At 66.2% G+C, this 54,619-nt stretch carries 55 protein-coding genes, 3 tRNA genes and 1 pseudogene; 36 read left to right on the top strand and 23 right to left on the bottom strand.

Annotated elements, in window-relative coordinates:
• Nucleotides 1–8 precede the first annotated feature (8 nt).
• The 3 genes from J2T21_RS19905 to J2T21_RS19895 form a co-directional block, all read right to left on the bottom strand.
• Nucleotides 9–1,052, bottom strand: coding sequence for a glycosyltransferase family 4 protein (locus tag J2T21_RS19905; protein WP_307583872.1), 1,044 nt, complete (start codon nucleotides 1,050–1,052; stop codon nucleotides 9–11).
• Entirely contained in the window at nucleotides 1,052–3,232 is a 2,181-nt protein-coding gene (locus tag J2T21_RS19900; protein ID WP_307583871.1) for an amylo-alpha-1,6-glucosidase, read from the bottom strand. The genes J2T21_RS19905 and J2T21_RS19900 overlap by 1 nt, the downstream gene beginning before the upstream one ends.
• Nucleotides 3,233–3,516: 284 nt before the next feature.
• A complete protein-coding gene (locus tag J2T21_RS19895) occupies nucleotides 3,517–4,233 on the bottom strand; it encodes a GAF and ANTAR domain-containing protein (RefSeq protein ID WP_307583869.1) in 717 nt (238 codons plus the stop codon).
• A 321-nt stretch (nucleotides 4,234–4,554) separates the two neighbouring features.
• Here J2T21_RS19895 and J2T21_RS19890 point away from each other — a divergent pair, with 321 nt between their 5' ends.
• On the top strand, nucleotides 4,555–4,854 hold the full coding sequence (locus tag J2T21_RS19890) for a hypothetical protein (RefSeq protein ID WP_307583867.1): 300 nt from the start codon (nucleotides 4,555–4,557) through the stop codon (nucleotides 4,852–4,854).
• Nucleotides 4,855–5,145: 291 nt separating this feature from the next.
• Here J2T21_RS19890 and J2T21_RS19885 read toward each other — a convergent pair whose 3' ends face one another.
• The 5 genes from J2T21_RS19885 to ilvD form a co-directional block, all read right to left on the bottom strand.
• On the bottom strand, nucleotides 5,146–5,448 hold the full coding sequence (locus tag J2T21_RS19885; RefSeq protein WP_307583865.1) for a helix-turn-helix domain-containing protein: 303 nt from the start codon (nucleotides 5,446–5,448) through the stop codon (nucleotides 5,146–5,148).
• Nucleotides 5,449–5,739: 291 nt separating this feature from the next.
• Nucleotides 5,740–6,762 carry a ketol-acid reductoisomerase gene (gene ilvC / locus J2T21_RS19880; protein ID WP_307583862.1) on the bottom strand — a complete coding sequence of 341 codons (1,023 nt, stop codon included), beginning with the start codon at nucleotides 6,760–6,762 and terminating at the stop codon, nucleotides 5,740–5,742.
• Nucleotides 6,763–6,803: 41 nt separating this feature from the next.
• Nucleotides 6,804–7,322, bottom strand: coding sequence for an acetolactate synthase small subunit (gene ilvN / locus J2T21_RS19875; RefSeq protein WP_071216540.1), 519 nt, complete (start codon nucleotides 7,320–7,322; stop codon nucleotides 6,804–6,806).
• A 7-nt stretch (nucleotides 7,323–7,329) separates the two neighbouring features.
• On the bottom strand, nucleotides 7,330–9,207 hold the full coding sequence (locus J2T21_RS19870; RefSeq protein WP_307583860.1) for an acetolactate synthase large subunit: 1,878 nt from the start codon (nucleotides 9,205–9,207) through the stop codon (nucleotides 7,330–7,332).
• 282 nt (nucleotides 9,208–9,489) lie between these two features.
• A complete protein-coding gene (ilvD, locus tag J2T21_RS19865) occupies nucleotides 9,490–11,193 on the bottom strand; it encodes a dihydroxy-acid dehydratase (protein ID WP_071216542.1) in 1,704 nt (567 codons plus the stop codon).
• A 118-nt stretch (nucleotides 11,194–11,311) separates the two neighbouring features.
• Here ilvD and J2T21_RS19860 point away from each other — a divergent pair, with 118 nt between their 5' ends.
• From J2T21_RS19860 to J2T21_RS20925, 6 genes are all read left to right on the top strand, one after another.
• Complete coding sequence (locus J2T21_RS19860; protein ID WP_307583857.1) at nucleotides 11,312–11,776, top strand: hypothetical protein; 465 nt, start codon at nucleotides 11,312–11,314, stop codon at nucleotides 11,774–11,776.
• A 322-nt stretch (nucleotides 11,777–12,098) separates the two neighbouring features.
• The gene (locus J2T21_RS19855) at nucleotides 12,099–12,437 is read left to right on the top strand and encodes a LapA family protein (RefSeq protein ID WP_307583855.1); all 339 of its coding nucleotides are present in this window, start codon (nucleotides 12,099–12,101) and stop codon (nucleotides 12,435–12,437) included.
• Nucleotides 12,438–12,497: 60 nt separating this feature from the next.
• On the top strand, nucleotides 12,498–12,920 hold the full coding sequence (locus tag J2T21_RS19850; RefSeq protein ID WP_307583853.1) for a hypothetical protein: 423 nt from the start codon (nucleotides 12,498–12,500) through the stop codon (nucleotides 12,918–12,920).
• 113 nt (nucleotides 12,921–13,033) lie between these two features.
• Nucleotides 13,034–13,600, top strand: a complete 567-nt coding sequence (locus J2T21_RS19845; RefSeq protein WP_307583851.1) for a transposase — start codon at nucleotides 13,034–13,036, stop codon at nucleotides 13,598–13,600.
• A gap of 64 nt (nucleotides 13,601–13,664) precedes the next feature.
• Nucleotides 13,665–13,874, top strand: a complete 210-nt coding sequence (locus tag J2T21_RS19840; protein ID WP_307583850.1) for a hypothetical protein — start codon at nucleotides 13,665–13,667, stop codon at nucleotides 13,872–13,874.
• A complete protein-coding gene (locus J2T21_RS20925; protein ID WP_373458080.1) occupies nucleotides 13,834–14,634 on the top strand; it encodes a transposase in 801 nt (266 codons plus the stop codon). The genes J2T21_RS19840 and J2T21_RS20925 overlap by 41 nt, the downstream gene beginning before the upstream one ends.
• Here J2T21_RS20925 and J2T21_RS19835 read toward each other — a convergent pair.
• From J2T21_RS19835 to J2T21_RS19820, 4 genes are all read right to left on the bottom strand, one after another.
• Nucleotides 14,565–14,783 (bottom strand): hypervirulence associated TUDOR domain-containing protein, encoded by a 219-nt coding sequence (locus tag J2T21_RS19835; RefSeq protein WP_307583849.1) that lies wholly within the window; start codon nucleotides 14,781–14,783, stop codon nucleotides 14,565–14,567. The genes J2T21_RS20925 and J2T21_RS19835 overlap by 70 nt on opposite strands.
• Before the next feature lie 63 nt (nucleotides 14,784–14,846).
• Nucleotides 14,847–15,209: a hypothetical protein gene (locus tag J2T21_RS19830; RefSeq protein ID WP_307583847.1), complete on the bottom strand. Its 363-nt coding sequence runs from the start codon at nucleotides 15,207–15,209 to the stop codon at nucleotides 14,847–14,849.
• Nucleotides 15,210–15,278: 69 nt separating this feature from the next.
• Complete coding sequence (locus J2T21_RS19825; protein WP_307583845.1) at nucleotides 15,279–15,542, bottom strand: hypothetical protein; 264 nt, start codon at nucleotides 15,540–15,542, stop codon at nucleotides 15,279–15,281.
• Between the two features lie 17 nt (nucleotides 15,543–15,559).
• Nucleotides 15,560–16,198, bottom strand: coding sequence for a cysteine hydrolase family protein (locus tag J2T21_RS19820; protein WP_307583843.1), 639 nt, complete (start codon nucleotides 16,196–16,198; stop codon nucleotides 15,560–15,562).
• A gap of 460 nt (nucleotides 16,199–16,658) precedes the next feature.
• Between J2T21_RS19820 and J2T21_RS19815 the strand changes: the two genes are divergently transcribed.
• The 10 genes from J2T21_RS19815 to J2T21_RS19770 all read left to right on the top strand — a co-directional run bounded on the left by J2T21_RS19815 (nucleotide 16,659) and on the right by J2T21_RS19770 (nucleotide 25,767).
• Nucleotides 16,659–16,919 carry a GlsB/YeaQ/YmgE family stress response membrane protein gene (locus J2T21_RS19815; RefSeq protein WP_071216551.1) on the top strand — a complete coding sequence of 87 codons (261 nt, stop codon included), beginning with the start codon at nucleotides 16,659–16,661 and terminating at the stop codon, nucleotides 16,917–16,919.
• Between the two features lie 315 nt (nucleotides 16,920–17,234).
• On the top strand, nucleotides 17,235–17,912 hold the full coding sequence (locus tag J2T21_RS19810; RefSeq protein WP_307583841.1) for a DUF6766 family protein: 678 nt from the start codon (nucleotides 17,235–17,237) through the stop codon (nucleotides 17,910–17,912).
• A gap of 6 nt (nucleotides 17,913–17,918) precedes the next feature.
• A complete protein-coding gene (locus J2T21_RS19805; protein ID WP_307583839.1) occupies nucleotides 17,919–18,986 on the top strand; it encodes an acyl-CoA dehydrogenase in 1,068 nt (355 codons plus the stop codon).
• On the top strand, nucleotides 18,980–20,353 hold the full coding sequence (locus J2T21_RS19800; protein WP_307583837.1) for a bifunctional PIG-L family deacetylase/class I SAM-dependent methyltransferase: 1,374 nt from the start codon (nucleotides 18,980–18,982) through the stop codon (nucleotides 20,351–20,353). Before J2T21_RS19805 ends, J2T21_RS19800 begins: the two co-directional genes overlap by 7 nt.
• Nucleotides 20,346–21,101, top strand: coding sequence for a glycosyltransferase (locus tag J2T21_RS19795; RefSeq protein ID WP_307583834.1), 756 nt, complete (start codon nucleotides 20,346–20,348; stop codon nucleotides 21,099–21,101). The genes J2T21_RS19800 and J2T21_RS19795 overlap by 8 nt, the downstream gene beginning before the upstream one ends.
• 133 nt (nucleotides 21,102–21,234) lie before the next feature.
• Nucleotides 21,235–21,594, top strand: coding sequence for a lipopolysaccharide assembly protein LapA domain-containing protein (locus J2T21_RS19790; protein WP_307583832.1), 360 nt, complete (start codon nucleotides 21,235–21,237; stop codon nucleotides 21,592–21,594).
• Between the two features lie 23 nt (nucleotides 21,595–21,617).
• On the top strand, nucleotides 21,618–22,046 hold the full coding sequence (locus tag J2T21_RS19785; RefSeq protein WP_307583830.1) for a hypothetical protein: 429 nt from the start codon (nucleotides 21,618–21,620) through the stop codon (nucleotides 22,044–22,046).
• 406 nt (nucleotides 22,047–22,452) lie between these two features.
• The gene (locus J2T21_RS19780) at nucleotides 22,453–23,913 is read left to right on the top strand and encodes an ABC transporter substrate-binding protein (protein WP_307583829.1); all 1,461 of its coding nucleotides are present in this window, start codon (nucleotides 22,453–22,455) and stop codon (nucleotides 23,911–23,913) included.
• A gap of 11 nt (nucleotides 23,914–23,924) precedes the next feature.
• Complete coding sequence (locus J2T21_RS19775) at nucleotides 23,925–24,854, top strand: carbohydrate ABC transporter permease (RefSeq protein ID WP_307583828.1); 930 nt, start codon at nucleotides 23,925–23,927, stop codon at nucleotides 24,852–24,854.
• Complete coding sequence (locus tag J2T21_RS19770) at nucleotides 24,847–25,767, top strand: carbohydrate ABC transporter permease (protein ID WP_307583827.1); 921 nt, start codon at nucleotides 24,847–24,849, stop codon at nucleotides 25,765–25,767. The genes J2T21_RS19775 and J2T21_RS19770 overlap by 8 nt, the downstream gene beginning before the upstream one ends.
• A gap of 215 nt (nucleotides 25,768–25,982) precedes the next feature.
• Here the strand turns inward: J2T21_RS19770 and J2T21_RS19765 are convergent, their stop codons facing one another.
• Nucleotides 25,983–26,627 carry a carbonic anhydrase gene (locus J2T21_RS19765; protein ID WP_307583826.1) on the bottom strand — a complete coding sequence of 215 codons (645 nt, stop codon included), beginning with the start codon at nucleotides 26,625–26,627 and terminating at the stop codon, nucleotides 25,983–25,985.
• 541 nt (nucleotides 26,628–27,168) lie between these two features.
• On the opposite strand from J2T21_RS19765, the gene J2T21_RS19760 reads away from it, so the two are divergent.
• Nucleotides 27,169–28,293, top strand: a complete 1,125-nt coding sequence (locus tag J2T21_RS19760; RefSeq protein WP_307583825.1) for a glutamate--cysteine ligase — start codon at nucleotides 27,169–27,171, stop codon at nucleotides 28,291–28,293.
• A gap of 204 nt (nucleotides 28,294–28,497) precedes the next feature.
• Entirely contained in the window at nucleotides 28,498–28,800 is a 303-nt protein-coding gene (locus tag J2T21_RS19755) for a DUF4193 family protein (protein ID WP_071216563.1), read from the top strand.
• A 585-nt stretch (nucleotides 28,801–29,385) separates the two neighbouring features.
• Here J2T21_RS19755 and J2T21_RS19750 read toward each other — a convergent pair.
• On the bottom strand, nucleotides 29,386–31,899 hold the full coding sequence (locus J2T21_RS19750) for an ATP-dependent DNA ligase (protein WP_307583823.1): 2,514 nt from the start codon (nucleotides 31,897–31,899) through the stop codon (nucleotides 29,386–29,388).
• A gap of 407 nt (nucleotides 31,900–32,306) precedes the next feature.
• On the opposite strand from J2T21_RS19750, the gene J2T21_RS19745 reads away from it, so the two are divergent.
• On the top strand, nucleotides 32,307–32,723 hold the full coding sequence (locus J2T21_RS19745) for a CBS domain-containing protein (protein ID WP_307583819.1): 417 nt from the start codon (nucleotides 32,307–32,309) through the stop codon (nucleotides 32,721–32,723).
• A gap of 336 nt (nucleotides 32,724–33,059) precedes the next feature.
• Nucleotides 33,060–33,542, top strand: coding sequence for a GNAT family N-acetyltransferase (locus J2T21_RS19740; RefSeq protein ID WP_307583817.1), 483 nt, complete (start codon nucleotides 33,060–33,062; stop codon nucleotides 33,540–33,542).
• Between the two features lie 87 nt (nucleotides 33,543–33,629).
• Here J2T21_RS19740 and J2T21_RS19735 read toward each other — a convergent pair whose 3' ends face one another.
• A complete protein-coding gene (locus J2T21_RS19735) occupies nucleotides 33,630–35,762 on the bottom strand; it encodes a catalase (protein ID WP_307583815.1) in 2,133 nt (710 codons plus the stop codon).
• Between the two features lie 241 nt (nucleotides 35,763–36,003).
• A complete protein-coding gene (locus J2T21_RS19730) occupies nucleotides 36,004–36,939 on the bottom strand; it encodes a 2-hydroxyacid dehydrogenase (protein ID WP_307583813.1) in 936 nt (311 codons plus the stop codon).
• A 244-nt stretch (nucleotides 36,940–37,183) separates the two neighbouring features.
• On the opposite strand from J2T21_RS19730, the gene J2T21_RS19725 reads away from it, so the two are divergent.
• The 3 genes from J2T21_RS19725 (at nucleotide 37,184) to J2T21_RS19715 (ending at nucleotide 38,405) form a co-directional block, all read left to right on the top strand.
• Nucleotides 37,184–37,256, top strand: a tRNA-Lys gene (locus J2T21_RS19725).
• 295 nt (nucleotides 37,257–37,551) lie between these two features.
• Nucleotides 37,552–38,109 (top strand): DUF488 domain-containing protein, encoded by a 558-nt coding sequence (locus J2T21_RS19720; RefSeq protein WP_307583811.1) that lies wholly within the window; start codon nucleotides 37,552–37,554, stop codon nucleotides 38,107–38,109.
• Nucleotides 38,106–38,405: an MGMT family protein gene (locus J2T21_RS19715; RefSeq protein WP_307583809.1), complete on the top strand. Its 300-nt coding sequence runs from the start codon at nucleotides 38,106–38,108 to the stop codon at nucleotides 38,403–38,405. Before J2T21_RS19720 ends, J2T21_RS19715 begins: the two co-directional genes overlap by 4 nt.
• On the opposite strand, the gene J2T21_RS19710 is transcribed toward J2T21_RS19715, so the two are convergent.
• Complete coding sequence (locus tag J2T21_RS19710) at nucleotides 38,396–38,551, bottom strand: hypothetical protein (protein WP_307583807.1); 156 nt, start codon at nucleotides 38,549–38,551, stop codon at nucleotides 38,396–38,398. The two genes, J2T21_RS19715 and J2T21_RS19710, sit on opposite strands and share 10 nt — an antisense overlap.
• Before the next feature lie 284 nt (nucleotides 38,552–38,835).
• On the opposite strand from J2T21_RS19710, the gene J2T21_RS19705 reads away from it, so the two are divergent.
• Together J2T21_RS19705 and J2T21_RS19700 are read left to right on the top strand one after the other, a co-directional pair.
• Nucleotides 38,836–38,908, top strand: a tRNA-Lys gene (locus tag J2T21_RS19705).
• 95 nt (nucleotides 38,909–39,003) lie between these two features.
• Complete coding sequence (locus tag J2T21_RS19700; RefSeq protein ID WP_307583805.1) at nucleotides 39,004–40,467, top strand: AAA family ATPase; 1,464 nt, start codon at nucleotides 39,004–39,006, stop codon at nucleotides 40,465–40,467.
• A gap of 52 nt (nucleotides 40,468–40,519) precedes the next feature.
• Here J2T21_RS19700 and J2T21_RS19695 read toward each other — a convergent pair whose 3' ends face one another.
• Nucleotides 40,520–40,723 (bottom strand): hypothetical protein, encoded by a 204-nt coding sequence (locus J2T21_RS19695; RefSeq protein WP_307583804.1) that lies wholly within the window; start codon nucleotides 40,721–40,723, stop codon nucleotides 40,520–40,522.
• A 241-nt stretch (nucleotides 40,724–40,964) separates the two neighbouring features.
• Between J2T21_RS19695 and bcp the strand changes: the two genes are divergently transcribed.
• From bcp to J2T21_RS19655, 8 genes are all read left to right on the top strand, one after another.
• The gene (gene bcp, locus J2T21_RS19690; protein ID WP_307583803.1) at nucleotides 40,965–41,462 is read left to right on the top strand and encodes a thioredoxin-dependent thiol peroxidase; all 498 of its coding nucleotides are present in this window, start codon (nucleotides 40,965–40,967) and stop codon (nucleotides 41,460–41,462) included.
• A gap of 90 nt (nucleotides 41,463–41,552) precedes the next feature.
• Nucleotides 41,553–41,634: transfer RNA gene (locus tag J2T21_RS19685), tRNA-Leu, on the top strand.
• A 138-nt stretch (nucleotides 41,635–41,772) separates the two neighbouring features.
• Nucleotides 41,773–43,614: an ABC transporter substrate-binding protein gene (locus J2T21_RS19680; RefSeq protein ID WP_307583801.1), complete on the top strand. Its 1,842-nt coding sequence runs from the start codon at nucleotides 41,773–41,775 to the stop codon at nucleotides 43,612–43,614.
• Nucleotides 43,615–43,707: 93 nt separating this feature from the next.
• On the top strand, nucleotides 43,708–45,189 hold the full coding sequence (locus tag J2T21_RS19675; protein ID WP_307583800.1) for a malate:quinone oxidoreductase: 1,482 nt from the start codon (nucleotides 43,708–43,710) through the stop codon (nucleotides 45,187–45,189).
• 239 nt (nucleotides 45,190–45,428) lie between these two features.
• A complete protein-coding gene (locus tag J2T21_RS19670; protein ID WP_307583799.1) occupies nucleotides 45,429–45,764 on the top strand; it encodes a hypothetical protein in 336 nt (111 codons plus the stop codon).
• Between the two features lie 413 nt (nucleotides 45,765–46,177).
• The gene (locus J2T21_RS19665) at nucleotides 46,178–46,996 is read left to right on the top strand and encodes a PRC-barrel domain-containing protein (RefSeq protein ID WP_307583798.1); all 819 of its coding nucleotides are present in this window, start codon (nucleotides 46,178–46,180) and stop codon (nucleotides 46,994–46,996) included.
• A gap of 78 nt (nucleotides 46,997–47,074) precedes the next feature.
• On the top strand, nucleotides 47,075–47,665 hold the full coding sequence (locus J2T21_RS19660; protein WP_307583797.1) for a hypothetical protein: 591 nt from the start codon (nucleotides 47,075–47,077) through the stop codon (nucleotides 47,663–47,665).
• 167 nt (nucleotides 47,666–47,832) lie between these two features.
• Entirely contained in the window at nucleotides 47,833–48,018 is a 186-nt protein-coding gene (locus J2T21_RS19655; RefSeq protein WP_307583795.1) for a CsbD family protein, read from the top strand.
• 264 nt (nucleotides 48,019–48,282) lie between these two features.
• Here the strand turns inward: J2T21_RS19655 and J2T21_RS19650 are convergent, their stop codons facing one another.
• Both J2T21_RS19650 and J2T21_RS20920 read right to left on the bottom strand, forming a co-directional pair.
• Complete coding sequence (locus J2T21_RS19650; RefSeq protein WP_307583794.1) at nucleotides 48,283–48,987, bottom strand: ImmA/IrrE family metallo-endopeptidase; 705 nt, start codon at nucleotides 48,985–48,987, stop codon at nucleotides 48,283–48,285.
• Nucleotides 48,988–49,134: 147 nt separating this feature from the next.
• Nucleotides 49,135–49,290, bottom strand: a pseudogene (locus J2T21_RS20920) (helix-turn-helix domain-containing protein); the annotation flags it as partial.
• A 741-nt stretch (nucleotides 49,291–50,031) separates the two neighbouring features.
• Between J2T21_RS20920 and J2T21_RS19645 the strand changes: the two are divergent.
• Complete coding sequence (locus tag J2T21_RS19645; RefSeq protein ID WP_307583792.1) at nucleotides 50,032–51,114, top strand: carboxylate-amine ligase; 1,083 nt, start codon at nucleotides 50,032–50,034, stop codon at nucleotides 51,112–51,114.
• A 280-nt stretch (nucleotides 51,115–51,394) separates the two neighbouring features.
• Here J2T21_RS19645 and J2T21_RS19640 read toward each other — a convergent pair whose 3' ends face one another.
• The 3 genes from J2T21_RS19640 to J2T21_RS19630 form a co-directional block, all read right to left on the bottom strand.
• Entirely contained in the window at nucleotides 51,395–51,631 is a 237-nt protein-coding gene (locus J2T21_RS19640) for a hypothetical protein (protein ID WP_307583791.1), read from the bottom strand.
• 26 nt (nucleotides 51,632–51,657) lie between these two features.
• Complete coding sequence (locus J2T21_RS19635) at nucleotides 51,658–51,924, bottom strand: DUF7218 family protein (protein WP_307583789.1); 267 nt, start codon at nucleotides 51,922–51,924, stop codon at nucleotides 51,658–51,660.
• 342 nt (nucleotides 51,925–52,266) lie between these two features.
• A complete protein-coding gene (locus J2T21_RS19630) occupies nucleotides 52,267–53,268 on the bottom strand; it encodes a helix-turn-helix domain-containing protein (protein WP_307583787.1) in 1,002 nt (333 codons plus the stop codon).
• Nucleotides 53,269–53,587: 319 nt separating this feature from the next.
• Here J2T21_RS19630 and J2T21_RS19625 point away from each other — a divergent pair, with 319 nt between their 5' ends.
• Nucleotides 53,588–54,058: a hypothetical protein gene (locus J2T21_RS19625; protein ID WP_307583786.1), complete on the top strand. Its 471-nt coding sequence runs from the start codon at nucleotides 53,588–53,590 to the stop codon at nucleotides 54,056–54,058.
• Nucleotides 54,059–54,619: the final 561 nt, after the last annotated feature.

The following is a 54,619-nucleotide window of genomic DNA, read 5'->3' as shown; positions in this document are numbered from 1 at the left end:
GCTTTCGCCTATACGGGCACGACATCGGCGCCGGCCTTCGAGCTGAGGCGGCGGGCATAGAATGCGACGTGCTCGTCGACCATGCGCCGGGCACCGAATTGCGTTTCGGTAGCCGCACGGCAGTCCGCGCGCCGCAGCTCCGGGCACCGGGCCAGGGCCGCGGCCAGCGACTTGGGGGTGTCCCGGATGAAGCCGGTCACCCCGTCCGCCACGATCTCCGGCGCCGCGCCGCGCGGGGTGCTGACCACCGGGGTGCCGGTGGCCATGGCCTCGATCATCACCATCCCGAAGGGCTCGGACCACTGGATCGGGTTCAGCAGGGCGAACGCGTCGCCCAGCAGCCGGAACTTCTCCTGCGGCCCGACCTCGCCCACGTACTCGATGTGCCCGCCCAGCTCGGGGCCGACCACGTCGCGGAAATATGCCAGTTCGCCGGCGCTGTGCATCTTGGCCGCGATCTTCAGCGGGACCCCGGCCCGGCGCGCGATGCGGATCGCGGTGAGCACCCCCTTGTCCGGGTGCATCCGCCCCAGGAAGCAGGCGTAGCCGCCGGCTCCGGCGCCCAGCGGGACCGCGGCTGCCTCGATCCCGTGGTGGATGACGCCGCCGACCTCCACGCCGCGGGCTTCGCTCTTTTGGTGCGTGGAGATCGCCAGCAGCGATGCGCACCGCCCGATCGCCCGGTACACCGGCAGGGTGCCGGCGTCGAAGCGGTTGTGGGCCGTGGAGATGACCGGGATGCCCGGTCCGGCCAGGCGCAGCAGCGGCCCGGCCAGGGTGTGGTCGTGGATGACATCCATGGATTCCATCGCCGCGTAGGCGGCCAGCACGTGCCGCAGCTCGTCCTGGCCGCGTCCCATGTGGGCGGGGTCCGGCGGGTGGGCGCCGGGCAGCGGTTCCACGGGGCAGCTGCTGCCTGCCGCGGCTGCCAGCAGCACCTGGTGGCCCAGCCCGGCCAGCCCGCGGGCGAGCGAGTCGATGACCGCCTCGGTGCCGCCGTAGGCCTGAGGCGGCACCGTGAGCCAGGGCGGGGCGATGATCCCGATGCGCATCACCTGCCCCGTTCGCCGGTGCCCGGGGGCTTGGGCGCCCCGTCCTGCAGGATGTCCGCCAGCCGGCCCGCCCCGCCCAGCACGACCTGCAGCCCGGCGGGGACCTCCCCGACCTGCAGGTGCCTCCCGGTGGCCCGCAGTGAGAGCCGCCCCTCGCCCAAGACGATGTTCCCCAGCTCAACCTCTCCCCAGTCCTCCGGTAGCACCGGGTCGATGAACAGCTGACCCTGGGTCAGGAACGGGTCGAGGCGCAGCATCATCCGCAGCAGGTGCATCGGGGTGGCCGCTGCCCAGGCCTGCGGGGAACAGGAAGTCGGATACGGCACCGGGACCGGGTGGCTGTCGCGGTCCAGGCCGCAGAAGAGTTCGGGCAGCCGGCCGCCAAAGGCCTGCGCTGCCTCCATCAGCGCGACGGCAATGCGCTGGGACTCCGCGACGAAGCCGTAGCGCATCAGCCCCCCGGCCACCAGCGCGTTGTCATGCGGCCACACCGAGCCGTTGTGGTAGCTGGCGGGATTGTAGGCACGCATCCGGGTCGAGAGCGTGCGCACGCCCCAGCCGGAGAACATCTCCGGGTCCATCAGCCGTGCGGCCACCGCCGGAGCCTTGTCCTTGTCGACGATCCCGCTCCAGAGGCAATGGCCCATGTTCGATGCGCAGGAATCCACCGCCCGGCCGCTGCCGTCCAGCGCCAGGGCATAGTAGCCACGGTCCGGAAGCCAGAATTCCTCGTTGAAGGCCTCCTTGATCCGTGCCGCCCGCCGGGCATGGTCGAGCATCGTTTTCCCGTCCCCGGCCATCTTCGCCAGCAGGGCCCTGGCCAGGTATGCGGTGTACACATAGCCCTGCACCTCGCACAGCGCCAGCGGGGCGGCGGCGACGGTGCCGTCGGCGAAGGTGATCCCGTCCCAGGAGTCCTTCCAACCCTGGTTGGCCAGGCCGGTGGGCAGGGAACGCTTGTAGGCCAGGAACCCGTGGCGGTCCTTGGCCACGCTGCGTTCGATCCACCCCATGGCACTGTCCACCGCCGGCATGAGCCGCTGGAGGGTGTCGCGGCCGATGCCCCAGCGGGCCAGTTCCCCGGCGAGGGTGACAAAGAGGGGTGTGGAATCCACCGACCCGTAGTAGGCGCCGGAGGTGCCCAGCTCGCGCGCCGGTGAGGTGCCCTGGCGCAACTCATGCAGGATCTTTCCCGGTTCCTCCTCGGTGGCCGGGTTGGTTTGGGTCCCTTGGCGCTCGGCCAGAGCCTCGACGGTGCCCAGCGCCAGCGAGGAGTCCACGGCCAGCGACATGAAGCCGGTCAGCAGGGAGTCGCGGCCGAAGAGTGCCATGAACCACGGGGCGCCGGCCGCCACCACGGCCCGGGAGTCGTTTCCGGGCTGGAAAATGCGCAGGGTCCCCAGGTCCCGGCGGCTGGTGGCCAGCACCTCGCCCACCAGCGTGTTGCCGATCTTCAGGCTGGGAACCTTCCGGTTCCAGGCCGCCTGGCGGATTTCCGGCCGCTCGAGGTATCCGGGCTCCGGCTCCGGGGCGTCTTCGGCCCCGGGACGTTCCTCGTTGATGGAGGGGTCCACCGACACCAGGGTGGTCCACTGGCCCTGCGGCGGCACCGAGAGCCCGTAGCGCAGCCCGGAGGGGGTCCCCTCGGCCCGGTCGTCCTTCACCCGCAAGGCCAGCCGGTGCCCGCCGAGCTCGCAGGCGTGGAGTTGGCCGTGCGGCTGCACCGTGAGCTCCGAAGCGCGTTTCGGGCGGCGCAGGCCTCCCTTGACATCAAAAAGGTCCGCGAAATCGGTGTCGATGTCCACGGTGAGGGTCGCGGTGAACTGGCTGCTCGAATAGTTGTGCACGGTGATCTGCTCCGTGAACCCGGAATTCAGGCTGCGGTGGCGTTCGACCAGCACATGGCTCTCGGCGTCCCCTTCCGTCCCCTCGATCCGTCCCACGAACATGGCCCGGTAGGGCTCAACCGCCGTTCCGCTGAGCGGTTCAAGGTCCTTGCCGTTGATCCGCAGCCGCCAGCCGCAGACGAACCGGGTGTCGCGAAAGAACAACCCGTGGGGCCGGATCTCCTCCATGTCGCCGTTGGCCGCGGAAAGCACGAACGTGGTGCCGTGCAGGATGGTCACCGCCCCTGGCCCGGCCGACAGTGCCCCGACCCCCGCGGTCCATGCCGCTACCATGGCCGGCCGCCTGCCGGGGCATGGACGCTCGGTGGCGCCGCGGGGCGCACCAAGCCAAGCCGGTTGCGGTTCCGGCGATCGGGTGGGTGAGGACAAACAGCGGTGGGGCAAGGACAGGGCATGATCACGGTCCATCGGAAAGTTCCGGCTGCAGCCCGCTGCTGGACCGCTGTTTCCAGACTATGCCCGGCTTCGCGCCGGCGGAACATTTTTGCCATGCCCAGTGTCGGGCGGCGATGCACCGTGCGGAGGCCCGGGACATGCGTTCCCGGTCTCCGGCGGGACTAGTTCTCGAAGTGGGTGTCAACTGGCTGGTTGGTGGTGGAGGCGATGACCGCCTCGGCCACATGGCGCACCTTGATGTTCCTGGAACTGGAGGCCGACTTAAGGATCTGGACCGCCCGCTCCTGGCTGCACTTGTTCTGGCCCATGATGATGCCCACTGCCAGGTCGATGGTTGTCCGGGATTCCAGCGCCAACCTCAGGTTTTCCTCGTTGTCGCGGTGCCGGGCCATCCGCACCGCCAGGTTCAGCAGGGCCGAGGCCTGGTGCGCATATTCCTCCACCTGTTCAACGACACGTTCGTCGAAGGCATCCCTGTGCATGGAGTACAGGTTGATTGCGGCAGTGTCCTCCGTTTCCAGGGTGAACGGCACCGCAAGCATGGAGCGGACCCCGGTGGCCTTGATGGCCTCGATGTACTCGGGCCACCGTCCTGCTCTCTCGACGTCAGGGATGTGTACCGTCCGGTGCTCGATGCAGGCGCTGAGGCAGGGACCTTCGCCGAAATCGTACTGCAACTCGTCAAGTTCCTGGGCCAGCGCACTGTTGCTGGCCACGGTGCCCGCACGTTTGTGCCGGCGCAGGGTGATGCCGCAAAGTGCGGGTTCGTCGCCGTTGCCCAGGGTGTTGGCGCTCAGGTGCGTCAAGGCGTTGAGGAACGATTCGAGATCGTGTGTTTCCGCCAGCAGGTCCCTGATGAATTCACTTACGGCGATCATTGCCATCCCTCAATCTCTCGGCGTTCCCCAAACTGCCCTATGTGTCGCTCCGCGCCGTGGCGAAAGCGCGTACCGGGAGCGACGGCAATCGCGTGGATTGCAAGCTGAATGAACCACATGATTGTCATGTCACCGTCTGTCTCTAGGTTACGTCCAATTCCCGCACAAGCAAGCCCACATCCCCCACCAGGCCTTGGTCCGGGTGGGCGGCAGCGACACCGTCCGCCGCTTGGCCGCATGCGGTTCCGGCGCCTGCAACTGGTGCTCCGCGCACCCTGCAAAAAGCGGGACACGGCGCGCGGCAACGGCTAGTGTCGAAGCATGGCAAGACACCTGGAACTCGATTGGATTGATCCGTTGACCGCCCACGTGGCCAACCGCACCGGAAGGGCGGTCTTCGACGTTGATTTGCACGCGGTCGGGAGCGTGAGCGTGGACGGAACCCCGGATTGGAGCTACTCGGCGGAGAAGCTGCCGGACGGTGAATTCATTGGCCTGTACTCGATCAGGAAGGAAAACGGCTGGGCCACTTCCCCGCCGTTTCTGGAAATGTCGTGGCGCAACGCGGAGTCCTCGGAGGAGAACTTCAAGCGTGTCCCGCTGCACCACCTGGAGCCCTGATCTCCGTCCCGGCAAGACACACGGCGGGCCTGGCGCCAATTGCGCTTTGTGCAGCAGCCCGTGGGCACCCGGGCGCCGCGGCATGAATCGCGGCGTGCAACACGGCCTTAGCCATGGGCGTCGCGTGACTTCCAGCGGACGGCCCGAGTACACGGTGTTGGCCCCGGGCACGGGCAAGTAGGCATTGGACTACCTGAACGCGGTTATGCTGTCCCTCGCCGCCACCGGTGTAGGCGGAACCCACGTTGACGGCACCACCCGGCAGGTCCACGTCGGCATGGATCGCCTCGCTCATCGCCGGACCCGCTGCGGCAACTGCTCGTCTGCACGGGCGCGGCCCATGTCGGTTTCATAGGGGTCGAATGCCGTGTTGAGCTGCGGCGACAATCCCAACACCCGGGCAATATCAAGAAACGACTCAAGGCCAACCCCGAGCTCTCCGTGCTCGACCTTGCGCAGGGTCGCGCGACTGAGCCCCGCCCGGTCCGCGACCTGCTGCGCGGTCCGCCCCTGGAGCTTCCTCCACGTGAGAAGTTGCTGACCGATGTTCAAGGCGGTTCGATGTGTCTTCGGTGAAGTTCGCTTGAGTGCCATGCTCCCATTATGGTCATGATCAAGAACCTAAACAAGCTTAATGAACCCAGACAGGTTCATTAAACCCATTCTGTGGTTCCATGATGACTCTCCGGCAAGCCCTGAAGGCGCGACTGGTCCCGCGCCGGTATGCGGCCTGTTGACTGAAACACGATTGGGCACCCGCGGAGCATGCTTTCAACCTCCTCCCATCACGCCAACGACAATACCCGCCCCGACTTTCGTCGGGACGGGCATCGTCATGCGGCCAGCCGGGGCCCTGGGCCCCGCCACCAATGGGTTCGGCTCGCCTTAGCGTGCGACCGAGCCCTCGGTGTAGTCGTCGCTGGTCTTCCAGGAGAAGAGCTTGCGCAGTTCGCGGCCTGTCTCCTCGATCGGGTGCTCTTCGCCCTTCTTGCGCAGTGCCAGGAACTCCGGCGCGCCGGCATCCTGGTCCTCGATGAAGCGCTTGGCGAAGTTGCCGTTCTGGACGTCGGCGAGAACTGCCTTCATGTTCTCCTTGACCTCCGGGGTGATCACGCGCGGGCCCGAGACGTAGTCGCCGTACTCGGCGGTGTCGGAAACGCTCCAGCGCTGCTTGGCGATGCCGCCCTCCCACATCAGGTCCACGATGAGCTTGAGCTCGTGCAGCACCTCGAAGTAGGCGATCTCCGGCTTGTAGCCGGCTTCGGTCAGGGTCTCGAAGCCGTACTGGATCAGCTGCGAGGCGCCGCCGCACAGGACAGCCTGCTCGCCGAAGAGGTCGGTTTCGGTCTCTTCGGTGAAGGTGGTCTCGATGACGCCGGCGCGGGTGCCGCCGATGGCCTTGGCGTAGGACAGCGCCAGGTTCTTGGCGCCGCCGGTGAAGTCCTGCTCGACTGCGATCAGGTCCGGGATGCCGCGGCCGGCTTCGAATTCGCGGCGCACGGTGTGGCCCGGTGCCTTCGGGGCGACCAGGGCGACGTCGACGTTTGCCGGCGGGGTGATGTAGCCGTAGCGGATGTTGAAGCCGTGGCCGAAGAACAGGGCGTCGCCCGGCTGCAGGTTCGCTTCGATGTCGTCCTTGTAGACGTGGCGCTGGACCTGGTCCGGGGTCAGGATCATGATCAGGTCGGCTTCGGCCACGGCCTCGGCGACGGTCACGACGCGCAGGCCCTCGGCCTCGGCCTTGGCGATCGACTTGGAGCCGGCCTTCAGGCCGACGCGCACGTCCACGCCGGAGTCGCGCAGGTTCAGTGCGTGGGCGTGGCCCTGGGAGCCGTAGCCGATGATGGCGACGGTGCGGCCCTGGATGATCGAGAGGTCAACATCGTCGTCGTAGTACATGTCAGTCACTGTGGTGTCTCCTTGGTATCAGTGTAAAGATTTTATGCGTATCAGGCAGAGACGGAGCGCAGGGCGCGGTCCGACATCGATTTGGAGCCGCGCCCGACGGCAAGGGTGCCCGCCTGGACGATCTCGCGGATGCCGAAGGGCTCCAGCACCGCCAGCAGCGCGTGGATCTTCTCGGCGTTGCCGGTGGCCTCGATGATGAGCGAGTCGGTTGACACGTCCACCACGGAGGCACGGAAGAGGTCTGCGGCCTGGGTGACCTGCAGGCGGGTGGCCGCATCGGCGCGCACCTTGACCAGGATATGGTCACGCTGCACCGAAGCCTCGGGCATCAATTCAACGATCTTGATGACGTTGATGAGTTTGTTCAGCTGCTTGGTGACCTGCTCGAGCAGGTCGCCCTCGGCGTCGACGACCACGGTGATCCGGGAAATCCCGTTGATCTCCGTGGGGCCCACGGCCAGCGAGTGGATGTTGAAGGCGCGGCGGGCAAAAAGGCTTGCCACGCGCGTCAGCACGCCCGGGACGTCTTCGACGAGTACGGAAAGAGTGTGTCGTGCCATGGGATTTCTAGTCCTCTTCTTCCCACTCGGGCGTCATGCCGCGAGCAATCTGGATCAGGTCGTTGCTCACGCCGGTGGGGACCATCGGCCAGACCATCGAGTCGCGGGAAACCACGAAGTCGATGACGACCGGGCGGTCGTTGATGGCCAGGGCCTGCTGAATCGTCGCGTCGATGTCCTCGTCGCGTTCGCAGCGCAGGCCCACACAACCATAGGCGTCGGCGAGCTTCACGAAGTCCGGGACGCGCGCGGTGCCGGCCCCGGTGTTCAGGTCGGTGTTGGAGTAGCGCGAGTCGTAGAACAGGGTCTGCCACTGGCGGACCATGCCCAGGGAGGAGTTGTTGATGATCGCGACCTTGATCGGGATGTTGTTGATCACGCAGGTGGCCAGTTCCTGGTTGGTCATCTGGAAGCAGCCGTCGCCGTCGATGGCCCAGACCACGCGGTCGGGGTTGCCGACCTTCGCGCCCATGGCCGCCGGCACCGAGTAGCCCATGGTGCCCAGTCCGCCGGAGTTCAGCCAGGAGGCGGGACGCTCGTACTTGATGAACTGCGCGGCCCACATCTGGTGCTGGCCCACGCCCGCGACGTACACGGCCTCGGGGCCGGTGAGCTCGCCGATCCGCTGGATCACGTGCTGCGGGGCCGAAAGGCCGTCCTGGGTCGGGGTGAACCCGATCGGGTAGGTCTCGCGCAGCCGTCCGATGGTGTTCCACCAGGCCGACAGGTCCGGGGCGCCGCCCTCGGCAAAGCGGGTGCGGCAGGCCTCGGTGAGCTCCGGGATGATTTCCTTGACCGAACCGACGATCGGGATGTCCGCGGTGCGGTTCTTGGAGATCTCCGCCGGGTCGATGTCCGCGTGGATGACCTTCGCGTTGGGCGCGAAGGTGTGCAGCACGCCGGTGACCCGGTCGTCGAAGCGGGCGCCGAGGGTGATCAGCAAATCCGACTGCTGCAGCGCGGTGACCGCGGAAACCGAGCCGTGCATGCCGGGCATGCCCACGTGCAGTTCGTGGCTGTCCGGGAACGCGCCGCGGGCCTGCAGGGTGGTGACCACCGGGGCGCCGACCAGCTCGGCGAATTCCTTCAGCTCGGCCGCGGCGTGCGCCTTGATGACACCGCCGCCGACGTAGAAGACCGGGCGGGAGGAGGCGGCGATCAGTTTGGCCGCCTCGCGGACCTGCTTGTTGTGCCCGCGCACCACGGTCTTGTAGCCGGGCAAATCGATCTTCGGCGGCCAGGAGAACATCATCTTGGACTGCTGGGCGTCCTTGGTGATGTCCACCAGCACCGGGCCGGGACGGCCCGTGGAGGCGATATGGAATGCCGAGGCGAGGGTCCTGGGGATGTCCTCGGCCTTGGTGACCAGGAAGGAGTGCTTGGTAATGGGCATGGTGATGCCCACGATGTCCGCCTCCTGGAAGGCGTCCGAGCCGATGAAGGCGCTGTGCACCTGGCCGGTGATGGCAACCATGGGGACCGAGTCCATGTGCGCGTCGGCAATGGAGGTGACCAGGTTGGTGGCACCCGGTCCGGAGGTGGCGATGCAGACGCCGACCTCGCCGGTGACCATGGCGTAGCCCTGGGCCGCGTGGCCCGAGCCCTGTTCGTGGCGGACCAAGATGTGGTTGATCTTGGTCGAGTCCATGAGCGAGTCGTAGGTGGGCATGATGGCCCCGCCCGGCAACCCGAAGACGTCCTTGACGCCCAATTCTTCCAGTGAGCGCACAATGGCTTGTGAGCCAAGCATCTCGGTGGGAGCAATGATGTTGTTCGGGCCCTGGACCAGGCTCGATGCTTCCACGACGGAAGAGACAGCGGCATCCTTGCTACGGTTGGCGGGCTTGGCCGGCAGCGAGGGGCTGGCGGTGGTTCCGTTACTCATGGGGATATATCCTTCTCTATCTCTTCTAACCCTGCACATAAAAAAACCCCAAAGGCACCTTGCGGCGAATGGGGTTTGCGCGTCACCGAAGCCCTCCAGGTTGTGGAGGGACCCAAGCTCAGCGCTTGATAACTAGTAGTACGGTGCGGTTGTGCATGCATCCAGTTTGGTCGCCGCCGCATCCGGAGTCAAACACCAACACCCCTAATCTCACTATTTGAGATAGTTGTCCGATGGGTGGACGCCTTGGCGGCGTCCACCCATCGTTCCAAGGCTTATTTCCTAGCCACAGTATGCTCCGGTCGAGGCGGACTTGACCAGCTTGGCGTACTTGGCCAGCACACCGGTGGTGAACTTGGCCGGCAACGGCTCCCAGCCCACCTTGCGCGCCTCGAGCTCCGCTTCCTCGACCAAGAGGTCGAAGGAGCGGGCCGCGATGTCCACGCGGATCTTGTCGCCGTCCTTGACGAACGCGATCGGCCCGCCGTCGACGGCCTCGGGAGCCACATGGCCGATGCACAGGCCGGTGGTGCCCCCGGAGAAGCGCCCGTCGGTGAGCAGCAGCACGTCCTTGCCCAGGCCCGCGCCCTTGATGGCGCCGGTGATGGCGAGCATCTCGCGCATGCCCGGGCCGCCCTTGGGGCCCTCGTAGCGAATGACCACCACGTCGCCGGCCTGGATCTCCCCGGCATCGAGTGCCGCCAGGGCACCCTGCTCGCGGTCGAAGACCCGGGCGGTTCCCTCGAAGACGTCGGCGTCGAAGCCCGCGGACTTCACCACGGCGCCCTCGGGTGCCATCGTGCCGTGCAGCACCGTGATGCCGCCGGTCTTGTGGATCGGGTTGTCCAGCGCGCGCAGGATCTTGCCGTCGATGTCCGGCGGGTTGATCTCCGCGAGGTTCTCGGCAACGGTCTTGCCGGTGACCGTCAGGCAGTCACCGTGCAGCAGGCCGGCATCCAGCAGGGCCTTCATGATCACCGGCACGCCGCCGATCTTGTCCACGTCGGTCATGACGTAGCGGCCAAAGGGCTTCAGGTCCCCCAGGTGCGGGATCTTGTCGCCGATGCGGTTGAAGTCCGCCAGGGTCAGGTCGACCTCCGCCTCCCGGGCAATGGCCAGCAGGTGCAGCACCGCGTTGGTGGAACCGCCGAAGGCCATGGTCACGGCAATCGCGTTCTCGAAGGCCTTCTTGGTCATGATGTCGCGGGCCGTGATGCCCTCGCGCAGAAGGTTCACCACTGCTTCGCCGGAGGCGCGGGCGAACATGTCGCGGCGGCGGTCGGCCGAGGGCGGGGCGGCGGAGCCGGGCAGGGACATGCCCAGGGCCTCGCCGATGCAGGCCATGGTGTTGGCGGTGTACATGCCGCCACAGGCGCCCTCGCCGGGGCAGATGGCCTTTTCGATGCGGGTGAGGTCTTCTTCGCTCATCTTGCCGGCGGCGCAGGCGCCCACGGCCTCGAAGGCGTCGATCAGGGTGACTTCCTTTTCGCTGCCGTCTTCCAGCTTGACCCAGCCGGGCATGATGGAACCCGCATAGAGGAACACCGAGGCCAAATCCAGGCGGGCGGCGGCCATCAGCATGCCGGGCAGGGACTTGTCGCAACCAGCCAGCAGCACCGAGCCGTCGATGCGCTCGGCCTGCATGACGACCTCGACGGAGTCGGCGATGACCTCGCGCGAGACCAGCGAGAAGTGCATGCCCTCGTGGCCCATCGAGATGCCGTCAGAGACGGAGATGGTGCCGAATTGCATGGGGAAGCCGCCACCGGCGTGGACGCCTTCCTTGGCGCCCTGGGCCAGGCGGTTAAGCGAGAGGTTGCAGGGGGTGATTTCGTTCCACGAACTCGCGACTCCGATCTGCGGCTTGGCGAAGTCGTCATCGCCCATGCCCACCGCACGCAGCATGCCACGGGCCGGGGCCGCGTGAATGCCGTCCGTGACGACCCTGCTGCGGGGCTTGATATCTGGGGTTGTGTCCTGGCTCATGCCCTTGATTCTAGGGCTGGGCGGCACCGAGACCGAACCCGTGACGGCAACCCGACATATTTCGCCCCGCGAATACGAGACATGTGTTCGAAACATCCGATTGGCTAGAGTGGGTGGCATGGAGACACTCAACGTTGAATCCAGTGACGATGTCCTCAAGCAACTTTTGCACGAGGCCTTCGATGCTCAAATCCCCAACTTCGGCAGCTACAACCTGGTGGCGGCGGCGGGCACTTCCGGCTCCGCGGGACTCAAGGTGATCGGCTTCCGCCGGGAGCCCGCCGAACTCATCTTGTGCCCGCTGAACCCCAGAAACCTGCGGCCCTCCGAACGGGCGGTGTCGGTGAACAACACCAATGTCTCCCACGTGGCCCTGGTGCGCGACGGCGGCTACGAGGTGGGCACCAGCACCGGCCGGGTCTATCGCTTCAATGTCCCGGCCCGGCTGTCACTGAACATCCCGGGAGCCGAGGGCGCTGCGGCCTGCGGCCTGCTGGGCCAGGACGACGACGCGGCCGACTTCGCCGACTTCATGAACGGCTTCATGGACCGCCTTGACCCCACGGTCGAAGCCCGGGAGTAGTTTCGAACATCCGGCAAACCACTGATCGATGCCTTGGCCTCCGCGATTGCAGGAGCCAGGGCATTTGTTTTCGCTGCCGCTGCCTTCTGCCGCTGCCTTCTGCCGAGCCGTCGCCGGGCACCATCCGCGACCGCGCCGACATGCCACCGGCAAAGGCGCCGCCGGCATGGCTCCACACGCGTTTCGCCAACGCCGCTGTGCGCCGTTTCGCCCTTGTCTCACCCACCCCGGAAGCATAGGTTGGTTCCATGGATCTTTGTTCCCACCAGGTGTTGCCCCACCCGATCGTGAGGGCAAAACCGCAAGAGAAACGGGGAAGAACATGGGAGAAGAATCATTGGAGCCCGGGGCCACCGCCGGGCCTTCACCATCCCCCGCCCGCGCAGCTCCTGCCGGCGGAACACGAGCAGCGGTCATCTGGACATCCACGGTGGTTGCGGTCGCGGTCCTGATTCTCCTGGTCATTTTCATGGTGCAGAACCAAGATCGAGTCACCGTCTATTTCCTGGGGTTCCAAGGACAGCTGGCACTGGGAGTGGCGATGCTCATTGCCACTGTCGGAGGCGCCGTGGTGGTCTCGATCGTTGGTGCGGTGCGCATCATCCAGTTGCGGGCACGCGCCCACATCGCCAACAAGGCCCGGACCAAAAACGGTCCCTAGACCTTGGACCGACGGTTTGTCCCGCGAGCCAAGGGATCACGCCACAAGGATAGGAATGACGTGTCTGACCTCGAAAAGCAAATGAAATCCATCCAGAACCGTCTGGCGCTCTGGGCGCAAAAGGCGAAGAAGGATTACCCGGAACAGCTGGAGCATTCGGTGCGCAGCGCCGTGGACCGGCTGGATCCCGCCGCACTGGCCCACGCCTCGGAGGAGGTAATCGCCACCGTGACGGGCAACCGAAAGACGGCCCGCCGCGCACGCAAGGTGATCGAGAAGTCGCTGGTCAATGCCAAGCGCAAGGCCGGAACCCGGCATCGGGGCAAAGGCAAGGCCCTGGCATGCCTGGGCATCCTCGCCGCCATCGGCATCCTTGTCGCGGTGGGGGTACGCCGGGCAACGCACGGAAGCGAGCCGGTGGCTTACCGGGGACCGCGGCCGACACCGTCCGAGGAAGCCACGGCCGATCCCGACCTCAACTAGAAGCCAACCTGCCGGCCGCTGCCTAAGCCAAGAGCCTTGGTAGCGGTCGTCGGTGCGCTTGGCTGATTTGGGAAAATTGGCGTAGGAAGACTCCCCTGACCCAGAAGTGAGCGATGATGGTGGGCCTGACGCAGGGGCAGGGCGACCCGCTGCGCACCACGGCCTCGTTCTGCGACGACCGCGTCGCGAAGGACTCGATCTACGCGGTGCTGCACCGCGAATACTTCAGCCTCTTCCCCGATGAGATGTTCGCGGACTTGTTCACCCATGTGGGCCGGCGGTCGGTGCCGTCGATGATCGTGGCGCTCGTGATGGTCCTGCAGCGCATCGAGGGCTGCTCGGACCGCGAAGCGGTGGACCGCTTCACCTTTGACACCCGCTGGAAGTACGCCACCGGCGGCCGGTCCATCGACTGCCCGGGGTTCGTGCATACGGTGCTGGTGGACATGCGGGCCCGGTTGGCGGCATCGGATGCTCCGGACCGGATCTTCGAGGTCACCTTGGAGGCGGCGAAGTCCGCCGGGCTGGTGGGCCGCAAACACGTCCTGGGTTCGACGCCCTTGTATGACGTGGTCGCCACGATGGACATCGTGACGCTGTTGCGCTCGGGGATCCGGGGCCTCGCGTGTCGCCGACAAGGAGTTGGAAGCGGGGCTGTGGGCCGTACTGGACCGGGATGATGACTACGCGAACGCCGGGAAGCCTGTCTGAGCGTGGGATGACGCCGAGGCCCGCAGGGAACTGGTGGACGCGCTGGCGAAGGACGGGCCTGCGGCCCTTACCGTTTCGGAGGGCCTGAAGCCCGAACCGGCGGCGTCCTCGGCCGGGGAGCTGCTGGCGACCCTGCTGGGCCAAGACCTGGTCTGCGTCGACGGGGTGTTCAGCATCGCCCGGAGGGTGGCGAAGGTCTTCGGTGATTTCCACCGTGGATCCCGTGGCCGGGCATGGGCATAAGGCCTCGGCGCGCGGCTTTGACGGATACAAGGGCCACGTGGCGATCGACCCGGATTCCGAGATCATCACCGCGACCGATGTCACCGCCGGGAACACCGGGGATGCGGAACCCGCCACCGGGTTGCTCGCCGAAGAACCGGCTGCCGACACGGACGCGGACCCCGAACTCCCGGATGATTCCGGGGATGACGGCCCCGAACCCCTGCCGGTCTACGGGGACGCCGTCTACGGCGCCGGCGCCTTGCTGGTGGAGCTGGAGGCCTCCGGGGCGCAGGTGCTGGACAAGGTCCCGCCGCCGGCGGTCCAGGGCGGACGCTATCCCAAGGACCGCTTCCTCATCGACAGCGATGTTTCAACGGTTCGCTGCCCCGCGAACATCACCGTGCCGATCCGCCCGGGCCGGGAGGCGGCGGAACCGCCGCCTTCGGCGCCGCCTGCCCGCTGGCTGCGGCCCATACCGAGTCCAAGTCCGGACGGAGCATCACCATCAGCCCTGACGAAGATGAATTGGTCAGGGGTCGAACCACCCAACGCGAGCCGGCTTCCGCGCAGTTGCCGGAGCCGCGTCGGCCCGAGGCCTCCACCCGCGCCGCCAAGTCCCTGCCACGGGCAGGCACCGCGTGCCCTCCCCGAAAAGGGGGAGCCTCGGCCGGAGCTGCACCCCTTGTCCGGGTGCGCTTCACCGGGGCATCAATCCGAAGCGATTTTCCGCAGGGCCTGCCCCTTGTGCATCGCCACGTGGTCGGTCTTGTCGGATTGAATCTCGTATTGGGGATCCGCCTCGCTGCACCGATGCCAATGACCCTTGTATTCGACGTCCTTGGTGTGGATCTTTCTGATCGTCCCCCGGACGCGCCCGGCCTCGGAATTCCAGCTCACGTGGTCCCCCACGCGGAATTTCGCGCTCATAAGTTCTCTCCTTCGGGTTGCTGCGAGGCCGGAAACAAGGCGGTGCCCCGGCCGTTCGCGTGGTTAGATCCCCTCGCCCTCCGGGTAGTCCTCCGGCAACGGGCGCCCCAAGGCATCAAGGCCCCCGGCTTCCTGGCCGGCCACATCCGTGGGTTCGTCCACACGGGCGCCGGCTGCGCCTTCCAGGTCCGCCTGCGCGGTGGAGCGGCCTTCCTCGCCCACCGGCAAATCTTCCGCGGCCCGGGCTTCGTGCCCCGCGGGCTCGTCGACTTCGCGCTGTTCGTTGTGCAGCGGATCCATGCTGCGGAGGGTCCGCGGATCGTCGGAGGAGCCCTCCTCCACCGGCTGCCCGTCCCTGCCGTCCAACGGGTTTCCCTCGGATTCGGGATCGGTGCGTGGTTCGTGTTCGGGTGTGTCCATTGACATGGTGCTTTCCTTTCGTGGGTGCGATGGGTGCGCGGAGCGGGCTTCGCCGATGCGGGACGGATCCGGCTCTCAGCCAGCCCCGCTATTGGTTCCGCCGCGCGGAAAGTCCAGCATGCCCGGCCCCTTCAGGGCCCGGTACAGCCCGTAGCCGGCCATGCCCAGCCCGATAGCCACGCCGACCCACATGGGCGTGGCGTAGCCTTCGCCCGGATCGCGGCCAATCCAGATGAACAGCCCGAAGACAATCATGAGAATGAGGCCGGTGACCATCAGCACGGCGCCGCGGCGTCTGAAGAATGGCCTGGTGCCTGTGTTTGCGGATTCGTTCTCCATCACTTGCTCCGATCTATTCAGTGGATGTGTTCCCCGGCCTTGCCACCGCCGGAGGGCGCGGGTTCTTCCACCGGGGGCTGTGCCGGGTCCCCGGATGCGAGGGCGCGGGTTGTGACAACTTTCTGCCGGTACTCGGATTGCAGCAGCCCCAGCGTCGCACTGGCGAAATCCGGATCCGCCGAGGCTATCGCGTCCGAAACCAGCCATGCGCGCAGGTCCGCGGCGTAGGCATCTGCGGCGGTCGAGGCAATGCAGGTGTGGGTGGCAACACCGGCAAGGACCACCTCTTCGACGCCCAGGTCCGCGAGCAGCCCGACGAGGCCGGTGTCCCAAAAGGCGCTGTCGCGCCGCTTGACGACCTCCACCGCTCCGGAAACGTCCAGCTCGGCCAGGTTCCGGGCCTGCTCGCTGCCCTCAAACAGGAAACCTTGGTCGTCATCGAGCATGCTCAACGTCCACGTGGACTTGTCCCTCTTGTGCTCGGTCCGGATGTTCAGGATCGGCATGCCCCGGGAACGGGCAAGTGCCATCAGGACGTTGCAATGGCGCAGCAGGGGCCCCCGGTGCGCGGCCAGGGCGGGGTCCTCGAAGAAGGCGTTCTGCATGTCGACGACCAATAGGGCCACTCGCTCGGAAAGATTTGGGACATCCCGCATTGACTCCTCCGATCCTTGCTGGCGCGGGACCCGGACCATGCGGGCCTTTCTCCACCCTAGGCGGGGCACCGCGAGGGCGCAACGATTCGACAGCACGCCGCCGACCGCCGGTCAACAGGGCAGCCCCGCCGTTGGTCCGCCGATTCCACGTATCGACGGAAACCTTCCCCCCGGTGCCGCTGGCAACGGGGGGCATTTCCACGGGCCTTGGCAGCGCCCTCCGGATCCTGGCACTTTCAATGCATGCGCTGCGGCTGGTCCCCGAAGGGTGCCTGGGGCGGGCATTCGGGTGGCGTTTCGCCGCGGGCCGCGCCGTGATGAATGCGCTTGGCATTGTGGAATGCCCAAATACAAACATTGCAAAGAGGCTACCCATCAGTACTTTTTTCAATGTAGGCTCGAAACGTGCATCGCCACAAATGATGCTGAAACTGAACCTTCATCCGAACGGAGAATAGTTATGGGTTTCATTGGTTGGATAGTTCTTGGACTGATTGCCGGCGCTATTGCGAAGGCCATCAAACCAGGCGAACAGGGTGGCGGCTGGATTGCCACCCTGTTGCTCGGAATCGTCGGCGCCGTTCTCGGCGGATGGATCGGATCGGCAATCTTTGGTGTCGGAATCAATGAGTTCTGGGACCTGTCAACATGGTTGCTGGCCATCGGCGGAGCGTTGATCGTTCTCGTTATTTGGGGGCTTTTGACGCGCAAGCGGGCCTGATCGCTGCACACATGGGGGGTGCCCCGGCTTCGGCCGGGGCACCCCTTTTCCGTATCCCCGGCATACACGGGGATTCGTTGCCGGGCAGGAGACCGCGTCCATGCGCTTCACGGCACCCCGCCGCCCCTGGGCTGGCGCCGGGACAGACCTGGCCAAAATTCCCCTGCCACCCGTCCCCCGCGCATTTTCCTTTACGCGGACCGCCACAGGCCATACGCTCGCCTCATGAGAACTCAATTTAGCTTGTGGCTTGGAATGATAGGCGTCGGATTGTTACTCATGGTCATCATCGGCTTCTCCGGGAGGTGAACGGCAATGCGCAAGGCACTACGATCCCAAATGCTCAGCATCACCTTCGCGGTCCTTTTCCTCGGTGCCCTGGTGGGACAGTCCTTCGCGGGACTTGCGGTGTACAACGAGAACCAGGTCGCCCACCGGTCTTCCCCGGCGGGATACTGGGATTTCGTGATCTCGAGCAACTTCGTCGTGGACGTGGCCGAAAACTGGCAGTCCGAGTACCTGCAGTTCTTCCTGTTCATCCTCGCCACCATTTGGCTGGTCCAGCGCGGGTCCCCGGAGTCAAAAAAACCCGGTGACGAGGGCGTTGGCAGCGACGAAAGCCAACTGGTCGGCCGCTTCGCGAAACCCGACTCGCCGAAATGGGCCAAGGTCGGCGGATGGCGGCTCAAGCTGTATTCCAATTCCTTGTTGCTGGTCATGGGCACGGTGTTCCTTGCATCCTGGTGGCTGCAGTCGGTTGCCGGCACCGTGGTCTACAACGCGGAGCAGCTCGACCACGGACAGCCGCCCGTCGAGTGGATCCAGTACGTGTTCAGCGCGGACTTCTGGGACCGCACGCTGCAGAACTGGCAGTCCGAGTTCCTGGCGGTCGGCAGCATGGTCGCCCTGTCCATCTACCTGCGACAACGCGGCTCCGCGGAATCCAAGCCCGTCGGAACCCCGCATGCCGAGACCTCCACGGAAGGGGACTAGAAAACAATGATCGATGTGTGGCACGTGAGCTTCTCCCCCGCAGCGAAACCCGCGGCCCGGTCTGCGTCCCCCCTGGGCTGGGACGTGGAAACGCAATTGCCCATGGTCGCCCGCCGTTGTAAAGGGGATCCTGCTCCGATCCTTGCGACCCTGGCCGGCTCCCGGCAGGCCCCGCCGACCCCGGGATCGGGCCGGACCACCGCCCTGTGGGAATTTCTCGCCACGCTGGCCGGCGCGGACCTTGCCGCAGCCAGGACCGTGGAACCGCACCTGGATGCCGCCGCCATCCTGTCGCAGGCCGGCATCGACTGGCAACCGGGAACCACCTGGGGGGTGTTTGCCGCCGAGGGCGGCCCGAACAAACCCGCCACCGCACGGCAAGACGCACCGGGGGTTGCGTGGACACTCGATGGCCGCAAGCCCTGGTGTTCCCTGGCGGGAACCCTCGACCACGCGGTGGTGACGGCCCACGTCCCCGGCGGGCGACGGGCCTTCGCCGTGGACCTGCGCCAAGCGGGGGTCACCGCGCATGCGGGGTCCTGGGAGAGCCACGGGCTGGGCAGGATTCCCAGCGAGCCGGTGGATTTCTCCGGTGTCCGGGCCCACCCGGTGGGCCCCACCAATTGGTACCTCGAGCGGCCCGGATTCGCGGTCGGCGGCGTGGGCGTGGCCGCCTGCTGGTTTGGCGGTGCCGTGGGGATCTACCGCACCCTCTTTCGCTCCGCGCAGGGCCGGGAACCGGACCAGCTGGCCCTGGCCTGGCTGGGCGAGGCGGACCGGCTCCTGGCCTCCGGCGCGGCACTGCTGCGCGAAGCCGCCCGGGATGCCGATGACGGCACATTGACGTGGGAAACCGCCCTACGGGTCCGGGGCAACATCGCCGAAACCTGCGAACGCCTGCTGGTGCTGGCCGGCCGGGCCCTGGGCCCGGCCCCGCTCGGCTTCGACCGGGACCATGCGCGCAGGGTCGCGGACCTTGGCATCTACATCAGGCAACACCATTCTTCCCGCGACGATGCGGCGTTGGGCGGGCTGTTGCTCGAAAACGCGAACGGAGGCACTGGCCGATGGTGAACTTCAGCCACACCGATACGGGCACCCCGGAGGCCCTGTGGGTCGAAGCAGGCGTGGGCGAGCTGCCGCCCATTCCGGCGGAGGCCGAGCCGGGACGCGCACCGATGGTGCTCATCCTCTCGGCGCACCCCGACGACGAAACGCTGGGAGCGGGGGGCCTGGTCCGCCTGGCACTGGCCGCCGGTGCCCGGGTGCACGTCATCGTGGCGACCGCGGGCGAGGCCTCGCATCCGGGATCCCCGGGCCATCCCCCTCAGCGACTGGCCCGCATCCGGGCCGCCGAACTCGAAGAGGCGCTCGCGGCGCTGGGCCCGGCCGGCGACGCGGGCGCGGCCGCCACCTTCGAGTTGCTGGGGCTGCCGGACGGCGCGCTGGCCCAGGACATGTCCGCGGTGGAGGCGGCGGTGCGGGCCGCCGGCCCGGGGCCGGGCGCGATCCTGGTGGCGCCCTACCGCCACGACGGCCACGGGGACCACGAAGCACTCGGGTCCCTGGCCGCGCGGCTGGCCCGGGAACTCGGGTTGGCGCTGCTCGAATACCCGATCTGGTTCTGGCACTGGGCACGGCCCGACGTGGAGCCTGCCTGGACCCGCTGGCATTCCCTGGCCCTGGATCCGCAGACCGCGGCGGCCAAGGCCGCCGCGATGGAATCCCACCGTTCGCAGGTCGCCCCGCTCTCCGCCGCGCCGCAGGACGCGGCCCTGCTGCATGGCCCCTTCCTGCGGCATTTCACCCGCCCCGCCGAAACCTACCGGTACACGCCGGCGGGGCTGCGGGACTCCGGAACGGCCGTTCAGACCTTCGACGCGCTCTACACCCGGCGCCGCGATCCGTGGCACTATCTGGGCAGCGAGTACGAGGAACGCAAGCGTGCCATCACCCTTGCGTCGTTGCCGCGCCGGCGGTACGGAACGGTGCTGGAACTGGGTTGTTCCATCGGGGTGCTGACGCGCGAACTGGCACCGCGGGCCCGGTCGCTGCTGGCGTTGGACGCCAGCGAGGTGGCCCTGCGGGATGCCGCGGAGCGTGTGGCGGACCTGCCCCACGTTTCCCTGCTCCGGGCGGTGCTGCCGCACCAGTGGCCCGCCATCGAACCGGCCTCCCAGGACCTCGTGGTGGTCTCGGAGATCGGGTACTTCCTGGCCGCCGACGAATTGGACCAGTTGCTGCTGCGCTGCCGCGAGTCCCTGTCCCCCGGCGGGCAGCTGCTGCTGTGCCACTGGTTGCATCCGGTGGAGGGATGGCCCCTGGATGGGGCCCAGGTGCATGCAGCCGCCCGGAACCTGGGCCTGGAGCCCAAGCTGCTGCATCGGGAGACCGACTTCATCCTCGAAGTCCTCGAAAGGCCCGGCGACGGCGATGGGTGACGGGATCCGGAGGCTGGCCATCGTCGTGCCGGTGCACAACGAGGAGGCGTTGCTCGGCGGGTGCCTGAGGCACCTGCAGGCAGCCATGAACCAGGTGGGCGACGCACGTCCCGGGCTCCGGGTGGGGCTCACGCTGGTCCTGGACTGCTGCCGCGATGGCTCGGGGGCAATCGCCGAGGCCGCCGAGGCCCGGGATCGCCGCGTCGAGGTGCTCGCCGTGGATTGTGGTTCCGTGGGCGCCACCCGGGCCGCCGGCGTGGCGCAGGCCCTGGGCGGAGCCTCCGCGGCTGGCCGCAACGACCTCGCGCATACCTGGATCGCCTGCACTGACGCCGATACCCGGGTGCCGCGGCATTGGCTGACCGGGCAGCTGGAACTGGCCGAATCCGGCGTCGACGTGGTCACCGGGACAGTGGAACCGGACCGGGCGGAACTGGGGGAACACCTTTTTGGATTGTGGCAGCAGTCCCATGTCCGGACCGAGGGCCACGGGCACGTCCACGGAGCAAACCTCGGGTTCCGGGCCTCGGCCTACCTGTCTGTGGGCGGCTTCGATCCGGTGCCGGTGCACGAAGACGCATTGCTGGTCGACAAGCTGCGCGCCGGCGGTGCGCGGATCAGGGCCACCGCCCGGCTGCATGCCGTCACCTCCGGGCGCCTGCACGGCCGTCTGGAGGCCGGCTTTGCCGATTACCTGCGGGCACTGGAGCCCGGTGTCCTGTCGCACGTTGGCAGGCCCGGCCGCTGAGCGGCACCGGTGCAGTGTCTTGCCTCCCGTGGTCGATGCGCATAGGTTGGCAACACCGGACCCAACGTCCCGGGCCAGCGACGGGGACCGCCCCTGCAGCGGTTTCCCCGCGACACGCAATTGGAGGTATCCCATGGTCGAACAACCCAGGGCCACGCCGGAACCCGACCCGGTGCCCAGGCCGCCTACCCGCACGTCCCCCGCCAAGGATCCCAAGGACGCCAAGGCCAGCACGCGGGCCGCGGTCGTGTGGGCCTTCACCATCGTCGGCATCGCGGTGCTGATCCTCTTGGTGATCTTCATGATGCAAAACCAGGCGCAGACCACCATCTACTTCCTCGGATTAGAGGGGCAGATGGCATTGGGCATCTCGATGCTGCTCGCCGCCGTGGGAGGCGCCGTGGTCGTGGCCATCGTCGCAGCGGTGCGCATCATCCAGCTGCGCAGTCGTGCCGGGGCCGCCTCCCGGCGCCTGGAACGGCACGCAAAATAGCCAAACCGAAGAGAAAGGGGCCCATGATGCATGAGCTCGACAAGCAGATGAAGACGGTCCGGGCCCAGCTGGGGCAATGGGCCAAGAAGGCAAAGCAGGAATATCCGGCGCATTTGGAGGACTCGGTGCGCCACGCGGTGGACAAACTCGACCCCGCGGGACTGGCCCGTGCCTCCGAGGAAGTCGTCGCCACCGTCACCGGCAACCGCAAGGCCGCCCGGCGCGCCCGCAAGTCCGTGGAGCAGGCCCTGGTCACGGCACAGCGCAGGATCGGGACCAAGCGGGCCCGTGGAAAGGGCACGCTTGCAGTCCTGGGCGTCGCGGCGCTGATCGGACTGGCGGCCGCGGTGGTGTTCCGCAAGGCTGTCGGACCGCACGGCCGGAACCCCGGCCCGGCCGGCCCGAACCCCGCCTCCCCCACCCGGCCCGTGGATCCCGACCTGGGCACCTGATCCGGCCCGTATTTCCCGGGGCCCCGGGTCCATCGCTCCCGCCGCGGGAACCGATGGACCCGGGGCCCTAGTCGTTGGGCCGGCAACAAGGCCTGGCCCTGCCTGCTGGCCCCGCCGGGCCCCACCACCCCGGCAACGGGCCCGTGTTCGGTCCCTGCCGGACTGCCCCTGCGGCGCGAGGTGCAAAACCATGGACAGCCTCGGTGGCCCGCCCAGCGGTACATGAAGAACGACCCCGGGCATTTGCTCGCCCGGAGTCGTTCTTCTCTGCCTATTGACAAACTCGGCTACATATCAGCGTTGGCTTCATGCACCAATCGCTTCGGCCATCGAAGCAATTCACAGCGGAGCCCTGAGCCGGCCAGCCGGCGCTGCACCCGCACCGGAACGGCAATGAGGAGGAACCATGTACTTCAAGGATTCGTGTCCCCCGCCCCTTGAGCCGGGGCTGGCCCGCCGCAGCAGGACTGCCGTGGCGGTGGCCGCAGCCGCATCGGTGCTTCTTGTCGGCTGCGCCACCGGGACCCAGCCCAACGTCACGGCGCAGGGCCCGGACCAGTTCCCGGCCGGAGCCGAGCTCAGCGGGGTGCTCAACATCATGGGCTACAACGCCGACGCCGACGAAGTGGCCCGCACCCGGGCGGACCTCGCCGGCAAGGCCATAGCGCCGGCGACCGTCAAGGCCGTGGAGGGCGAGCTGGATGTCCAGCAATTCCTGTCGGCGGTGGCGGCAGGGGATGCCCCGGATTTGATCTATGCCAACCGCGACCAGCTGGGCACCTTCGCCGCCCGCAAGGCCATCATGCCGATCGACACCTGCATCACCGGGGAGACGATCTCCCTGGATGACTTCCGCAAGCCCGCCCTCGACCAGGTCACCTTCGGCGGACACATCTACGGCATCCCGGAGTTCAACCAGGTCCAGATCGTCATGGCCAACCGCACGCTGCTGGAAAAAGCGGGACTGGACACCTCCGATGTGGACGGATCGGACTGGGGCAAGGTCACCGAGGCCAACAAGAAGCTGGCGCAGCAGAAGGGATCCAAGCCCTCGGTCATCGGCTTCGACTCGAAGCTGCCCGAGTTCCTGCCGCTGTGGGCCAAGGCCAACGGCGCGGACATGATCTCCGCCGACGGCAAGACCGCCCGGATCGACGACCCGAAGGTCGTAGCGACCCTTGAATTCGGCGTCGGCATCTACACCGACCAGGGAGGTTTCGGCTCCGTGAAGGCCTTCCGCGATTCGGCCGACTTCTTCGGCAAGGGCAACCAGTTCGCCACCGGGGTGCTGGGGGCCATGCCCATGGAACAGTGGTACGTCAACATCCTCAACGACGTCTCTCCGCAGGCGCCCATGGCCTTTGACACCTTCAAGACCACCTCCGGGCAACCCCTGAGCTTCGGCTCGGGATCCGCCTGGGCCATTCCCTCGGCCGGAAAGAATCCGCAGGCCGCCTGCCGCTACATCAAGACCATCACCGAGACCGCCTCGTGGATGGCCGCAGCCGAGGCCCGAGCCACGGCGCGCCAGAAGGAAAAGAAGCCGTTCACCGGCCTGTTCACCGCCAACCAGAATGCCGATGAACAAATCAAGGCCAAGTACGTCGACTCCTCCACCGCCCTGGAAAGCCCGTGGAAGGAAGCGGTGCAGGCCTCCTACGAGGCCAACGAAGCATCGTTCTCATTGCCGGCCAACCCGGCGGACGCCCAGTTCAAGCAGGCCTGGCTGGACGGGGTCAACCGCGTGCTCAACGGCAAGGCCTCCCCGGCCGAATCCATGGCCACTGCCCAGAAGGAGGCCCAGGCGGCCCTGGACAAGGCGTGGTCAACGCTGGAAAAGGCCGACGCCGACGGCAGCGCCGGATAGCGGGGCAGTCGGTGGACACCGCAAGAACCTATAGGCTGCGCAAGCGCAACCGGCGCCAGACCCGGAATGCGCTGCTGTTCATCTCCCCGTGGATCCTGGGCTTCCTGGTCTTCACGCTGTGGCCGATCCTCTACAGCGGGTACCTCTCGCTGACCGACTACGACGTGCTCAACGACCCGAACTTCGTGGGACTGGAAAACTACCGCCAGCTCGGGCAGGACCCGCGGGTAATGCTCTCGTTGCGCAACACGATGTTCTATGCGGCATTGTCGGTGCCGCTGCACATCGGCATCGCGCTGCTGCTGGCCATGCTGCTGATGCGGGCCAGGCGTGCCACCGGCTTCTTTCGCACCGTGTTCTATTTGCCCAACATGACGCCCCCGGTGGCCGTGGGCATCTTGTTGCTGCTGCTTTTCAACGGGCACAACGGGCTGGTCAATGCGGTGCTGGGCTTCGTCGGTATCCCGGGGCCGGATTGGACCACCGACAGCACCTGGATCAAGCCCGGGCTTGTGCTGATGAGCCTGTGGACCCTGGGCGGGTCCACCATCATCCTGCTGGCGGCGTTGAACAACGTGCCCCGGGACCTCTACGACGCGGCTTTGGTGGACGGTGCCGGTCCGTTGCGCCGCTTCACGTCCGTGACCGTGCCGATGATCTCGGGCACGTTGTTCTTCCTGGTCATTGTCAACACCATTGCGGCACTGCAGTCTTTCACCGAGGCCTACACCGCGTACTTCGGGGCAGGAAACGGGACCTACAGCAACGATGCCGCTCTGTTCTACGTCATCTACCTCTTCCGGCAGGCGTTCGAATACCTGAACATGGGCTTCGCCTCGGCCATGGCTTGGCTGCTCTTCGCCATCATCATGGTCATCACCGCGATCCAGTACGTCGTGGGACGCAAGCTGGTTTTCTACGAAGGAGAAGACGGTGGCTAGCACCCCGATCCTGAAGCCAGTCCCTGCCGTCGAGCCGGACCCCGGGCGGGTTCCCGTCCCGGAGTTGAGCAGGACGCGGCCCAAGAGACGCTCGCCGCTCAAACTCCTGCTGTGGCTTGCGCTCCTGGCGGCCATGGCGGTATTCGTCTACCCGTTGGTCTGGCTTGTTTCGGCATCGTTCAAGCCGCAGTCCGAGGTCTTCGACAACCGGCTGTTCCCGCAAACCCCCACCTTGGCAAACTATGTGGAAATCTGGAACGCGGCGCCGTTGGCGCTGTGGATGGGCAACACCGTGCTGGTCACCGTGCTGGCGGCCGTGGCGGTGACGCTGAGCAGCTCCATGGTGGCTTGGGGTTTTGCCTACTACCGCTTCCGCGGCCGCAATGCGCTGTTCTTCCTGGTGCTGGCCACGATGATGTTGCCCGGGGCCGTCACGTTGATCCCCACGTTCCTGATCTGGAACGCGTTGGGGCAGGTAGGCACGCTCACCCCGCTGTGGGCCGGGAACTTGTTCGGCTCGGCCTTCTACATCTTCCTGCTGCGCCAGTTCTTCCTCGGGGTGCCCCGACAGATCTTCGAGGCGGCCCGCACCGACGGCGCCAACGACTGGCAGCTCTTCCGCCATTTTGCCCTGCCGCTGTGCAAGCCGGCCCTGATCGTCACCCTGCTCTTTGAGGCCCAGGCCGCGTGGACGGACCTGATGCGTCCGCTGATCTACCTGCGGGATTCGAGCACGTTCACGGTCCCCCGCGGGCTCAAGGCCATGGTGGACCAGTTCGGCTTCGCCGGCAACTGGCACTGGGAATTGATTGTCACGGCCAGCGTGATCACCACGTTGCCGATGATCGTGATGTTCTTCATCGGCCAGCGGCACTTCATAGAGGGTGTAGCCACCACCGGCCTCAAGGGCTGAACGGGGTTTCCAGCGGCAACGCGATCCACACGGCTGCCGATACCTGGTCGAAGAGGCACCGAAAATGCATCAACACCCGCTTCCGCTACGGACGGGTGCCGCCCCGACCGGACAGCACCCTCGACTGACATCGGGCACCTTCACGGTGGTGTGGCTGCGGATGCATGGCGGCGGTCCGAGGTGCCGCCGCCATGCCGGCTGACGCTGCGGCCGGCTCAGGCAGCGATGGGGCCGCTGTTGTAAACCAGTTCCGCGCGGCCATCGTTGAGGTGGTAGGTCAGCCCCACCACAGCCGTTTTGCCGCTGGACACGCCGGCGGCGATGATCGGGGATTCTTCCAGCAGGCGGGCGGCTGTCTGCTTCACGTGCTCGGTCACCATGGAATCGATGCCACTGGCGCTGTCCTCCCGCAAGGCCGCGAGCACGGACGGGGTGATGAGTTCAACGATGCCCCGGACATGCCCGGCCGGCATGCTGCCCGTCTCCACGGCCGCCTTGGTGGCGGTGACGGCACCGCAGCTGTCGTGACCCAAGACCACAATGAGCGGCACCTTCAGGTACTCCTCACCGAACTCAATCGATCCCAAGGCCGTGTTGTCAATGACGTGGCCAGCGGTGCGGACCACAAAGGCGTCGCCCAGACCCATGTCAAAGATGATCTCCGCGGCCAGACGGGAATCCGAGCAACCAAAGATCGTCACGAACGGATGCTGCCCGCTCGTCAGGGAAGTACGACGGACCGCATCTTGGTTGGGATGGGAAGCGATGTTCTCAACAAACCGCTTGTTTCCCTCCATCAGGGTGGTCCATGCCAAGGCCGGGGTGTTCGGATGGGACGTGTCGTTTTCTTTGTCTGCCATAGGGTGTTCCTTACGTAGCAAGTTGGCGGCGTGACCAGTAGTCATGAGCACCACGCCGGCGCCACCGGGGGTGCCCCGCATGTCCCGGCAGATGGCCGCTGGGCCGACGCCGAAACCCGTCGATGTTAAGTGACTCCTCAATCAGGTTTATCACGCCATGCACCACCCTGGACTGTTCCCCGAACGCTGGACGCGCAATTTACCTTGCCTGTGTTGGACCATCATGTTCCGGTGCTTGGCGCCAACCGCCGTGCGGGTAGTCTCCAAGGCGGTGGACCAGGCCGGACGCAGTTGGAGGTCGCTCCCCGGCAACCGTCCACACGGAAGGGGCATCTAGTCGGTGGTTTCGCCTGGTGTCATCCGACGACCGTTACGGGACCTGTCGGCATCGTTGGGCACACTCCCAAGTCTCGTGTTCGTCTTTCTTGGTCTCGGTCCGTCCATCTCGAGATGGTGAGACGCCGAGACCAATTCACCGATTCATCCCTCCGCCCTATGCGAAACTGTTTTCATCCCGGCCGCGTTCGGGAAAACTAGGGCCATGCGCAACTTCGGGGTCGAGGAAGAACTGCTGCTCATTGATGCCGCCACCGGGATGCTTGCCCCGACGGCGGCAGACGTGCTGCGTTCCTCCGGCACCTCCACCCATTTCGGGGGCCATGAAGCCCAAGACGTCGATGCTGCCTCGCTGGCCCACGAACTGAAGCAGGAACAAGTTGAATTGGTCTCCGCTCCCTTCGGCGATCTGTCGGCATTGTCGGCAGCCATGGTGAAGGGACGGCAGGAAGCCGACCGTTTGGCGGGCTTGTCCGGGTGCCGTGCCGTGGCGCTGGGAACATACCCGATGCGGGCAGCCTCCAGCCTGGTGCCGTTGCCCCGTTATCTCGCCATGGAAGGAAAGTTCGGCATCACCCTCAAGGAGCAACTCACCTGCGGGTTCCATGTCCACGTCTCGGTGATGTCGGACGAGGAATCCGTGGCGGTGCTTGACCGGATCCGCGTGTGGCTTCCCCTGCTCTTGGCGTTGAGCAGCAACTCGCCTTATTGGCAGGGGGCGGACAGCGGATATGCAAGCTTCAGGTACCAGGCCTGGCGGCGCTGGCCGACGGCCGGCCCCACGGACATTTTTGGTTCGGCGGATGCATATCGGCACATCGTTGGAATCCTCCTCCAATGCGACGTGATGCTCGACGAGGGCATGGTGTACTTCGATGCCCGGCTCTCTTCCCGGCACCCGACCGTTGAAGTCCGCATCGCGGATGTCTGCCTCGAGGCCGGCGACGGGGCTGCCATCGCCGCCCTGGTCCGGGCCTTGGTGGAAAGCGCCAGCAGGGAATGGCAGAGCGGCAAACCTCCGCTGCCCTGCCCCACCGAGGTGCTGCGGCTGGCCTCCTGGAGGGCGAGCCGCCTCGGTCTGCAGGGATCGCTGCTCCACCCGCTCGAAAATCGCCTCTGCCCCGTGGATGCAGCCCTTGCGGCCTTGTTGAGCCACACACGCCCGGTCCTGGAGGAATATGGCGACCTCCGCTACGTCTTGGAAGCGGTCCAGAGGATCAAGCGCACCGGAACGGGTGCCGATCGCCAACGAAGGGCCTTCCAAGCCAATGAAAACCTTCGGGACACCGTCTTCGATGCCGCCGAACGGACACAGACACTCATTTCCTGAGGTCCCGCAAGACATGCCGTGCTCCGTCGGCAAGGGGATCCCCGTGCACAACGTCATGCCTGCCGCAGTTGAGCGGACAATCATTGCCGCAAAAGCCGTTTCAGGACGGCGCGATGCAGTGGCCTGGTCCGGTACCCGTGCTTGTTCCACCGTCCGGCGGCGTCTGGCATTTCGGCCAACCCGGAAAAGCGGAGAGGATCGATCATGAGCCAGGACTACGACGAAAGCCGCCCCGATGTGGCCGAGGCGTCCGAGCGCACCTTGAAAGCCGTCAGGCAAATGGATGCGCCCGATGCCAAGAGGGTCCAGGCCGAGTTGGAGGAAGCGGACCTTTCCGAAGGAACTGAGCCCCCGGGCGCAATCGTGCTCGACGAGCTCGTGGTGGAGGTCGTTCCCCAGGCCTCGGATGAGTTCGTGTGCGGGGAATGTTTTGCCGTTCGACACCGAAGCCAGGTTGCCAAGGTCGTGGACGGCGTGATGATCTGCCGGGATTGTGCGGAGCTCTAGGAACCCCTGGTTCGCAGAGACGAACCGACCAGCGCCGCCGGGCTGCTGCGGCACCACGGATTCTTCGTGCCCATCCAAGCCCGGGCGAACACGCATGGGTCCCGCGCGGGAGGCCGCATGACGGACGTGAACCCCAAGAACCTGCAGGGTTCCTCCGGCCCGACGCCCGGGCTCGACGACGTGACCGAACCGGAAGGAGCCGCGTCGCCCGAAAACAGTTCTAGGCCACACCCGTCGCACCGCTGAGTCTGCCGTGTCCCGGGCCAACTCGGGACGGACGAACACACGTCGGAGCCAATCGCCGTTGTTTGCAGGAGCGATGAGTCTTCAGCGCGCCCGTGGCGGCCGTCGCCGCGACGCTGGTCGGTTCACCGGTTGGTTGCGGCTCAGTACCTCCATCGTTCCTGGCGGGTTCAAGGCCATGGTCAAACCAATACGGCTCTGCGGGAAACCCGCACCGGGACCTCGTCGTCGCGGCCAGTACGCCCGCCGTCCTGCCCGAGGCCACGAAAGTTCTTCCTGGGCCAGTCCTACTTCATCGAGGACACTGCCGCAACCAAGATCAAGGGCTCCGCAGCCACCGGTTCAAGCTTCCCATCGCACCGCTGCTGGTTCCTTGTCCCTGCGCCACCCGCGCCACACCGGGTGGCGCAACCTCTTGTCCCGCGTGCGTTCGGTGTATCGGACCTCGCCGACCAACTTGGGTGAGACCCAGATGGCATCGGTGCGGTCGATGCCAGGCACATCCTTGGCAGCAGGGGTCTTGCGCCGGTGTTGCTCGAGTTCACCACGGATTCGACGCAACTCGTCGGCGGAGAACCCGGTTCCCACTCGCCCGGCATAGTGCAATGCCCCATCCTCGTGCACGGCCAGCAGCAACGAGCCAAGGGTGTCGCTGCGCGCACCGTTGCCCTGCCGCCAGCCAATGACCACCACCTCCTGGTGCAGTTCGTTCTTGAACTTGACCCAGCTCTTGCTGCGCTTGCCCGGGCGGTAGGTCGAGGAAGATTCCTTGGCCACCACGCCTTCCAGGCCCAACTCGGCACTGGATTCCATGGCCTCTTCCAACGTTCCCTCGTGAACAGGGGGCACATGGATGTGTTTGCCTTCGGATACCTGTTCGGCCAGCCGTCGCCGCCGCTCGAGGTAGGGCAAGGACATCAAATCCTCCACCGTGCCGGGGCGGTCACTGGTCTTGCCCCGCTTCCCATCCACCGCCGGCAGCCGAAGCGCGTCGAACAGCATCAGGTGCACCTCGGCCATGGGCGCCTTGGCACCTCCACCGTTCTTCTTTCCGGCTTCGCTCCTGGCCTGCAGCAGGCCGAAATCCGGTCGGCCGTTGCTGTCCAATGCCACGATCTCACCGTCCAGGACCGCACCCTCCGGAGCCCGGTCCGCGAGCTCCTGCAGCTCCGGGTACTTGGCGGTCAGATCGTTGCCGTTGCGGCTGTGCAAAATGGCCTGCCGGGCCGCGACGCCGACCACGGTCCGATACCCGTCCCACTTCATTTCGTAGGCCCAGGCCTCGTCTTCATCGAGCTCACCGGGTTTTCCGGCGGTGGCCAACATGGCGCGCGGCAGGTCCTGTTTCGCGCGCTCCGGGGACTGCGAGGAAGATTTGGCTGCGCTGGGCGATTTCCCGGCGTGCCTGGTCGTTCCACGGCCTGCATCTGCGTCGTGGCCGGTGCCGTTCTCGCGGGGTTGCTCCTTCATGAGTTGCAGCAGCCAGTTCTTCTCGTTGCCCATGCGCGGGGCATGGATCAGCGCATAGCGTCGGGCCACTCCGCCGAGCCCTCCGTCCGGTCTCCCCCGCAGCTCGGCGATGACCTCTGCGCCCTCGTTCCACTTCTCGATCCGGCAGGAACCGCTGTCCCAGATCTCCACGGTCCCGGCACCGTATTGGCCAGCGGGGATCGTCCCCTCGAATTCTCCGTAGTCCAGCGGGTGGTCTTCGGTCATCACCGCCAGGCGGCTGACACCGCTCCGAAGGGGTGGGCCCTTGGGTACCGCCCAGGACACCAGGACGCCGTCGTGCTCCAGCCGGAAGTCCCAGTGCAGGGCCCGAGCGTGGTGTTCCTGGATCACAAAGCTCGCCTCGCCGCCGGTCCCCCGCGCTGATGCGGCCGCTTCGGGAACAGGTTCCGGAGTGGATGCCGCGTCGCGCTTGGACCGGTAGGTCTCCAGCCGATCGGGTGCCGGGGGCGCGGTCCGGCCCAGCGTCGCCATCGGGTCGAGTCCCGCCTCCACGCGTTCGAGCACCTCGTGGAAGTCGAGTTGGCGAAGGCCCGGCTCTCCGATCTCCTCCCAGGTGCGTGGTGCGGCAACCATAGGCCGCGCTCGTCCGCGCAGCGAATACGGGCAGATGGTGGTCTTGGCAGCGTTGTTTTGGCTCCAGTCAATGAACACCTTGCCCTCGCGCAAGGACTTCTTCATCTCTGCCACGACCAGTTCCGGATGATCTTGTTGGAGGTGTCGAGCCAGCTCGCGGGCAACCTGTGAGATCTGGTCCGAGGTATGGGTTCCGTCCAGGCCGGCGTAGAGGTGGATTCCCTTGGAGCCGGACGTCACTGCATAGGCCTCAAGTCCCATGCCGGAGAGCACCTCGCGGCACAGCAACGCAACGACGGCGCACTGGGCCAGATCGACGCCCGGGCCCGGGTCCAGGTCCAGCACCATGCGGTCGGGATTCGCCGGGGCCATCTCCATGTCGAAACGCCACTGGGGCACATGGATCTCCAGGGCAGCCAGTTGTCCCAGCCACGTGAGCACCGCCGCATCGTCGACCAGCGGATAGATGTTCTCGTGGTCCTTGTGCTTGATGGTTCCCCGCGGGATCCAGTCCGGTGCCGAGTCCTCAAGATCCTTGCGGAAAAACACCTTGCCCGGCTTTTCCTGCGTCCCAACCCCGTTGACCCAGCGTTTGCGGGTCGCCGGCCGCCGGGCCGCCAGCGGAACGAGCACCGGGGCAACCCGGGCGTAGTAGTCCAGCACCTCCCCCTTGGTGGTCCCCGTCTCCGGGTAAAGCACTTTGTCGAGATTGCTGACCCGCAGCACCCGTCCTGCAATCGATACCGTTTCCCCGGAATTTCTCGGTGCCATGGGCGTCTCCCTTCGGTTCTGTACACCACTGTGCCGCGGCCCGGGGCCGAAGACCAGCGTTTGTCATCCCGGCACCTCATCGCTGTTGGCTTTGCCGCCCGGTTTGAAACCAATGGGCCCGGCCGTGGAAGCATCGCCAATCTGTTCTCGCCGTGGTGCGCGAATCAATGGACAGCGCCGTGGCCCGTCCGTAGCGTGGGAATCGCCGGAGGGTTCCGACTGGACCCGGTCCCCGCCGAAGGAGCAAACCATTCCTCCGGGGCCGATCCGGGATTCATGCGCAGCATCCACTTTCCGGGCAAGGGGAAGGCAACCCGGCCCGCGCTGAGCGCCGGAACCCCCGAAGGCCCTTGGCGAACACGGGCCCAAGGCAGGCAAGATCCAATCCAACCCACGCAGGGGGACCCATGACAACCGCACGCGAAATCATGACCGGCTCGGCCGAATGCATCGGCGAGAACGAAACCCTCGAGGAAGCGGCACGAAAGATGCTGCAACTCGACGTCGGATCGCTACCCATCTGCGGCGAGGACAACCGGCTCAAGGGCGTTGTGTCGGACCGCGACATCGTCGTCAAGTGCCTGGCCCAGGGCGGGGACCCGCGCAACACCCGGGCGGGAGACCTCGGCGAGGGAAAACCTGTCACCATCGGGGCCGACGACAGCGTCGAGGAAGCAATCAGGACCATGCAAGAGCACCAAGTGCGCAGGTTGCCCGTCATTGACGGCCACACCCTGGTCGGCATGCTCAGCCAGGGCGACATCGCCAAGAACTATCCCGAGGACAGGGTCGGCGACCTGGTCAAGTTCATCTCCGTCGACTAACCCCGGGAGCACCTTCGAAGGGGCGGGACAGGGTACCCACGGCGTGCCAGGTCCCGCCCCTTCTTGGCTTTTTGCCAAGGCCCGTTGGCTGCCTCCCGCGCGGAATCCGCCTCGGAACAGCGATCTCTTGTCGCTTTCCGGTCTTGTCGATACGCTGAAATCGGTTCAGCAGTGGGCCATGGTTTCCTTGATTGGAGCATCCCATGAAGCTGCACCTTGGCCAGACATTCCATGCCCCCGTCTCCCGTCCCCCGTGGCACGCAAACAGATGCCGGCCGCCCATCCCGGATCCACCGGCCATCATCCCGTCGGCCAGCACACCGGAGGGCGGTCTCCATGCGGGTCATTGAGAACAACCAGAAACTGCGTCGCTACCAGCTTTACGAGCACGGTGACCTGGCCGGATTCGTGCAGTACAGCATGCGCGGCGAAGAACTGTGGCTGCACTACACGCAACTCAAGCGCCGCTACAAGTCCGAGGAAATCGTTGACGCCCTATTCCTGCACATCCTCGAAGACGTCATGCGGCGCCGCTTGGCCCTCATGCCGTTCTGCCCCGCCATGCGCACCTTCATGGTGGAACGGCCGCAGTACGCAGGTCTGGTGCCAGAGCTCTGGCAGGACCGCTTCCTGGTTCGGTCAACGGTGCCGCACCGGCCCATGGACCGGGTCCGCTACACCGGTTCCCCGAAGCGGCGCAGCACCGCCACGCACCAGGCCGAAGGAACGCGGGTAGCCGTCTGGGCCGGAGCCCCGGCACAGGGACAGCCCCGGACGCAGTCGGCGTTCTGCAACGGGGCGCCGCTGCAAGGCACCTGAGGACACCACCCATGCAGAAGGGCCGGCCCCGGAATCTCCCCGGTGCCGGCCCTCTGCAATGACTCCCCGCCGTCGAGGCAACAGCCCTCAGGAAGTGGACGTGTCGAAGCGGGCCCACGCGCGGTGTGCGGCCAGCAGTGCGGCCACCCCCGCTATCGCCTCCTCCACGGCGGCCGTGGCCACGCCGAAGTCCGAGGCGGGCAGCCCCGACCGTTCGAGCACCTCTGCCCCCTGCCCCACCGCCACGATGGCCTTGGACTGCCGGTAGGCCTCCTGGAGCAGCAGCACCAGCCGCGGATCCACGCCGTCGGCCTCCGGAGGGACCACGGCCCCCGCCTTGGTGTCCCGGTCCACCCGTGCCCCGGGAGCCGGAGCCAGCGCCTCGGCAACGACCAAGGCATCGAACTCGATGGACCGGGCCGTCAGCAGCGTCCGGTCCACCGGCGACCCGTCGGCCAGCGCGCCGCCGATGGGGGCCACCAGCAGCGGGGTCATGCCCGCCAGGTTGGTCTCGGCGACCAGCCGTTCGACCACCGCGGCCTCGGTTGCGTGGCCGACGACGATCCCCACGACGCGGCCGTCCACCGGCCAGTTTTTCCCGATCTGCGAGACCGACGGGCACAACTCCGCGTCCTGCACTTCGGTGTCCGCTTCCGGTGCGGGGAGGCCCAGTTCCCGGGCCACGGCTGCGCAGAGCTGCGCATCGATGTTGGCCAGGGCCTGGAGCTGGCGGGTCCGCACCGCCTCGCTGGCGCACTTGCCCAGCTCAAAGGCGTAGGCCTGTTGGACATGAAGCTGTTCAACCGTCGACAGGCTCCGGTAAAACATCCGCGGCTGGGAGAAGTGGTCGTCGAAGGACACCGGGTTGGCGCGTTCCTTGACCGATTCGGCGACGCGTTCGGGCACGTCGATGAAGGGCAGCGCCGTGTTGGATCCCTCGCCGGCCATGAACGGGCAGCCCCCGTCCAGCGAATTCGGGTGGTAGGGCGCGATTCCCTCGTGGATGTAGCGCTGGTGCATGCCGTCGCGCAGCATGTCGTTGACCGGGGCATGGGGAAGGTTGATGGGCAGTTGCGAGAAGTTTGGGCCGCCGAGGCGGGTGAGCTGGGTGTCGATGTAGGAAAAGAGGCGCACCTGCAACAGCGGGTCGTTGGTCACGTCGATGCCCGGCACCAGGTGCCCCGGATGGAAGGCTACCTGCTCGGTCTCGGCGAAGTAGTTGGACGGGTTGCGGTCCAGCACCATCTTGCCCACGGTCATCACCGGTGCCAGCTCCTCGGGCACGAACTTGGTCGGATCGAGCAGGTCGATGCCGTGGAACATCTGCTCCTCGTTGTCCTCGAACACCTGCACGCCCAACTCCCATTCGGGGAAGGCCCCGGCCTTGATGGCCTCGGCCAAATCGCGGCGGTGGAAGTCGGGATCCGCGCCGTTGGCCAGCATCGCTTCCTCCCAGACCAGCGAATGCACGCCGAGCCGCGGCTTCCAGTGGAACTTCACCAGCGAGGTCGACCCGTCCGGGCCGCTCATCCTGAAGGTGTGCACCCCGAAGCCCTCCATCATCCTGAAGGAGCGCGGGATCCCCCGGTCGGACATGTTCCACATGGTGTGCGCCTGGGCCTGGGTGTGCAGCGAGACGAAGTCCCAGAACGTGTCATGGGCCGATTGCGCCTGGGGAATCTCCAGGTCCGGATGCGGCTTGACCGCGTGGACCACGTCGGGGAACTTGATGCCGTCCTGGATGAAGAACACCGGAATGTTGTTGCCCACCAGGTCGAAGACGCCCTGGTCGGTGTAGAACTTGGTGGCGAAGCCACGGGTGTCGCGGACGGTGTCGGCCGAGCCGCGCGACCCGGCGACGGTGGAGAACCGGACGAACACCGGCGTCGTGGCGCCCTCGGCGAGGAAATCGGCGCTGCAGATGCGCGAGCCGGTGCCGTAGCTCGTGAACACCCCGTGGGCGCCGGCGCCGCGGGCATGGACCACGCGTTCGGGGATCCGTTCGTGGTCGAAGTGCGTGATCTTCTCCCGCAGGTGGTGGTCCTGGAGCAGGATCGGGCCGCGCGGGCCGGCCTTCAGCGAGTGGTCGGTGTCGCGCAGCGGTGCGCCCTGGCTGGTGGTCAGGTCGCTGCCCTGCGGGTGGTCGGGGTTTGCGTTCGCGTTGGCCTTTCCGGCCTGGAGGGGTTGGGGAACGACGGGCTTGGGGTTGGGGCTGTTCATGCCAGGACTCGCTTTCGCTCGGTGCCCGCTGGGGACACGGTCGATGGAACATGGGCATTGCGCCGGTGCCACTGCAAGCACCTCGTGTTCGGCACCCTGGCGGCGGTCGCGACACATCCACCGTAGGCCCGTGCACCCGGCCCGAGTCAAGGGAAGTGCACCCCGCAGGCCCCGCCGGATGAAGCGGGCCGCGGGCCCCGTCCCCGCCGTCGGCATCCCGACGCCCGGAGGGAGGGCGGCCCTACGGGGCCTGGACCAGGTTTTCCGGCGTCGTTCCCGTGGCCCACGCGACCAGCTGCCGCTTGAGCAACGCGGTCATGCGCGGCAGGAACGCCTCGGTGTTCCCGCCGTTGTGCGGCACGACCAGGGCATTGGGCAACTGCCAGATCGGGTGGTCGGCCGGAAGCGGCTCGGGATCAAAAACATCCGAGGCACAGCGCAGCCGTCCGGTCTGCAGCTCGGCGACCAATGCATCGGTGTCCACGACCGGGCCGCGGGCGACATTCACGATGACCGCACCATCGGGCAGGGCGGCCAGCAGCTCGGCGTCAACCAGGTGGTGGGTGCTCGCGTTGTGCGGAACGATCAGGATCAGCACCTCGATGTCCTTGGCGTGGTCCAGCAGGTTGCCGACCGCCAGGATTTCCCCGTGCTCGTCGGTGCGGGCACGGGTGCCGAAGCGGCTCAACTCGACTTCAAATGGATCGAGCCGCTTGCGGATTTCCTCGCCGATTCCCCCGACGCCCACGATGGCGACCTTGCGGTCGGCCAGCCCGGGCCAGCGCGCCGGGTTCCATCTGTTGGCGGCCTGGTCGCGCACCGACTCCCCGATGCCGCGCAGCGAGGCGATGGCCAGGCCCACGGCCAGTTCGGCCGTCGAGGCCGCATGCACGCCGGCCGCGGTGGCGACGGAAACGCCGGGACCGACCAGGTCGTGCACGCCGTCGTATCCGGTGGTCTGCGTCTGGACCAGCTTCAGGTTCCTGGCCCGCCCGATTCCCTGCAGCATCGAGAAGTTCGCCATGTACGGAAAAATCGCGACGTCGATCTCCTCCAGCTTCACCCCCGCGGGCTCCCCTTCGATGTCCCAGACGCCGGCCACGATGCCTGCGGGCAACGGGCCAACGGCCTCGAGGAGTTGGGTACTGGGAAAGCTCACAACGCGAATCGGGTTCATGTCCATCAGCGTAGGTCGCCGCCGGGGGCCGACCCAAGGATGAAACGCTGCGTGGACATAAATGCGTGCGCATATGACGCGGCGCCGGCCCCGACATCCGGAACCCTGCAACGACCCAACTCAAGTCGATGTTTGTGACGTCAATCGCAAACTACCGCTTTGGTTTGCATTCGGCCGTCAAGCTGGTAGAGTTTCATGTCGTTGCAGAGCGCGGGAGCCACGAACTTCCAGCGAAACAACAGCCGCACCTCTAGCTCAATTGGCAGAGCAATTGACTCTTAATCAATGGGTTTCGGGTTCAAGTCCCGAGGGGTGCACAGTCAAGAAGGCCCGGTTCGCCATAGCGAACCGGGCCTTCTGCTTTTCCCGGAAACCGCACGAGGCATCCGCAGCCCGCGACACGGCGTGGGCCGCACTCCCCTGCCCGCCGGATGACGGGGGTTTTCCGGGCGGGCCACTGTCCCGGAATGCCCGTTGCACCCATTGCGCGCCCTGCAATACGGATGGGAGGCTGCCCCCGGCACTGGCGCACAACTGGTTGCGCCGACGCCGACGGCATGCGACGCTGCCTTGAAGGACGCTTCCGGGACGACCGGCGACAGGGTGGCAACAATGGGAACGAAGCGCATGGGGCAGGCGGCCCCCCGGGTGATGACGATAGGCCATTCAACCCGGGTTTTTGACGACGTGGTGCAGATGCTGCGTTCAAACGGCGTCACCGAACTGGTGGACGTGCGTTCGTTTCCGAACTCGAGGAAGTTCCCGCAGTGGAACCAGGCATCGATCGAAGCGGAACTGCCTGTCGGCATCGGCTACCACTGGATCAGGGATCTGGGCGGGCGCCGGTACACACCCGCCGGCGCGGAAACCCCCAACGACGGGTGGAAGGTCAAGGCCTTCCGCGACTATGCCGATTACATGTCCACCGATGCTTTCGCCGCCGGGCTCGCTGAACTCCTGGCCGTCGCGAGGCACTCGGTGCCGGCAATCATGTGCAGCGAAGCGGTCCCGTGGCGCTGCCACCGCCGACTGGTCACCGATGCGTTGATCGTTGCGGGGGTCGAAGTCCTGGACATCATGTCGCCCAGCTCCACCCGGCGCGCGAAGCTGACGGCCTTCGCCCAGGTGCACAACGGGAAGATCACCTATCCCGCACTCGAAGGGGAATGAGCATGGAACCGGTGGAGGTTGTCCGCGCAATCGTGGTGTCGATCCCTGCGGGATCCGTGGCGAGCTACGGCGAGATCGGACGCCTGGCGGGCGTCGGTCCGCGCCAGGCCGGCCGCCTGGTTGCCCGGCTCGACGAGGATGTGCCGTGGTGGCGGGTGGTGTACGCCGACGGCACGCCGGCCACCTGCCACGACGGAGGCGCGCGGGCGTTGCTGGAGGCCGAAGGCGTCCCGTTCCGCGACGGTCGCGTCGACATCGGGAAGATCCGCGGCGGTGGAATCCCCGGTCAGGAATAGGCGCAGAACGGGTACCAAGCGGTGCTGGTGCAGTTCAGCTGCCCCTCGACCCTCGTCGGCGCGTAGACCCCGGTCCGATCGAGGCGGTAATGCCTCAGGTAGCCATGGGCGGACTTGATGTACTCCTTGCCGTGTTTCGCATTCATGAGGCCGTGGACCACATTTCGAATGCGACGCGTTCGAGCTGTTCAGTCACGAAAGCGGCCCGAATCGTGAATTGTGCCCACCATCACAAACCCCATTTCACCTCCCAAGGCGCCAAAGCATCAAGTTTCACACCTGGAAAGACGCTGAAATCCGCATGAAATCAAGGTATTTGGCATGCCGCTCGTTCGTAGAATCAGGGATTTTATTTCCACGGCACTTTCTGGTTATGATTATCTGCGTCGCAAGGACGGGCTCCGCACGGGGCGCTGACCGAAGCGACTAAGCACCTCTAGCTCAATTGGCAGAGCAATTGACTCTTAATCAATGGGTTTCGGGTTCAAGTCCCGAGGGGTGCACGGTGAGAAAGACCCGATCTGTTTCGACAGGTCGGGTCTTTCGTTTTCCCGCTGACGTCGCCCAAATCATTGGTGCCCGCTGATAGGCTCCGCTCATGGACGAACAGCTGGCATCCTTCCTTCGCGATTTCTCCAAGCTAACAACCCTGGCCTCCATGGCCTCCGACGTCACCGGCGGCACCCCGCTGCTGCCGGCTGTCGCGGCGCACCTCGGCACGGAGCCGGGGCGACTGCCCGTAGTGGTCGAATCCTTTCCCGCACATCGGCTGGCGGACGCCTCGGGAATCCTGAACGATCTGGTTGAAGCCGACTCCGGCGCACGGATCCACGGACTGACCGGCCAGCAGCGCCACCACATGGACCTTTCGGACCTGGTCTCCAGCAACGGCATGCATGCCGGGTGGCTCGGCGAGCCGGACTACGAGACAGTTTCGGTCGGCCCGGACGAGGAACGCCGAATCGTCTCCTTCGGACTCTTCCTCTTCACCCGCGCCGGAAACCCCATGGCGGTGCTGATGCGGCAAGCCAATCCCCAGTACGGCCGCGAACGCGCCACCGTGGAAGTCCTCGGAGCCAGCCCGGATGCGGTGGATGAGTTCCTCAAGCACTTCAAGACGTCCCTTCGCGAAAACAGCATCTTCCGCGGCCACGTCATCTCCTTCACCGCCAACGACTATTCCTCGTCCGCCGCGGGGATCACCTTCCACCGCCGGGCCAACGTGGCGGCCGGGGACGTGGTGTTGCCGCCGGGGACCCTCGAGCGGATCGAGGCACAGGTCCTGGGCGTCGGCAAGCACCGCGAGAAGCTCCTGGCGCACGGGGCGCACCTGAAGCGCGGGGTGCTGCTCTACGGTCCTCCGGGCACCGGCAAGACGCACACGGTGCGCTACCTGGCCTCGGCAGCGGCCGGGCACACCATCATCCTGCTCTCGGGCAACACCCTGGCCTTCGTCAGCGAGGCCGCGCGCATGGCACGGGCCCTGCAGCCGGCCATCGTGGTGCTCGAGGACTGCGACCTCGTGGCCGAGGACAGGAGCTTCGGCCATGGGCCCCAGCCGCTGCTCTTCGAGGTGCTCGATGCCATGGACGGGCTGGACACCGATGCGGATGTGGCGTTCCTGCTCACCACCAACCGGGTTGAACTGCTCGAGGAGGCCCTGGTGCAGCGCCCGGGACGCGTCGACCTTGCCGTCGCGGTGCCGCGTCCCGACACGGTGGCCCGGCGGATGCTGCTGGAGCTCTACGGGCGCAGACTCAACCCCTCGGCGCAGGCCATCGCTTCCATCGCCGAGCAGATCGCCGGGACCACCGCCTCATTTGCCAAGGAACTGACCCGCCGCGCCGTCCTGCTTGCGGCCCTGGCCGGCGAGGAGCCGGGAGATGCGCATTTGTCGGCGGCGGCCACCGAGCTCATGTCGGATGCCGCGTCACTGACCCGCAGCCTGCTGGGAGGGACCGGGGAGAACGGCTCGGACCAAGAACAGGAATCGCCCCCCAGGCACTTTGGCTTCGAGCCGGGGATCGCCCCGGAAATACCCGGAACCATGGGCTGGTCCTAAACCCCTTGAATCCCCGAGCGCCGCGGCACGACGGTAGTCGCCCGTCGGCCAGTCACCAGCCGTTGTTGCGGATGGCCGCCCGAGTGCGTGCGGAGCGCGAGCCCACTCGGTTGGTCGCGCCGGTGCGGTGGATTCTGGCCAGCTGGTCTTCATGTGTCCCGGCTGCACCCGATGCCGCAAACGCCACGCGCTGGGCAACGAGCTCCTCGGGCAGCGCGAAGCCCGCGGACGAGGCGGAAGATTTGTTCTTGGACATGAAACTGGTCCCCACTTCAATGATTGATGTCTCTCAATCACTTATGCTAGCGCCCTGATCCCCAAACACGAACGATTGGCATAGCGCCGCCTCCGGAGCCCCTGAACCCTGCCTTCCAGCCACGGACCCGCACCACCGGCATGCTGCCGGCAACCAGCCACGGGCTTGCCACTACCCATTCGGGATAGGCTCATGGGTAGAACCCGTCGCCACCCCAAGACCTTAGGGAGCACCCACACCGATGAGCGAGAACACCACCACCGAAGCCGTCCGGCTCTCCGCCGGAGACACCGCCCCGGACTTCACCCTGACCGATGCCCGCGGCCAGGAACTGACCCTGTCCTCGCTGCGCGGGAAGAAGACCATCGTGTACTTCTACCCGGCCGCCTCCACCCCGGGCTGCACCAAGCAGGCCTGCGACTTCCGCGATTCCCTCGAATCCCTGGCCTCCGCCGGCTACCAGGTCGTGGGCATCTCCCCCGACGCCCCGACCAAGCTGGCCAAGTTCACCGAGAAGGAAGAGCTGACCTTCCCGCTGCTGGCCGACGAAGACCACGCCGTGGCCGAGGCCTACGGAGCCTGGGGCGAGAAGAAGAACTACGGGCGCACCTACGAGGGCCTGATCCGCTCCACGATCGTGGTTGACGAGAACGGAATCGTCGAGGTGGCTCAGTACAACGTGCGCGCCACCGGGCACGTTGCGAAATTGCGTCGTGATTTGGGTATTGACCCCAAATAAAGTTTCGCCCTCAGCCCAAAAGCGATAAATCGGGCCGAAAATCTCCGCTAGACTGATTCCTGCCGAACTTCGAAAGCGGTTCGCTGCCTTGCGAGCGTGGCGGAATTGGTAGACGCGCTGGATTTAGGTTCCAGTGTCTTCGGACGTGGGGGTTCAAGTCCCCCCGCTCGCACTCCCGAGCCGCATGCATCCCCCCTGGGACCAGCGGCATCGCGCAGGGCCCCCGGATGATTTCGGGGGCCCTGCTCGTTAACAACCGGCAGCGGCCAGCCACCATCGTGGAGCCCAAAACACTGACGAGGAGTCTTTGGTGCCAAGCCAGCCGCACAGCCTTCAACCACCGAGCGCCAGCCGCCGCGCCTTCCTGGCCGGGGGCCTGGGGCTCGGCGCCCTGGCCCTGGCCGGTTGCGTCCCGAAGGAAACCCCGGCACCACCCAGCACCACCGCCAGCACCGAACCGGTCATCCGCACCTTCCACTTCGGCTCCGCCGCAGACCCGCTGACCCTGGACCCGGGAATCTCCGGGGACAACGAGACCTTCCGCGTCACCCGCCAGATCTACGAGGGGCTCGTCGGGGTCGACCGCGAGACCGGCGCCCCGATCCCGCTGCTGGCCACCGACTGGATCGTAAGCCCCGATAGGCTGCAGTACACCTTCGTCCTGCGCCACGGGGTCAAGTTCCACGACGGCACCGACTTCAACGCGGCGGCCGTGGTCACCAACTTCGAGCACTGGGTGGCCCTGCCCGCCGACGTGCGCGCCAACTCCGACCAGGGCTTCACCCAGGTCTTCCGGCACAACGACCAGCTGCCGGTGCTGCCCAAGAGCATCCCCAAACCCGAGCCGACCCTCGATGCCAACGGCGGCGAAATCGTCGACCCGCAACAGGCTGCCCACCACGCCGCCCAGCTCGAACTGCTCGAATCCCTGCGCAAGCAACTCACGGACGACCCCTTCGTGGGCGCCAACACCGGCGGGACCGCCAGCTACTTCGGATCAATCAAGGCCGCCGACACCCACACCGTGGTGCTCACGCTGCGCAAGCCCATTACCGGTCTCATCGAGGCACTCACGCTGCCCGGTCTGGCCATCGCCTCCCCCAAGGCCCTGGCCACCGCGCCGGAGTCCGGGCGGACGGACTCGGCGCTCTCCGCGCAGCCGGTGGGCACCGGGCCCTACAAGTTCATGGCCTGGAAGGACGGGGCCATCACGCTGCGCTCCTTCCCCGACTACTGGGACGCCGACGCCGTCGCGGCCAACACCACCGCCCCCACGATCGTGGTCTTCCAGGAGATCAGCACACCGGCCGGGCGCCTGGGGGCGCTGGGCCGGAAGGAAATCGACGGCTTCGACATGGTCACCGTCACGGGCCTGCGCGAGCTGGTGCGCGAGGGCAAGCTGATCGTGCAGCGCGACCCGTATTCGGTCACCTACCTGGGCATGAACCGGTCCAACGAGTGGCTGGCCAAGGACGAGTTCCGCCGCGCGATCGCCCACGGCATCGACCGGAACAGGCTCATCGAGCAGTTCTTCATCTCCGGCACCAAGGAGGCCCGCGGCTTTTTGCCGGCCTCGCTGGGCATCAAGACCTCCGACACGTACTACGGGCCCGACGCCAAGCGCGCCAAGGAGCTTCTCGAATCCTGCGACTACGACGGCACCCCCATCCCGTTCCTGTACCCGCTGAACATCTCCCGGGCCTACCTGCCGCTGCCCGAGCTCATCTATGCCGAGCTCTCCCGGCAGCTGGCCCTGGTCGGCATCAAGATCCGGCCGGTGCCCATCGACTGGACCGACGGCTACGTGTCCAAGGTCCGCTCGGGAAACATCCCGGGGCTGCACCTGCTGGGCTTCAACGGCGGCTACCGGGACCCGGACGATTTCATGGGCGCGCTGTTCGCCTCGAACAACCGGCAATTCGACTACGCCTCCCCCATCCTCACCGCCCAGGTGCTGCTGGCCCGCTCCATGCCCGCCGGCGAGGAACGCGTGGCCGCCTACGAGGATCTGTCCAACACCCTGGCCCGGGATTTGCCGGCACTGCCGCTGGCCTTCCCGATCTCCGGGCTTGCCTTCAACGACACCGTGAAGAACTATCCTTCCTCCCCGGTATTGGACGAGGTTTTCTCCGATGTGAGGCTGAACACTTAACACCCTCGATGTCAAGCGACCAATTTCCTGGACCCGCCCGCATCAAGCTACCCTTGCGTAGAGTCTAGAAGAACTTTCAATGGAGATCCCCCCGTGCCTTCTGAATCCACCCAGCAGTCATTCGACGTCGTCCTCATCGGCGCCGGTGTCATGAGCGCAACGCTCGGAACCCTGATCAAGCAACTGGAGCCGGGGTGGAGCATTGGACTTTTCGAGAACCTGGACCAGGCCGGCCTCGAGTCCTCCTCACCCTGGAACAACGCCGGCACCGGCCACTCGGCCCTGTGCGAGCTGAACTACACCGCCGCGGGCCCCGACGGCACCGTCGACCCGGCCAAGGCCATCGGCATCAACGAGCAGTTCCAGGTCACGCGCCAGTTCTTCTCCCACCTGGTGAAGAACAAGCAGGTCGGCGATCCGTCCACCTTCATCAACGCGCTGCCGCACATGAGCTTCGTCATCGGCGAGGACAACGCCAGGTACCTCAAGACCCGCTACGAGGCCCTGAAGCCGAACACGCTGTTCAACGAGATCGAGCACACCGAGGACCTGGACACCATCAAGTCCTGGACCCCGCTGGTGGCCAACGGCCGCGACGAGTCCCAGCGCGTGGCAGCCTCCCGCGTCACCTCCGGCACCGACGTGGACTTCGGTTCGCTCACCCGACAGATGACCGACGACCTCGCCGCCAACGGCGCCGAGGTCAACTACGGCCACCGCGTCAAGGGCATCAAGCGCGACGGCGCCGGCTGGACCGTCACGGTCCGCAACAACGCCACCAAGGCCCAGCGCGCCGTCAAGGCCAAGTTCGTCTTCGTCGGCGCCGGCGGCGGGGCCCTGGGCCTGCTGCAGAAGGCCGGCATCGAGGAAATCAAGGGCTTCGGCGGCTTCCCGGTCTCCGGCCAGTTCCTGCGCTGCACCGACGAGACAGTCATCGACCAGCACCACGCCAAGGTCTACGGGCAGGCCTCGGTCGGCGCCCCGCCGATGAGCGTGCCGCACCTGGATACCCGCTTCGTCGACGGCAAGCGCTCGCTGATGTTCGGCCCCTACGCCGGATTCTCCACCAACTTCCTCAAGACCTCCTCGCTGCTGGACCTGCCGCTTTCCATCCGCGCGCACAACATCCTGCCGATGCTCGCCGTGGGCAGGGACAACCTGGACCTGACCATGTACCTGATCAAGGAAGTGCTCAAGTCCCGGACCAAGAAGGACGACGCGCTGCGCGAGTACCTGCCCGAGGCCGTGGGTGAGAAGTGGGAACTGATCACCGCCGGACAGCGCGTCCAGGTCATCAAGAAGGACGCCAAGAAGGGCGGGGTGCTGCAGTTCGGCACCGAGGTCATCACCTCCGAGGACGGCACCATCTCCGGCCTGCTCGGCGCCTCCCCGGGTGCCTCGACCGCGACCCCGATCATGATCGGGTTGCTGGGCCGCTGCTTCCCGAAGCAGTTCTCTTCCTGGGAGTCCAAGCTCAAGGAGATCATCCCGTCCTACGGCGTGAAGCTCAACGAGAACCCCTCCCTCTACGCAGAGGTGCGCGCCGAGACCGACAAGGTCCTCAAGCTCGCCTAGTGCCTTGACCCATCCTGAGCCAACCGAACCGGCCCGGTTTCCTGCAAGGGGACCGGGCCGGCGGCATTCGGCATGCATTGTCCTTGAACGGGACGGAGCGCGGTGCTTTGCTTGTTATGGATGCCCGGCGCCTTTGCCTGCCAACGTCGTACCTACTCGGGAACCATCGCTACGGTCGGCAGCCGAGCCGGTCCGTTGGTGAACCGCACCCGGAGGGACCATCCGGTAAGGACAACGTCATGCTGGGCCACGGCTACCTGAACGCTTTGAAGAAGGCCAAGAGCACGGTCTATGGGCCCTCACGGGAAAAGGTCGGCACGCTGGGAAACATTTTCATGGACGTGCGCACCGGGGACGCCGACTTCGTCAGCGTCCATCTGGGCTTGTTCGGCTCGGAGGAAGCGCTGGTCTCACTCAACGGCGCAGTGTTCACCGACGGACATCTTCAGGTCCGCTATGCCAAGGACGTCATTAAGCACGCGCCGAACATCGATCCCGCCGCGGAGCTTGGCGAGGAGGCCAAATACATGCTCGATGAGTATTATGCGGCCATGGATCCCGATATCGGTTCGTAGGCTCATCCCGCGCACGGAAGCACCAGCATTCCAGCTGGGCACGGCGCGACCGCACAGGCTTCCCCGACGACTGCCGGAACCGCTTTCGATGCCTCGGCCACCTCTGGCTGCATCGGTTGGGGGCGGCCAGCATGGTTCCTGCGGTCGGCTCCCGCGGCGCCGGACCAGCGGGCCCTACTTGCTCAAACATGCGGGAGCAAAGGCATGCGGCGCAGAGTTGCGGCGCCGAGTTGCGGCAACGAGTCTTGGTATTTTCGCGATACTTTTATTCCCCATGCGGCAGCTTGTCCCCAACGGCTTGACACTTCCTTGAACCGGCTTGGCGGCGGTGTTTGGCTATTGTCAGGAACAATCGGCCGAATCGACATTGGCGCCACAGTACCGCGCCGAGGTTCCAGGATCGGAAGGAGGCCATGGATGACTCGGGTACCTCCGACGGCTGCCGAAGACCAGCCGACTGGCCAGGCGGGTCCGGCAGTTGCTTTTCCCATGGAAACGCCAGTGGGAGTACCGGCCAGATGCCGGACCCGACGTGGAACTCCTCCGATGCCTGCAAGGAAAGGAAAAACACCATGTTGAACTACGAAGACTTCAAGCCCTTGCTGGAATCCAAGACGAGCGTGTTTGGTTCCGACGGAGAGAAGATTGGCACGCTCGGTCAGATCTACCTGGATGATGGAACCGATCTGCCGCACTTTGCCACCGTCAACACCGGGCTGTTCGGCTCCAAGGAGAACTTCGTACCGCTCTCGGATGCGGAAATCACCAAGGGCAATCTGTACGTGAAATTCACCAAGCACTTTGTCAAGGACGCTCCCGAGATCGACCCAAGTGGCCATCTCAGCCCCGACGACGAAGACCGGCTTTTTGACTACTACTCGCAGGCAGGCCTTGGCCAGTCGCGCATTCCGGACCCCGAGGAATCAGTGTCGGATCGGCGGAACCCGGCAGGGCACCCGGATCCGGTTCGTGATAGCCAAGTGCCAAGGACCTCCCGCATTCGCCGGCACGATGCCGCAGCTTCGGCCCGCCGCGAGGAATCCGTGCCCGGCCCCGGCCCCACGTCAGATCCCGGTTCACCCGGTGACGCAGACCTTCAACCAGCCGAAGACAAGGCCCGGAACGCGAAGGCCAGAGGTGAAGAACAGCAATTGGCAGAGGGACCGCGCACGGCGACCGAAGAGGGACCCGAGGCGAAGGGCCCCGGCCCCCTGCACCGGATGGACCCCTAAGAACGCGGCCGCCGCAGCAAAGGGCGGGTGCGCCGCCACAAGCCACTGTCCGTTTTCAATTTTGAAAGAGGTTGTTCGTTGGAAACCACAGATTCCGGATCAAGCACGGCCGATTACCGCAGCCATGAACGACTCTCCCGCGAGAGCCGGGAATTCGGCGGCGTCAAGGTCGGAAGCACGTTCTTCGGCTGGGTCGTTGCCATGGGGATGAGCGTGCTGCTCACCGCACTTCTCACCGCGTTTGGCGCCGGCGTCGGATTTGCCACCAAGACCAACTTGGGGTCCGCCGCCGAGAACATGGCACGCAACCCGGACACGGCAGCGTGGATTTCCGCTGCAGCCTTGGTCCTGGTGCTGCTAATCGCCTACTTCTGCGGCGGTTACGTGGCAGGTCGCATGGCCCGCTTCCATGGTGGCCGTCAGGGCGTGGCAGTGTGGGTCTGGGCGATAGTTGCCGCAATCGTTGTGGCTGCCCTGACCATGGTTCCAGACATCAACTTCGACGCATGGCGCCAGCTCAACGGCAGCCCATTGGTTCCGCAACAATGGAACATGGGGTTGTTGGGCTGGATAGTGCTCGTCATTGCCTTGGTAATCCCGTTGGTTGCCGCGGTCCTGGGCGGTCATGCCGGTATGCGATACCACCGCCGCATCGACAGAAGCATCTAGCCCCTCGGAGCCGAATCCGGCTCCGGCCCTCAAGCTTCCCGACCCCACGCCACGAAGGGAGAGACACGAGACCCCCACCAATGAACCCGGAATATGCGGGACCTTACGGGCGCACGCATCAACCGGCGCGGCAATCCATCGTAGAAGCACAGCAAGGAGGAACCCCCATGGGACTCGGCGACAAGATCAGCAACAAGACCCAGGAAACTGCCGGCAAGATCAAGGAAAAGACCGGTGACGCGACCGACAACGAAACGTTGCAGGCCGAGGGTCTGAAGGACCAGACCGTGGCCAAGGCAAAGCAGGCCGGCGAACGCGCCAAGGATGAAGTCAAGGACATCAACCGCGAGTAGGCCCGGCGCGTGGAAAAGGAGCCGGCTCGATGACGGGCCGGCTCCTCTTTTCGCCCGGACACGGAACGTGTTCCATCCGCGGCATCGATCCTGCCCGATTCGGGTGCCCTCGGAACCGGGTCACGGTTCCGAGGGCCAGGTGCCATATCGGGTTGGTTGGCCCGGAGCTACGCCCGTTGAAGACTGGATCTGCCGCTGTTCGAATCACACAACGCCAGGCAAGGCCGGAAGCATCAAGCCACCAGGGCCACCCGATGCACGTGCCTAGAGTTCCGACAGCGGCGTGTCCAGCATCCAAGCCAAGGAAGTGCCATCCACCCGGCCCTCGCGCATGCCCTTGAGATGCGCGTTGAACAGGTTGTAGGGGATGCGCGGGGCCCGGTAAGCCCGGGCCCGGGGATGGCTGAGGCATTCGGGGTTCTGCCAAACCAGCAATTGCAAGGTCCCCTCGTCCGCATGCACCAAGGCCGGTCCTGGCTGGATGTCCAGGGATTTGAGCCGATGGGTCAGCCCCTTGGCCGAGACACCTGCCTCCCACAAGAAGTCAGCCAGCTCCCGGGGCGTCTGCCTGTTCCAGTTGATGGAGCGCAGCACCGCTTCGGGCAGCAGGAGGGAATAGGCAAAGTCGGTGGACCAGCTGTCTGACGAGGTCCTGCGGCGTCCAATGCTCGGTTGCCGGCCCTGGACAAGTTCTCCCAGTTCACGCGCCAGCACCAGATTGGCCTGGTACCACGCACCTGTGCCGCGCACCACCACATATGTCACCTTGCTGATGGCCATGGCGCGGGCATCGAATGCAGGTCCCTCGCCCACCACGAACACCCCGATGCCGTAGGTGTGCTCGATTGCAGCGGGAAGATCGTAAATAAATGGGTCCGGCGAATTCGCTTCAAGCCCGACAGCTGCCTCGGCTGCGGCCGCGTCCGGAGGCGTTCCCGGTGCAATGGCGGGCACCGATCGGGTGGACATGCCAACTTCCCGATAGGCCCCGGCCGGAAACGCCACGGTCTCCGCCACCCGGTCCGGCCGTTCCGTGCCAATGGGCGGACTCCCGCGGTCCCAGTCCGCCGGTTCATGCCCGGTGCTTCGCGGGTCGCCTGTCACCAGCCATTGCAAGGAAACCCGCAGGATCTTTGCCAACGCGGCCAGCTCGCTGGCACTGAAATTCCGCTGTCCACTCAAGGACCGACTCAGGCCATCCTGCGTCATGGCGACCTGACGGGCAATCGCTGCCTGGTTCAATCCCCCGTCGTTCGACCTGATCGCATCCATGACCCGCAACCGTATTTGTTCCATCTGCCCTGCCTTCCCCGCTTTTGGATGATTTCCCGGCGGAACGGCGCACGTTGGCGTACGCGCCGCTCACATGTCATGCACAGCATCGCCGCATTGGGCCCTCCGTGTAAAGGCACATGTCGCTTTTGCGACTTTACGCCCGCAACCGGAGTACCGGAACCTGTCGATGGGCCGGGGCCCGATCGCCTGCCGCTCCGGGCCCCGGCGATCGGTGCCCGTCGTCGGCGGGAGCTCGGGACTTCATGGGTCGTCCCGGCCAATGCTCTGGGGACAACGGTGTTGGAATCCTTGACGGTTCATTCCGGACGCGGCACAGTAGCAACATGCCGGTGCGCTGCTGCCCCAGCCAGCGTTGCCATTTTGACGCGGACGATCCCGACGGAGGAGAACAACATGAACCACCTTTCCCATCATGACCACTTCGGCCTCCGGGTGGGTAGGGAACTCCGGGCGCCGCGTGCGGGACAACGGCACCTGTCAGCGCACGGATGCCACTGATCGACGTGGCGCATGTCCTGGATCCACGGTGGCCGCCGCCATGGACGTTCGGTCGCAGGGTCCCCCCGAGCCAATAGACATGCGCCACCGAGGCGACGGGGCGACGGAGCATTGCGCTGCGGCGAACACGCAGACCCCCGGCTTCCCGCCGACTTCTTCGCCACACATATGCGGACGGAGCCGCGGGTTCACGCTTCGTTTTACAGAAAGGCACAGGTCATGAGCACCTTTGGCATTGAAGAGGAATTCTTCCTGTTGGACCCAGCCTCGGGGCTCCCTGCCGTTCCCGATGAGGGCACCCGAAAGCGCCTGATGTCGATCCGGGCGGGGGCCAGCGAATCACAACACGAGTTGCTGGACTGCCAAGTGGAAATGGCAACACCCGTTTGTTCCGCATCCCACGAAGCGCTGGCTTCGTTGCGTCGGTTTCGCCAAAACCTGGCGACCACCGCGTCAGCCAGCAACCTGGTGGCGGTTTCGATGGGCGCTGCTCCCTTGATGTCCGAAGGCTCGGCAACCATCGCCCCGGTTGAGCGATATCGGAAAATACACCGCTACCTGCCGGGGATCAGCAGCCAGCAATACGTCTCGGGAATGCACGTGCATGTCGCTATCACGGACTCGGAAGCCGGGATCCTTGCGTTGAACGGGTTGCGCAGATGGCTGCCCATTCTGGTGGCGATCGGCGCGAATTCGCCGTATTGGCGGGGCATGGACACAGGATTTGCCTCGTGGCGCAGCATCCACTACAGGATGTGGTCCGTCCAGGGAATCCAGCCTTACTTTGCCGGTCCCGAGGACTACTACAAGTTCCTCTCCCAGGTCCTGGGTTCCGACGTGGTCCTGGATGCCGGCCACATCGGCTGGGCGGCGCGCTTGTCCCACAACTATCCAACCGTCGAGATCCGTGTCGCCGATGCGCAGCTTCGGGCCGCGGATTCGGTGGCGCTGGCCTTGGCCATCAGGGCACTGGTTGAAACATCTGTCCACCAGCCTCTGCCCGAATCCGGGTTGCGCAGTGAATTGCTCGACCTCGCCACCTGGCAGGCAGCCAAACATGGCCTGGACGGAAACCAGCTGGATCCCGAGACCGGACGGTCGGTATCCCCCGAACGCATGGTTGGTGCCCTGTTGCGGCGCATTGGCGATGCCCTGGAGGAAAGCGGAGACAAGGAGGAAGTGGAAGCGGCGCTCAGTCGCATGCTCGCCGATGGCAATGGTGCGCGGCTTCAGCGCGAAAGCCTCGCCTTCGGCGGTCTGTTGGGCGTCGTCACCAATGCCGCGGCCCTCCTGGTTGAATGACAGCCGGTCGCCGGACGGTTGCTCGCCCGACCTTCAATGCGCGATTGCCCGGTTCCACGGACAACGATGAGAAGCCATCGGTCCGATTTTCAGGTGTTCGCCATGGCCTGCAAGCCCACTGCATACCATTTTGGCTGGGACCTGGACAGGACTGAATTCCGTGTCCCTGCCCCGCTGGCAGAAGCATGATTCCCGGGATCGCGGCTCCGGCTATTCGGCGGCGTGTGGATCCGACGTGCACCGTCGCCGATGCAACGGCAGCTGCTGCCGGGCCCCTCGTTCATCCGCGGTCTTGGCGCCGCCCATCCTCTGTGCCACTCGTCGAGGCAGAGTCCTGACCGGCGGATTCTTCCACAGCGGGTTCCTGGGGGACGTGGTCGGCGGCGGCCTGCGTGTCCTCGTCGGTGAGCAGGGTCTCCGCGTCGCGCAACGGATCGAAACTATCCAGCGTCTCATGCCCTGCGGGTTTCTCCGGAGGCACCGCCGCGGATTCCTGCCCGGAATTGGTGTGTGCCATGTGGTTCTCCCTTCCGGGGTGGGCCGTCACGAGTTGCGCAGGGACTCGATCAGCTGGTCCTTTGTCTGCTTCGAATATCCGTGCAACCCGATTTCCTTGGCCCGTTCCTTGAGTTCGGGAACGGTCCAGTCCTCGTAGCCACCGGATTTTCCCCCGCGGGCTCCCACCACCGAGCGGCCTTCCTTGGCGGCTGCATTGGCGATCCGCGCGGACTTCTGCTTGGAGTTTCCCTCATCGCGCAGCTTCTCGTAAAGTTCGTCGTCCTTGATCTGCGGAGTCTTGTCCTTTGGCATGGTGTGTTTCCCTCCCGATGGGTTGATGCGGGCCGGTGTCACTTCTGCTTCACATGCGGTTGACCGAACGTGGCTCGACGCCGCGCTACGTGCCCGGGTGCGAAACCGGCTCCGCCCGATGTCCGTGCTCATTGCACGCCCGTATCCGTGCTAGCCACGCTACTGCGCGCGCCGCCGCTTTCCAACCTTCTGGCAACGCGTAGCTGGAATTCTGCGGCCAAACCGGCGTCTCCGGTGCGACGCCGGCGACACCGAGGCTGCCTCGATCCGGGGCAGGGCCCGTCGAACAACGTGGCAGCAGTCAGTGGCCACCGGTGGCCGGGCCTGGTGGCCGTTCCACCCTCAAAGCTCCTCCAGCGGGGTGTCAAGCATCCAGGCCAGCGAGGATCCGTCCACCACGCCGCGGCGCATGCCGGAGAGGTGCGCACCAAGCAGGTCCGCCGGAATCCGCGGGGCCCGGTACGCCCTGGCCCGGTGGTGGCTCAGGCACTCGGGATCCTGCCAGACCAGCAGCTGCAAGGTTCCCTCGTCGGCATGCACCAGCGCCGGGCCGCGGGCGATGCCCAGTGCGTCGAGCCGGTGCGCCAGCGCCCTGGCCGAGGCCCCGGATTCCCACAGGAACCCGGCCAGCTCGCGCGGGGTCTGCCGGTTCCAGTCGACCGACCGCAACCGCGCGGCGGGCAGCAGCAGCGCCAGTGCGAAGTCGAGGGCCCAGCCGTCCTCGGCCTGCGCGCGGATGCCGATGCCTTCGTGCCGCCTGCCCAGCAGCGCGCCCAGCTCGCGGGCCAGCACCAGGTTCGCCTGGTACCAGGCCCCGGTGCCGCGCACCATGATGTAGGTGACCTCGTCGGTCCGCATGGCCCGGGCGTCGAACGCCGGCCCCTCGGCGGCCACGAACACCCCGATCTCATAGGCCTGTTCGATGGCCGCGGGCAGGTCATGCACGAAGGCCTTGCCCAAGGCCTCATCCAGCACCCTCGCGACCTCCGCCGCGCCCTCCTCGGGGTCCAGGCCGGGCTCGAGCTGCGGCACCGTCCCGGTGCCGAGTCCCACCTCCCGATACGCCCCGGCGGGGAAGGCCACGGTCTCCGCCACGGAATCGTGCTTCCAGCCCGCACCCTGCCCGTCCCGGCCAGTGGATCCCTCGGGGCGCGGGTCCCCGGTGACCAGCCAGCTCAGCGACACCTCGAGCACCTTGGAAAGCTTCGCCAGCTCGGTGGCGCTGAAGTTCCGCTGCCCACTCAGGGAGCGGCTGAGCGCATCGCGGCTCATGCCGATTTGCCGGGCCACCTTCGCCTGCGTCAGGCCGTCGTTGTGCGATTGCATGGCGTCTTGGACGCGCAAGCGGATCCCTTCCACAAGCCTTCACACCCCTCATGCATTCGCCCTCCGGCCCGCGGCCTCGGTCCGTGGCCGGCGGGATTGTTGCCGTTGCGGCACTAGGGACAGCATTCACCACCCACAGGCGGCGTGTAAAGGGAAGGCCGCCATCCCTCCGTCCCCCGGAACCGCGCCGGCCCATGCACTCCGGGACGGAATCCGGACCGAGTTTTCGGCGTCGCGGGCACTTGACGCCCGGGGCACGGAGCGAGACGGTGGCAGGGAGGGATTCCACCCGCCAACCGCATCGAAGCCCCCGAGGGCGGGAACGAGAGGAAGCACGATGGACACGTTCCCCGGACCTCCGGCGCAGGAACCGGAACTGCCCGACTCGACCCCGCTGGATCCGGAGCTGCCCGGGATCGACGGGCTGGGCGGCATGGGGGCCGGCCGGGGCAGCGGCTACGCGGTCACCGTGCACACCCACGGCTCCGACCTTCCCGGCGGCCCCGCCACGCTGGCCATCGAGATCCGCTCGATCGCAGGAATCAACGAACCACTCACGCTGTGCATCGACCAGGGCTACCTGGATCGGCTGGGCACGTTGACCGTGTCCCCCGCCCCGGAAGCCGAATCCGGCGACGGCATGTACCGGATGCTCGATTTCCCGGCGCCCGGTGCCCCGGGATTTCGCCTCGAGATCTCCGGCACCCTCCTTGGCGCAGAGGCCCCGGCGGCCGCCGGGGACCTGCACGTCTACGTCGGGGGGATCCATGTCGCCACCATCGACCTGCGCACCGGAGAGGCGCCGTAACCCGAAGCGCGAAGCGGCGACTGTCTCGATTTTCCCAACACCCCGGGCGGCGTCCCAAGAATTCCCTCCCCGAAACCCGCCTTCCTCTCCCGCCTGACCTGCCGCTTCGGTAATCTCACGGGTAGCACACCAAGCAGGAGGGACGGCCCATGGCGCAGGCAGGATTCGCATCGCTCGACAAGGCCGTTCCCGTTGTGCGCGGCGGATCGTTGACGGCTATGGGGGTTCCCGTCAACGATCCGCGAACGGCCCGCCAGCGAGGGCGCCTGCGGCCCCGTGGCCGGGCCGGGCCGGCCGCCATCTAGCCGCGGGCACGTTCCCTGGCCGTCCGCGCCCCCACCACGGTGGGCGACCGCCGGGACCTTGAACCAGCCATGCTCCCTTCGCGGGTGCCGGGAAAGAATACGTGAATCGGGGGATTCCCGGCACCCGCGAAGGTACACACCAAGACCCGCGGGGGGGGGGGGGCCCCCCCGGGGGGGGGGCCCCCCCCGGGGTTGTTGGTGCGGGGGGGGGGGGGGGGGGGTTCGGGGGGGGGCGGGGGGGGGGGCCGCCCCCGGG

The sequence above is a fragment of the Paeniglutamicibacter psychrophenolicus genome (assembly GCF_030812255.1).
Classification (GTDB): Bacteria; Actinomycetota; Actinomycetes; order Actinomycetales; family Micrococcaceae; genus Paeniglutamicibacter; species Paeniglutamicibacter psychrophenolicus_A.
Note: the sequence above shows the minus strand (reverse complement) of the source record. Positions and strands in the feature narration are given on the sequence as shown.

Excerpts from the sequence above, each read along its gene's own strand:
- ilvN (WP_071216540.1), bottom strand. The coding sequence starts at position 7,322 with ATGGCACGACACACTCTTTCCGTACTCGTCGAAGACGTCCCGGGCGTG.
- J2T21_RS19695 (WP_307583804.1), bottom strand. The coding sequence starts at position 40,723 with ATGTCCAAGAACAAATCTTCCGCCTCGTCCGCGGGCTTCGCGCTGCCC.
- J2T21_RS19820 (WP_307583843.1), bottom strand. The coding sequence starts at position 16,198 with ATGCGGGATGTCCCAAATCTTTCCGAGCGAGTGGCCCTATTGGTCGTC.
- J2T21_RS19785 (WP_307583830.1), top strand. The coding sequence starts at position 21,618 with ATGATGCATGAGCTCGACAAGCAGATGAAGACGGTCCGGGCCCAGCTG.
- J2T21_RS19655 (WP_307583795.1), top strand. The coding sequence starts at position 47,833 with ATGGGACTCGGCGACAAGATCAGCAACAAGACCCAGGAAACTGCCGGC.
- J2T21_RS19870 (WP_307583860.1), bottom strand. The coding sequence starts at position 9,207 with ATGAGTAACGGAACCACCGCCAGCCCCTCGCTGCCGGCCAAGCCCGCC.
- J2T21_RS19805 (WP_307583839.1), top strand. The coding sequence starts at position 17,919 with ATGATCGATGTGTGGCACGTGAGCTTCTCCCCCGCAGCGAAACCCGCG.
- J2T21_RS19845 (WP_307583851.1), top strand. The coding sequence starts at position 13,034 with ATGATGGTGGGCCTGACGCAGGGGCAGGGCGACCCGCTGCGCACCACG.
- J2T21_RS19710 (WP_307583807.1), bottom strand. The coding sequence starts at position 38,551 with ATGAATGCGAAACACGGCAAGGAGTACATCAAGTCCGCCCATGGCTAC.
- J2T21_RS19625 (WP_307583786.1), top strand. The coding sequence starts at position 53,588 with ATGGACACGTTCCCCGGACCTCCGGCGCAGGAACCGGAACTGCCCGAC.
- J2T21_RS19760 (WP_307583825.1), top strand. The coding sequence starts at position 27,169 with ATGCGCAACTTCGGGGTCGAGGAAGAACTGCTGCTCATTGATGCCGCC.
- J2T21_RS19755 (WP_071216563.1), top strand. The coding sequence starts at position 28,498 with ATGAGCCAGGACTACGACGAAAGCCGCCCCGATGTGGCCGAGGCGTCC.
- J2T21_RS19795 (WP_307583834.1), top strand. The coding sequence starts at position 20,346 with ATGGGTGACGGGATCCGGAGGCTGGCCATCGTCGTGCCGGTGCACAAC.
- J2T21_RS19885 (WP_307583865.1), bottom strand. The coding sequence starts at position 5,448 with ATGGCACTCAAGCGAACTTCACCGAAGACACATCGAACCGCCTTGAAC.
- J2T21_RS19670 (WP_307583799.1), top strand. The coding sequence starts at position 45,429 with ATGCTGGGCCACGGCTACCTGAACGCTTTGAAGAAGGCCAAGAGCACG.
- J2T21_RS19900 (WP_307583871.1), bottom strand. The coding sequence starts at position 3,232 with ATGGTAGCGGCATGGACCGCGGGGGTCGGGGCACTGTCGGCCGGGCCA.
- J2T21_RS19790 (WP_307583832.1), top strand. The coding sequence starts at position 21,235 with ATGGTCGAACAACCCAGGGCCACGCCGGAACCCGACCCGGTGCCCAGG.
- J2T21_RS19750 (WP_307583823.1), bottom strand. The coding sequence starts at position 31,899 with ATGGCACCGAGAAATTCCGGGGAAACGGTATCGATTGCAGGACGGGTG.
- J2T21_RS19645 (WP_307583792.1), top strand. The coding sequence starts at position 50,032 with ATGAGCACCTTTGGCATTGAAGAGGAATTCTTCCTGTTGGACCCAGCC.
- J2T21_RS19825 (WP_307583845.1), bottom strand. The coding sequence starts at position 15,542 with ATGGAGAACGAATCCGCAAACACAGGCACCAGGCCATTCTTCAGACGC.
- J2T21_RS19765 (WP_307583826.1), bottom strand. The coding sequence starts at position 26,627 with ATGGCAGACAAAGAAAACGACACGTCCCATCCGAACACCCCGGCCTTG.
- J2T21_RS19905 (WP_307583872.1), bottom strand. The coding sequence starts at position 1,052 with ATGCGCATCGGGATCATCGCCCCGCCCTGGCTCACGGTGCCGCCTCAG.
- J2T21_RS19895 (WP_307583869.1), bottom strand. The coding sequence starts at position 4,233 with ATGATCGCCGTAAGTGAATTCATCAGGGACCTGCTGGCGGAAACACAC.
- J2T21_RS19740 (WP_307583817.1), top strand. The coding sequence starts at position 33,060 with ATGCGGGTCATTGAGAACAACCAGAAACTGCGTCGCTACCAGCTTTAC.
- J2T21_RS19640 (WP_307583791.1), bottom strand. The coding sequence starts at position 51,631 with ATGGCACACACCAATTCCGGGCAGGAATCCGCGGCGGTGCCTCCGGAG.
- J2T21_RS19860 (WP_307583857.1), top strand. The coding sequence starts at position 11,312 with ATGGAGACACTCAACGTTGAATCCAGTGACGATGTCCTCAAGCAACTT.
- J2T21_RS19720 (WP_307583811.1), top strand. The coding sequence starts at position 37,552 with ATGGGAACGAAGCGCATGGGGCAGGCGGCCCCCCGGGTGATGACGATA.
- J2T21_RS19735 (WP_307583815.1), bottom strand. The coding sequence starts at position 35,762 with ATGAACAGCCCCAACCCCAAGCCCGTCGTTCCCCAACCCCTCCAGGCC.
- J2T21_RS19830 (WP_307583847.1), bottom strand. The coding sequence starts at position 15,209 with ATGTCAATGGACACACCCGAACACGAACCACGCACCGATCCCGAATCC.
- J2T21_RS19835 (WP_307583849.1), bottom strand. The coding sequence starts at position 14,783 with ATGAGCGCGAAATTCCGCGTGGGGGACCACGTGAGCTGGAATTCCGAG.
- J2T21_RS19665 (WP_307583798.1), top strand. The coding sequence starts at position 46,178 with ATGGATGACTCGGGTACCTCCGACGGCTGCCGAAGACCAGCCGACTGG.
- bcp (WP_307583803.1), top strand. The coding sequence starts at position 40,965 with ATGAGCGAGAACACCACCACCGAAGCCGTCCGGCTCTCCGCCGGAGAC.
- ilvD (WP_071216542.1), bottom strand. The coding sequence starts at position 11,193 with ATGAGCCAGGACACAACCCCAGATATCAAGCCCCGCAGCAGGGTCGTC.
- J2T21_RS19780 (WP_307583829.1), top strand. The coding sequence starts at position 22,453 with ATGTACTTCAAGGATTCGTGTCCCCCGCCCCTTGAGCCGGGGCTGGCC.
- J2T21_RS19800 (WP_307583837.1), top strand. The coding sequence starts at position 18,980 with ATGGTGAACTTCAGCCACACCGATACGGGCACCCCGGAGGCCCTGTGG.
- J2T21_RS19700 (WP_307583805.1), top strand. The coding sequence starts at position 39,004 with ATGGACGAACAGCTGGCATCCTTCCTTCGCGATTTCTCCAAGCTAACA.
- J2T21_RS19650 (WP_307583794.1), bottom strand. The coding sequence starts at position 48,987 with ATGTCCACCCGATCGGTGCCCGCCATTGCACCGGGAACGCCTCCGGAC.
- J2T21_RS19810 (WP_307583841.1), top strand. The coding sequence starts at position 17,235 with ATGCGCAAGGCACTACGATCCCAAATGCTCAGCATCACCTTCGCGGTC.
- J2T21_RS19730 (WP_307583813.1), bottom strand. The coding sequence starts at position 36,939 with ATGAACCCGATTCGCGTTGTGAGCTTTCCCAGTACCCAACTCCTCGAG.
- J2T21_RS19715 (WP_307583809.1), top strand. The coding sequence starts at position 38,106 with ATGAGCATGGAACCGGTGGAGGTTGTCCGCGCAATCGTGGTGTCGATC.
- J2T21_RS19815 (WP_071216551.1), top strand. The coding sequence starts at position 16,659 with ATGGGTTTCATTGGTTGGATAGTTCTTGGACTGATTGCCGGCGCTATT.
- J2T21_RS19635 (WP_307583789.1), bottom strand. The coding sequence starts at position 51,924 with ATGCCAAAGGACAAGACTCCGCAGATCAAGGACGACGAACTTTACGAG.
- J2T21_RS19745 (WP_307583819.1), top strand. The coding sequence starts at position 32,307 with ATGACAACCGCACGCGAAATCATGACCGGCTCGGCCGAATGCATCGGC.
- J2T21_RS19890 (WP_307583867.1), top strand. The coding sequence starts at position 4,555 with ATGGCAAGACACCTGGAACTCGATTGGATTGATCCGTTGACCGCCCAC.
- J2T21_RS19855 (WP_307583855.1), top strand. The coding sequence starts at position 12,099 with ATGGGAGAAGAATCATTGGAGCCCGGGGCCACCGCCGGGCCTTCACCA.